Genomic DNA, 55,571 nt, shown 5'->3' with positions numbered 1-55,571 from the left:
GTTCGGCGACCTGGTCGCGGACGACTTCGTCGAGCACCAGGGCGGGCCGGGCTTTCCGACCACGAAGGAGGGCACGCTCGACTTCTTCCGGGCGCTGCTGACCTCCTTTCCCGACTTTCGGATGAACGTCGAGGATCTGATCATCGACGGCGACAAAGCCGTGGCCCGAGTCAGGGTCACCGGGACCCACCAGGGCGACTTCATGGGTGTGCCGCCATCCGGCAAGAGCGTCGAGGTGGACCTCATCGACATCATGCGATTCGACGGAGCCGGCCTGCTCTGCGAGCACTGGGGCGTCGCGGACATGCTGTCGCTCATGCAACAGCTCGGCGTCGTCCCCACAGCCGCTCCGGCGTAGCACAACCCGGCTCTCACCGCCGGGTGTCCCGACCACACCACACAAGGAGGAGTTATGCCCACGATCATCGTGACCCACGACGTCACCGACACCGACCACTGGCTCACATCACCGAAGCGTGAAGAGCTCCTGCCCTCGCTGGGCGCCAGCAATCTCCGGACGTTCGTGAACCCTCAGGACCGGACCAAGGTCGGACTGGTCATGGACATCGCGGATCTCGACGTTCTCTTCGCCGTGCTGGCCAACCCGTCGGACGAGCTGGCCGAAGCAATGAAGTACGACACCGTCGTCCCCGAGACGATGGCGATCCTTGTAGCGTCCTGAACCACCGCGATGCGCTCGAGAGCTACGAGCGCAGGGACGACGAGTTTGCCCGGACGGCGAGCCCTGGCGGAGTGCAGTGCGAATCAAGCTCGGGGTGCCTGACCAGCAGCCGGGCAACCCGTCCCGATTTCAAACCGCTCGCAGCGCCTCCGCCAGGCCGATCACAGTTCCTTCTCCGGGAAACCGACGCCGTAGTTCCTGGTCCAACTCGCTCGCGATCATCCGCAAGCGCACCTTGCTCTGCCGCCTTCCACACCGAGGCCAACAGCCTGCTCCAAATCACCATCACGCCCGGCAACAGTTCGGTGCCTTCCGGCGCGATGTCGTCGCTGATGACGGACTGGCGCCCTGAGCAACTGCCTGTCCACGGCGCGGTGCATCGACAGCCGGACGAACTGGCCTTGTGTCAGGGCGAACCAAGCGGTCATCTCGTACCCAACGACCTCCGGGCGTCCCGCCGCCGCGCCGAGCTCGGCGGCCGCAACGCGTGTGGATTCCGCGGCTGTTCGCATCCCGCGAGCCAACGCCGGCCACCAGCAGATCCGTATGCGCCCTCGCCGGGCTCCAGGCGCTGCTCGACACCTCCGTCGAGGAGGACAACCACCGCCGCCCGGACCGGTCCCTGCCCCACCGAGCCACCCCGGCCACCGCCTACCACGCCCGCCCGAAAGCCGGCCCCAGCACCGACCGGACCGGCGAACTCCTCCGCGACCTGGTCCTCGACCCAGACCGCGACTACCACCCCACCGGCAGACCACCCGGACCCATCCCCAAGAACACCAGGTGAACCCACGAATCGTGGGTTCACCTGTCGCCGATGTCTTGAGACATCACAGAGCGGAGGGTGTGGGATTCGAACCCACGATGACGGTCACCCGCCATACCGGTTTTCAAGACCAGCGCACTCGGCCGCTATGCGAACCCTCCTGGCGGTTGCCGCCGAGGGTTGAGGATACCGGGTGGAAACGGAGTGCGGGGGTGGGGAGGGGCCGGTAGGGTCGGCGCAGCGGCGAGGTCGTCGCTGTGGGTACGGACGGAGGTGGGAGCAATGTCTCGGTCGTTCGAGGGCATCGCACACACCGGCCGGTCGGCACGTTGACGTTCTGACCGGGCGGGACCGGCCGGCTGCACGGCCGGGGTCCATCGATTCGTCATGCCCTCAGGAGTTCATATGCGTTCTCTCGGTGCCTACCTGGCTCCGTCCGAGCTCGGACCCGATTTCCGGAAGATCTTTCCGGCCGCGATCATCTCCAACCTCGGCGACGGTGCGCTGATCGCCGCCGGTCCGTTGCTCGTCGCCTCGATCACCAGTGAGCCCGCGGCGGTCGGTGCCGCCGCGTTCGTCCAGCAGCTGCCCTGGCTGTTGTTCGCGTTGTTCAGCGGCGTCCTCGTCGACCGGCTCGACCGCCGGTTGATGATCGTTGCCGCAGACACCTTTCGCGCGATCGTCCTGGCCGCGCTCGGTCTCGCCGTACTGCTCGACACCGCTCCGCTCTGGGCGGTGTACGTCGCACTCTTCCTCCTCGGTACGGCGGAAACGCTTGCGGACAACGCATCCGGCGCGCTGCTGGTCGGCGCCGTACCGAAGGGTCACCTCGGAAAGGCCAACGCCCGGCTGTTCGCCAGCGGCACTGTGCTCCAGCAACTGGGCGGACCGCCGCTGGGCGCACTGCTGTTCGCTGCGGGGGCCGGTATCCCGCTGGTCTTCGACGCGATCACCTTCGCCGCCGCGGCGACCCTGATCGCCCGCGTCGCCGTCCGTCCGCCGTTGCCGGACGACTCCACGCGGACAGCCATCTGGCAGGAGGTCCGCGAAGGAGTTCGCTGGCTCTGGCACCACTCCGGCGTACGGACGCTCGCCTTGTCGATCCTGATCATGAACATCACCTTCTGCGCCGCGTTCGCGACTTGGGTGTTGTTCGCGCGCGAGCGGCTCGGTCTGACCGAGACACAGTTCGGCCTGCTCGTGTCAGTCGGCGCAGTGGGCGGTGTACTTGGCATGCCGACGTACCACTTCCTGGAGCCGCGCGTGGGCTCTGTGACGCTGCTACGCGCCGGGCTGGTCATCGAGACGACGGTCCACCTCATCTTGGCGCTCACCAGGAGCCCGTGGGTCGCCGGCGCGACCATGGCGGTGTTCGGTGTCCACGCGGTGGTGTGGGGCATCGTGTCGACTACAACGCGTCAGCTCGCCACACCGGACGCTCTGATGGGCAGAGTGAACAGCGTGTACCTGCTGGCCTCAGTAGGCGGTGCAGCGATCGGCTCCGCACTGGGCGGCGTACTGGCGCAGCGGTTCGGTCTGGCCGCACCGTTCGCGATCGCCTTCGTGGCGATGGTGGTGATGACAGTGGTCGCCTGGCGCCCGCTCCGGAACGTCTCGGTACGACGGGTGTCCGCGGCCGACTGAAATGGGTTGGAATGGACTGGCGAGCGCTTGCTACGGTTCGCCAGCCGCCGAACACGACCCGATGGGAGCGCTCCGCCATGCCCGCAGCCGCGTCACTCGGACTACCGAACGTGCGCGGCCGGGTCCCACTGCTGGCCGGTCTGGCGATCGACTCGTTCGGCGGCGGCTGCGCCGGCCCGCTGCTGTTGCTGTTCATCAACAAGGTCGCCGGCATCCCGCTCGGCACCGCCGGTGTGATGCTGACGGTCGCGACGCTGTTCTCGATCGCGGCCCCGGCCGCGGTCGGAGTGGTGATCGATCGGGTCGGCCCGCGGAACCTGGTGGTGGCCGCCCAGTTCGCGCAGGGCCTGGCGTTCACCGGCTTCTTCTTCGGGCGGTCGATGTGGCTGCTGTTCCTGTGCGCGCTGGTCACGACGACCGGGCAGCGCGTGTTCTGGTCAGCGATCTTCAGCCTGCTCGACGATGTCGCCGACGAGGGCGAGCGGGACAAGTGGTTCGGCTTGGGCGGCATGATGCAGGCCGGCGGCCTCGCTCTGGGCGCGCTGGTGGCTGGGTGGTTGCTGGCGATCGGCGGCGACGCACCGTTCCTTTTCGCGATGGCTCTCAACGCCGTGACGTTCTACGTCGCCGGGCTGCTCCTCCTGCGGCTGCACCCGTCACACCATGCGCGGGCCGACCAGGACAGCGGACCGGCGCCGCAGTTGCGCAAGGACAAGACGTTCCTGGCGCTGATCGCCGCCAACACGTTGCTGGCACTCTGCACGATGATGCTCGGGGTAGGCGTGCCCGTGTACGTCACCGAGGCGCTGGCGGTGCCGAAGTGGCTGGTCGGTGTACTGATCGCGGCGACGTCGGTCGTGCTGGCGACCGGGCAGACGCTCGTCGTACGGCACACCGAGCGCCGGCGTCGTACGAACGTCATGGTGGTCGCCGGCATCACGTACGCCGCCTGGGCGCTGCTGATGGCGTTGCAGGTGCACATCCCCGGCGGATGGGTCGTACCGGTGCTGGTTCTCGCCACGGCCTGCTACGCCTTCGCCGACGTGCTGCACGCGGCGACGAACAACGCCCTGTCGGCCGCGGTGTCGCCGGTGGTCGGCCGGGGCAAGTACCTGTCGTACTGGCAGTACTCGTTCACGTTCGCGAGCGTGCTGGCGCCGGCGTTCTTCGCACAGCTCTTCGAGGTGCATCACGAGCTGCCGTGGGTGGTCCTGGCGGCACTCGCACTCGTCGCGAGCCTGACGTTCTACGTGCTCGCTCGAGTGGCGCCGCGGCTCCGTGCCGAGCGGATCTGACCGGCCAGTTCCTGATCTGTCAGGATGCGTTGCATCGCATCGAACATCTGTTCTAATGTTGGCCCAGTTCGCGGTTCTCCACCCCGGATTCTCCGCCGGACCGAGCCTGCCACCTTCGATGTGGACGGCCCGGAGGACACCGCCGCCCGGGTTGTGAGGACCCGGGCAGTGGAGAGTCCGCATCGACCGGGTACACAAGCTGGAGCGAGGTGATCAAGCGACGAGAGGACAGCGACAGATGCTGCTCGAACACCGCGGCCGTCGACCGGTCGTGCCCGAATCCGCGTACGTCGCCCCATCGGCCGTGCTCTGCGGTGCCGTCGTCCTCGGCGAAGGCAGCAGAGTCCTGCACGGGGCAGTACTGACCGCGGAGAACGGCGAAGTCCGGCTCGGTGAGAACAGTGTGGTGATGGAGAACGCCCTGGTGCGCGGCCGGGCGAACCATCCCGCCCTGATCGGCGACGCGGTTCTGGTAGGTCCCCATGCGCACGTCAACGGCGCCACGGTCGAGGACGAAGTCTTCATCGCCACGGGCGCCGCGTTGTTCCCCGGTTCTGTCGCCGGCGCAGGCGCGGAGCTTCGGATCAACAGCGTGCTGCACGTGAACTCGCGGCTGGAAGCAGGCACGGTCCTCCCGATCGGATGGATCGCGGCCGGCGACCCGGCCCAGCTCTTCTCCCCCGACCGGCACGAGGAGCTGTGGCAGATCCAGCGCGACCTGGACTTCCCCGGGACGGTGTACGGCGTGCCGCGCGGCACGTCCATGCGCGACATCATGGCGCGCCAGTCGGCGTACTTCGGCGAGCACGCTTCGGACCGCCCGGTCGATCCGTCCTGATCCTCAGGCGGTGATCAGGGAGTGCAGTTCGAAGCGACGGACCTGGGCGGGAGAGGAACCTGCGCAGGTCAGGCGGGCATCGACGGTGTCGAGGTGCGCCGAGACTTCGACGGCGAGCGGGCCGTTGGTGGATGCGAGGAGGATTCGCCGGCGGTGGTCGCCGAGGACTTCGACGGATTGCGGAAGGAGATTGCCGACCGCGGGTGAGTGACCGGCGGCGCGGGCGAAGTGCTGAGCGGCTTGGACGGCGGGGTTGAACGCACCTGATCCACGGAGGAGATCGGGTACGACGACACCCTCGTCGTACCGCTTGGCGAGCTCGACGGCGCGGGCCGGTGGGACATGCCCGTAGAACAGGCCGTGGGGCAGGACGACGACGTTCGCCGCGAAGCGGTCACCGCCGATGTGGCTGCATTCCCAGGTGCGTTCCGGGTAGGCGGTCGCCAGCGCTGCGGCGACAGGCCGTCCACGGACGGCGCAGCACGCGTCGTGGCGACCGTGTGTGCAGATGAGATACACCGGTTCGTCGCTGACCTGTCCTGGATCGTTGCCGGCGAGCACCTCGAGCAGGTGCTCGTCAGCCGGCAGCTCACCCCACCGGACAAGCTCACGCCCAGGCCGGCAGTCCACCAGCCCCCAACGCCGCGGCCCGCTCCGATCCACACGTCCATACCGCCGGATCAACACCGGCCGAACCCCCGCCTCACGACACATCCGCGCCACGAGAGCACCCAACTCCCCACCAGACAAACCCTCCCGAAGCCCGCTGTGTCCCAGGGAGGTGAGGGCCTGGCGGGGCCAGGGGGTACGGGATTCGATGAGGAGCCAGCGTTCGGCGGGGGGAGCGGTCGCGGTCAGGGCGTCGCGACGGAGGTCGGCCTGCGCTGCGCAGCCGGTCTCCGGTCGATACCTGACGCCGTCTCGGTCCACACCACCTCACGATACTGTTGCCACTTCAACTACCAGGATCCCCCGACCGCACGCCCGCACGGCGTACCCGGGACCGTCGGCTGGATGAACATCACCGCGAGCCGGCCCAGAGTGGACGACCTACTGGGCGACGATGACGGCCTCGGTGAGGAGGCGGCGGACCAGTACTAGTTGATCCGCGTCGTCGAGGCCTCGGAGGTCACCTACCTTGCACTCAGCGCCGGAGATCAGTTCGGTGACTGCTGCGGCGGTGGCTGGCGGGAAGGTGATGGTGCGGTCGGGTAGTTGCAGGACGAGCGGGTCGCCGGGGACGAGGCGGCAGCGGAGGCCGGCGCGGAGGCGGACCGTCGTGCCGACTGCGAGGGACGCGATCGACGCGGCGTGGGCCAGCGGTGGCAGCGGAGCCGGGCGGTTGCTCGACCACGTGCGACGGCGCAGACGATTGGCCAGCGCGTCCGGGGTCGCCGTACGGAGCACTTGAGTGAAGAGTTCGACCACCTCGGGCAGGACCTCGGCCAGTTGCTCCGGATCGCCTGGGTCGAAGCCGAGGGGAAGCGCAGTGCGCAGCGACGGCTGGTTAGCAGCAAGAGCAGCCAGTTCCTGCACCAACAGGTAGCGCGTCAGCGTGTGCAGCCCCACCGTCAAGTGCGCGCTCACACCACCCAGCGCCTTCGCCGAGTGCAGGAAACCGCGCGGCACGTAGAGCGCGTCACCAGGCCGCAGCACGTCGTCGATCACCGGCGCCTTGTCACGCGCTGCCGCTTCAACGGCCCGCGCGTGGTCGGTCCACGGCTGGTTGCGGAGCGGGTCGACATGGACCGGCTCATGCACAGTCCAGTGCTTCTCGCCGGCGACTTGCAGGACAAACACGTCGTGTACGTCGTAGTGCGCGGCGAACCCCTGCGACTCGGCCGGGGTGATGTACGCGTTGATCTGCACCGGGTGCCCCACGTCGGCCGACAGCTGAGTGGAGAAGTCGACCAGCGCCGGCCACGTGCGATGCAGCGCCTGCAGGACGACGGTGTGCCCGCTGGCGAACAGCGCCGCGACCTTGTCGTCCCGCACCTGGTCCGCGATCTCCGCGCCCACACCGGCCGATCCGGTGAACTGGCCGTCGCCGACCACCGACCCGTTCTTCGCGATCCGCAAGAACGGTGTCCTCAGGCCGCGACGGGACAGGAGTTCGTCCACGGCGTCGAGACTGAACAGGTCGTCGTACGGCGCGGGGAGGTCGGGCCCGTGGGACAGCAAGGCCCGCGAACCCCAGTAGGAGTTGGCGAACTCGTCCAGGTCGCCCGCTACACAGCGCCGGAGGGCCGGGCGCTCAGCTCGCAACAGCTCACGACCGTCCGGCGCCGACTGCTCGGCCGGATGGTTGTTCTGCGGGAACGGCCCGGCCTCCGGCACCGTGGTCACCAGCTTCCGGAGTTCCCGCCGGCGCCGCCGTCCGCGCCGCCATCGGCACCGCCGTCGGTCGCGTTCGGGTTCGCGCCGCCGTCCGCGGGCCCTTCGCCACCAGCGCCACCGTCAGCCCCACCGTCACTGCCACCCGGGTTGGCCCCGCCGTCCGCGACGCCCTCGCCACCAGCGCCGCCGTCCGCGCCACCGTCCTGCGTACCCTGCGAAGCCCCACCGTCGGCAGGCCCTTCGCCGTAGCCGCCACCGGCTCCACCATCTGCCCCGCCGTCGGCACCACCGTCAGCGCCACCGTCCTGCGTACCCTGCGAAGCCCCACCGTCAGCAGGCCCTTCGCCGAAGCCGCCACCCGCACCGCCGTCGGCGCCACCGTCCTGCGTGCCTTGCGAGGCACCGCCGTCGGCCGGCCCTTCGCCGAAGCCCGCGCCGCCATCGGCCCCGCCGTCAGCACCACCGTCCGACGATTGCCCGCCGTACCCGCCACCGGGAGCAGCCGTCGAGCCGCCTCCGTGCTCACCGCTGCCTTCGGACGAGGTGTTCATGTCGTCATCGTCGAGACCCATTGTGCTGCTCCCTTCGCGAACGGCCAGAAGTTGCCCGAGACATACCAACCGGGGCACTGGTCATCTTGTGCGCAAAGTGGACCTCAGCTAAACCCCCGTCGCGTTACAGCGCCAACTCGATTAGCACCTTCACCAAACGGTCGGTGACGTCCTCGGGCCGTACGGCGATCCGCAGCCAGTCGGGCCCGAGCCCGGGGAAGGTGTCCCCGCGCCGCACCGCGAATCCCTGCCCACGCAGGGATTCCCGCACGCCGGCGGCGCCGGGGAGGTGGAAGAGGACGAACGGCGCACGTGCCACGCCGAACGTCGAGAGTCCGTTCACTGTTCGGAGACTGTCAAGCAGATGGACACGTTGGCGTTCGGTGTCGAGCGCCGCCTGCGCCGCTTCCGCGACGGCCCGCTCGTTGCTGCAGGCAATAGCCGCCGCGAGCGCAGGAGTGGACACCGGCCAGTGCGGCTGTACGGCGGCCAGTTGCTCGACGAGTCCCGCGCCGGCGACGAGATACCCGACCCGCAGTCCCGCGAGTCCCCACGTCTTCGTCAGGCTCCGCACCACCACGAGCCCGGGGATCGACGCGCCGACGAGCGATTCGGGCTCCCCCGGTACGGCGTCCATGAACGCCTCGTCGACGACCAGGATCCGGTCGGGCCGCGCCAGCTCGCGCAGCTCGTCGGCGCGGTGCAGCACCGACGTCGGGTTGGTCGGGTTGCCGATGATCACGAGATCCGCATCGGCCGGTACGGCGGACGGATCGAGCACGAACCCGTTCTCGGGCCGCAGGATCACCCGGTCGACCAGGTGCCCGGCCGAACGCAGCGCCGCCTCGGGCTCGGTGAACTGTGGATGCACCACGACCGGGTGCCGCGGCCGGAACGCCCGCGCGATCAACACGAACGCCTCCGCGGCGCCGGCGGTGAGCAGCACCCGATCCGACGCGACGCCGTGCCGGTGCGCGACCGCGGCGACGGCCGCGTCCTGCCGCGGGTATGCGGCGAGGTCGGTCAGGCTCGCCGTGATCGCGTCGAGCAACCAGGGTGGCGGGGTGCCCGCGCGGACGTTGACGGCGAGGTCGACCAACCCGTCGCCGACCTCGAGATCGCCGTGATGCTCCAGATCAAACCCATCCGCCACGCCCAGGAGGCTAACGGGTCAGGGAGTGATCCGGACCAGCCGGTCCGCGCACTGGTCAACGGGGTGTGACGGTGTACCTGCGGTTCTGCAGCGACGGGTTGCGCTTGCGTACGTCGGCCAGCCGCTCGGCCGAGATCTCGGCGACCGCCTGTCCGTCTGCCTCACCCACCGACGCGAGAGCGACGCCCTGCGGGTCGATGACCTGGCTGAGGCCGCAGTACTTCTTGCCGTTCTGTGCGGCCGCCGCGACGTAGCAGGTGTTCTCGACGGCGCGGGCCGTCAGCAGTGTGGTCCAGTGGTGCTCCTTGAGCGGTCCGCGGACCCAGGCGGCCGGTACGACGAGTACCTCCGCGCCGGCGTCGACCAGAGCGCGCGACAGCTCCGGGAACCGCAGGTCGTAGCAGGTCATCAGCCCGAGCGAGTGGTCGCCGACCTGGATCACCACCGGGGCTACGTCACCCGGGGTGAGCTGGTCGGACTCCTTGTACCCGAAGGCGTCGTACAGGTGGATCTTGCGATAAGCGCCGAGCAGTACGCCGTCAGCACCGACAGCCAGGAGCGTGTTGTACGGACGATGCTGGTCGCAGCTGCGCTCGAACATCCCGGCCACGATCGCGACCCCGTGCTCGACCGCGGCCTTCCGCAGGGTCGTGACGAACTCACCGTCCAGCGCCTCGGCGGCCTCCGCCACCGACTCACCCTCGACCGCGAAGTCGGACATCATCGCTTCCGGCAGCACGACCAGGTCCGGCCGGCCCTGCGCCGCGTCCGCGACGAGCCTGGCAACCGCGTCCCGGTTGGCGGCCTTGTCGTAGCTGCTGGCGGTCTGCACCACGGCGATCCTCATCTCCCCATGGTGCCGCACAAACCCACGACTTGAACCTCACGCGACGTGAGCGGATACGACAGGCCGGAGAGGCGCTGATGCCGAAGGACTGATGCGAGACTGCAGCTGTGGAGTTCGATGCGATCGTGCTGGCTGGGGGCGGGTCCACTCGGTTCGGAGGCGTGGACAAGGCCATGCTCGTGCTCGACGGGGTGTCGTTTCTGGATCGGGTACTGACGGCCACGGCACGAGCCGTGTCGACCGTGGTTGTCGGCCCGGTGCGTACGACGTACCGGGACGTGAGCTGGACCGTCGAGGATCCACCGTCGGGCGGCCCGGTCGCGGGACTCGCGGCTGGACTCCAGCACGGGGCCGCACCGATCGTCGTCGTGGTGAGCTGTGACCTGCCGTGGATCACCGACGCCGATGTGACAGCGCTCCTCGAGGGGATCGGGGCGCACGACGGACACGGATTGCGCGACACCGACGGCCAGGAGCAGCAGCTCGCCACCGCGTACCGGCGTACCGCATTGGCCGCAGCGATCCGGCAAGTCGGCGACCCGAGGGACAAGTCGGTACGCCGGACGCTCGCGGGCCTCGACCTGATCTGGACCGACCCGACCCACGCGGGCGACGACGTGGACACCTGGGCGGACCTGGACAACTGAAAACCGCTGGACGCCGTCCATAAGTTCGACGCATGGATGTCGCGCAGCTGGCCCGGGACGCGCTGGGAGTCGAGGCCGGCGAGGTGATCGAACGCACCGGCGGACAACTGAGCACCGTGTACGAGGTGCGGACGGCCGACGATCCGTTGATCGTGAAGGTCTACGCACCGGAGTGGCGCTGGAAGCAGGCCAAGGAAGTCCACGTTTACTCGATGCTCGAGCCCGAGGTCGGCGGCTCGATCCCGCGCGTGCTGCACGTCGCCGACGGCGTCACGATCTTGTCGAAGATCGACGGCGTACCGCTGTCGCAGGTCGAGCCGCCCGACTGGCGGTCGATGTATGCCCAGCTCGGCGAACTGTTGCGCCGAGTGCATCGGATCGGCCAACCGGCGTACGGGTATCTGACCGACGAGATCCTCGACCCGCTGCCTGACAACGACCGGTACATGCGACGGCAGTTCGCGAAGAAGCTGCAGGAGTTCGAGCAGCTCGGCGGCGACGCGAAACTGCACGCCGAGATCGCGACACACGTCGACCGGCACGCGCACCTGTTCGCGGACAACACGGCTGCGGTCCTGTGTCACAACGACGTCCACGAAGGCAACATCCTCGTGGATCCGGACACCTGGCGCGTGAACGGCTTCATCGACGTCGAGAACGCGATCGCCGCCGACCCGCTCGTGGATCTGGCGAAGACGATCCAGTACTCCGTGCACGACAACGCCGAGAAGCTCGCCGGTCTCACCGACGGGTACGGCGTCGTGCCCGGCGACCGGATCGACCTGTACCGGCTCTACCACTCGCTCGAACTATGGGACTGGTTCAAGTCGACAGGCGAGACCACTTACCTCGACTCGATCGCTCGAGACATGGCGAAGCTCGTCGAGCGCTGAGGGTAAGAGGTCGCGCCAAGAGGTGACACCGTCGCGCAGCAGGTGGCATCTCTTGGCGGGACCTCTTAGGTTGGGCCGCATGCGAGCTGTCGTGTGTAGTGGTGCGGGCGGGATCGACGTGCTCGGGATCGGCGAGATCCCGGACCCGGAACCGGCTGTCGACGAGGTGGTCATCGACGTCGTCGCCGCCGGGGTGAACCGTGCCGACCTGCTGCAGCGGCAGGGGTTCTATCCGCCACCGCCCGGCGCCCCGGGCACAATCGGTCTCGAGGTGTCTGGCCGGATCGCCGCGGTCGGCGCCGAAGTCGAGGGCTGGTCGGTCGGGGACGAGTGCTGCGCGCTGCTGGCCGGCGGCGGGTACGCCGAGAAGGTCGTCGTACCGGCTCCGCAGGTGATGCCCGTTCCGGACGGCGTCGACCTGGTGAGTGCGGCCGCGCTGCCCGAGGTCGTCGCGACCGTCTGGTCGAACGTGTTCATGGCCGCGCACCTCAAGCCCGGGGAGACCCTGCTCGTGCACGGCGGCTCGTCCGGGATCGGCACGATGGCGATCCAGCTCGGCGTCGCGCACGGTGCGCGGGTGCTGACCACGGTCGGCAGCGCCGAGAAGATGGAGTTCTGCACCCGGCTCGGCGCGGACGTCGCGATCAACTACAAGGAAGCCGAGTGGGCGTCGGTGGTGAAGGAGGCGACCAACGACGCCGGGGCCGACGTGATCCTCGACATCATGGGCGCCAAGTACCTGACCGACAACGTGAAGACGCTCGCCTACGACGGGCGGCTCGCGGTGATCGGCATGCAGGGCGGCGCGAAGGGTGAGCTGGACCTCGGGCGACTGCTCAGCCGGCGCGGTTCGGTGATCGCGACCGGCTTGCGGTTCCGCTCGGTGGCGGACAAGGGCCGGATCATCGCCGAGGTCGTCGGCCACGTCTGGCCGTTGATCGCGGAGAAGAAGGTCCGGCCGATCGTGCACTCCACGTTCCCGCTGGCCGAGGTCGCCAAGGCGCACGAGACGTTGGAGCAGTCGACGCAGCTCGGCAAGGTGCTGCTCACGCTCTGAGGCGGACCTCCGCCACTCACCAACTCGCGGCCGCGGCCGGTCGTCACGCTCAGCCGGCCGAGGTTTGTGCCGCCGAAGCGGACTTGGTGAGTGCGGGAGATCCGCAGCCCGGGGTCATGGCGCCGTGGGCAGGTTGGCCGCGGCCCATTCCGGGTCGGGCGCGACCAGCTGGATCACGTCGATCCAGGTGCCGGCCGGGTCGCGGACGAAGAAGTGCCGTTGCCCGAACACCTCGGTCACCGGCTCGGTCTCCAGCTCCACACCGCCGGTGCGGAGCGCGGCGGCGACCTGGTCCGCGTCCTCGACGATGAAGCCGAAGACGTTGCTGCTCTCCTTCTGCGCCGACACCGCCGCCGGGATCGTCGGGTGCCCGCGCTCCATGATCGCGAGCTCCCAGTCGGCCGCGCCCCGGCGGAGGGTGATGAACCAGCCGAGGTCGATCCCGACCTGCAGGTCGAGGTACTGCGTGTAGAAGGCGGCGACCTCCGAGGGGTGGTCGGTGACGACGGTCGCGCCGAATGCCGCGGGTTGCATACATTCTCCTGACTACTACAGTTGTTGTTGTTGTGTACGACAGTTGTAGTGGAATTCTGCTAGCCTTGTCAACATGCCCCGGAATCCGGAACGCCGTACCCAGCTGGCCGACGCCGGCCTCGCCGTGCTCGCGGAGGCGGGCGCCCGCGGCCTCACCCACCGCGCCGTGGACGCCGCCGCCGGACTCCCGGCCGGCACGGCGTCCAACTACTTCAAGACGCGTGACGCGCTGCTCGGCGCGCTCGGCGAGCGGATCTTCGAGCGACTGGCGCCGGACGAAGCCGTCATCGCACCGCTCGCCGAGCGCGAGCCCGGCCTCGACCTGATGACGGACTACGTGCACTACATCGTCGAGCGCCTGCTCGGCCGCCCGGAGATCACACTCGCCCTGCTCGAGCTCCGTCTGGAGGCAGCCCGCCGTCCGGGCCTGCACGAGATCCTGTCGCGCACGCTCCGGCAGGGTTTCGATGCCGACGTCGCCTTCAACGCGAACGCAGGTCTGCCGGGCGGCGCCGAAGAGATCCGGCTGCTGCACTTCGCCATCGACGGCCTGGTCCTCGACCAGCTGACGCCCGGCACCGGCCGCCCGTACGACGTGCAGGCGATCACTGCCCGGCTGGTACGACGTCTGACCCGCGACGATTGACGACCGCATACTCGGTATGCATACTCAGTATCCATGTCGATCAAGCACGGATTGCTGGCGTTGCTGCAGGACGGGCCGAAGTACGGCTATCAGTTGCGGGGTGAGTTCGAGGCCGCCACCGGAGCGACCTGGCCGCTGAACATCGGGCAGGTCTACACGACGTTGACGCGCCTCGAGCGTGACGGGCTCGTCCAGGCCGCGGCGGCCCGGGCGGCGACCGTCGAGGACGACGGCCGGTCGATGTACGAGATCACCGGCGCCGGGCGCGACGAGCTGGCGAAGTGGTTCGAGACACCGGTGACCCGGGAGTCGCGACCGCGGGACGAGCTCGCGATCAAGCTCGCGCTGGCGCTCGCGGTGCCCGGCGTGGACGTCGGCGCGGTGGTCCAGCGACAGCGGATGTCGACGATGCAGTCACTGCAGGAACTGACCCGGCTGAAGCGCAACAGCACTGACGGCGAGATCTCCTGGCAGCTGGTCGTCGAGTCGATGATCTTCGGCGCCGAGGCCGAGATCCGCTGGCTCGACCACTGCGAGGCGATGCTGTTACGCCACCGCGGCACACGACGGCCCGCCCCGCAAACCTCCGTCGTACAAGACGAGCAGGAAGCCCGCTCATGATCCTGGACATTCGCAATCTGAGCCGGACGCACGGACAGGGCGAGCAGGCCGTGCACGCCTTGCGCGGGGTCGATCTGACCGTGGCTCCGGGCGAGTTGGTCGCCGTGATGGGTCCGTCCGGGTCCGGCAAGTCGACGTTGCTCACCTGCGCCGGCGGCCTCGACCGGCCGACCGCGGGCGAGGTCATTGTCGACGGCAATGACCTCACCACGCTCGGCCGGAACGCCGTGGCCGCGCTGCGGCGGCGCCGGATCGGCTACGTGTTCCAGGACTTCAACCTGATTCCGGCGCTCACCGCCGCCGAGAACGTCGCACTTCCGCTGGAGCTGGACGGCACGCGCAGCCGGACGGCCCGCAAGGCCGCCGTCGCCGCATTGCAGGAGGTGGGGATCGACGACCTCGCCGATCGGTTCCCCGACGACATGTCAGGTGGTCAGCGGCAGCGGGTGGCGATCGCCCGCGCGGTTGTGGGTGAGCGGCGGCTGCTGCTCGCCGACGAGCCGACCGGCGCACTCGACTCCGAGACCGGCGAGGCCGTTCTGCGGCTGCTCCGGGACCGCTGCGACCAGCACGGCATCGGCGGGGTGCTCGTCACCCACGGTGCGCGGGACGCGGCCTGGGCCGATCGCGTGCTCTACCTGCGTGACGGCGTCCTGGTGGGACAGGCCGGCCCGCTGCCCGAGGCCGACGCACTGCTGGAGAGCCGCTGATGGGCCACTGGGGTCCGCCGTTGCGGATCGCTCGTCGTACGGCGCGACGAACGCTCGGCCGCACCTTCCTGGTCGCCGCGCTGATCGGTCTGCCCGTGCTGGCCGCGACATGGCTGGGCATCGTCCTGAAGTCCGCGAGCCCGACCGGTGAAACGCTGGCCGACAACACGATCGGCCGCGCAGACGCCCGGCTGGACGTCACGCAGTACGGCAAGCTCCAGGTGCCGCCGGGCCAGGAGATGACGTACGGCGAGCCGCCGCCGGCCGAGGGGTTCGACAAGGCGGTCCGGACTCCGGCGACGTTCGACCCGACGCCGCTGCTCCCGGCCGGGACGAAGCTGGCCCGTTCGTTCGTCGACGCCGGCATGGCCGAGATCCGCGGTCCGGAAACGAAGACCTCGGTCACCCTGCTCACGGGCGACGGCGCGAACCCGCTGACCACCGGGACGGTCAAGCTCGACAAGGGCCGCCTGCCGGCGAAGGCCGACGAGGTCGCGATCTCGCCGTCAGTCGCGGAGTACCTCGGGCGGACCGGCACCGTCGTGAGCACGAGCGGCCGGAGTTACACCGTCGTCGGCATCGCCCGCATGCTCACGGCACAAAGCACAAGGGCGATCTTCGCCACACCGGACTCCACGCTGTACGAGCCGGACCCGACGCGCACGGTGCAGTACCTCGTCGATCTGCCCGACTCTGCCGACGCCGGGCAACTCGGCACCGAACTGGTCGGCAAGGGCCTGTTTCTCTTGCCGCGAGCAACCATCGTCGATCCGCCGCCGGACCCGTACGGGACGTCGGCCGACGACATCGGCCCGTACGCCGCGATGGCGCTGGTGATCGGCTTCGGGATCCTGGAGATCGTGCTGCTGGCCGGTACGGCGTTCGCGGTCGGCGCCCGCCGCCAGACCCGTGAACTCGGACTCGTGCTGGCAGCCGGGGGTACGCCGGGAGACGTGCGGCGGGTAGTCCTGATGCAGGGCCTGTTCGCCGGGCTGGTCGGTGTGACCGGCGGGCTGGTGATCGCGGGGATCGCCGCGTTCAGCGCGAAACCGGTCTGGGAGGCGATGACGGACTCGATCTTCACCGCGTGGCAGATCCCGTGGGGCACGATCGCCGGAATCGCGGTGCTCGGTCTCGCTGCGGGACTCGCCGCGGCCGTCGTACCGGCGATCGGCGCCGGTCGACAGGCGCCGATGGCCGCGCTGACCGAGCGGTTCACCGTCGCCGCGAAGACGACCCGGATCCGGATCGCCGCGGTCGTCCTGCTCGCCGGCGGGATCGGGTGCGTGTTCGCCGGCAGCGCGATGATCGGCGCGGCGCTGAAATCGGCGCGGACGTCGCAACTCGGGCAGCAGGCGACGGCCACGCCGACCGGCCCGATCGCTCTGGTGCTGCTCGGCATCACCGCGTCGATCGCCGCACTGGTGTGGATGCTGCCGAGCCTGGTCGTGAAGGTCGCCGGCCTCGCGCGGGTGTTGCCGCTGAGCGGCCGGATGGCGATGCGCGACGCAGCACGCCATCGGCACCGCACCGGTCCCGCGACCGCGGCGATCATGATGGCCGTGGCCGGTACCGCCGCGGTCGCCTTCGCGGCGTCGAACGCGATCGCGGCCGATGCCGCGGACTACACCGCGACAGCGCATCGGGGCGATGCGGTGGTCCGGTTCAGCCGGGATGTCCCCGGCGGGATCACGTACACACCACAACTCGGCGCGCAGTTGGCCGGGCTACTTCCGGTCGGGCAGCAGTACGAGCTCGGGTATGTCCAGTTGCCGAACACAAAGGCAAACCAGTACGGCTACACGCCCGTTCTGGCCGTCGCCACACCGGAGAACGGCATGGGGATGACCGGGATGCCGTTGCAGGCAGCCGATCCGGCCTTCGTCGAACGCTTCGGTGAGTACGGCGCGCAGGTGGCGGCGGCGATGCGCGCGGGCAAGGTCGTCGTCCCGGACGTCCGGCTCGCAGCCGGCCAGACAGTTGCCATGCACAACGATGACGGCGACGACCATCTCCGGAATCTGCCGGCGGTGTCGTTCGGGCCGCCGCCACGGGTCCAGTTCTTCCGCGACACCGCGCTGATCAGCCAGCAGACTGCGCGTGCGCTGGGCACTATCCAGGTCGCGGAGGTGCACTTCGAGCTCACCCGGGAACCGTCCGCCGACGAACTCGCGGCGGTTGCTCGGCTGCTCGGCGCCGACGACCGGCTGGTGGTCGAGAAGGGGTACCAGAGCCCGGCGCGGCTGTTCCTGATCGGGATCCTCTTCGCCGCCACCGTGGTGACCCTGCTCGGCGTCGCGATCTCGGTGTCGCTGTCGGCCGCCGAGGGCCGGGCCGATCTGGCCACCCTCGCTGCGGTCGGCGCGCCACCGAGGCGGCGGCGGTCGCTCGCGGCGGCCCAGGCGTGGGTGCTCGGACAGCTGGGCTGCGTGCTGGGCGTGGGGGTCGGCGCGCTGTACGGCTACACGGCGCACGCCGCGTTCGGGTCGCCGCACTTCGTGGTCCCGTGGGCGGAGATCGGCGGCATCGTGGTCGTCGTACCGCTGTTCGCCGGGCTGCTCGCCTGGCTGCTCACGCGATCCCGGCTACCGATGGTCAGCCGTATCGAGTAGCGCGACCTCGGGATACGCGACGGGGTACGGCGGTGTGCTGGTGACGCGCCATTGGCCACAAGCACACCGCTGGTACACGACCAGTCCCTCGCTGACGGGGTGGCTGGAGATCGCGGACCAGCGATGACGGTGGGTTTCAGTCATGCACCCATCGTGATGTAATGGCATTATGCATCTCAACCCTTACGGCGCCGACGCCGTCCTGCTCGCGGTGAACCTGGCCACCCGCCCGGCGACCACGCCGGACGAGCTGGCCGAGCGGTGTGAGGAGAGCGGCGTCGAGAGCCGCCTGGTGCGTGACCGGCACGTCACGGCGGCGGATCTGGCGGCCGTCCGGACCGCGCTCGACGAATGGCTGCAGGTCGTGGACGCGCAGGACGAGCAGACCCGCGTCGACCTGGTGAACGCGATGCTCGCCAAGTACACAGAGCATCCACGGCTCACCAACCACGCCGGCGATGGCTGGCACATGCATTACCGGCCGGACCACGTCCCCGTCGGGCGGCTGGTCGCGACGCTGATCAGCACCGGTACGGCGCTGCACCTGGCCGGCCGCGGGATCACCAGGCTCGGCCGTTGCGCCACCGAGGGCTGCGACAACGTGTACGCCGATCTGTCGCGCACCGGCCGCCAGCGTTACTGCAGTCCCGCCTGCGCGAACCGCGACGCCGTACGCCGTCATCGCGCGCGGGCATCCTAGAACGCCCGGCGGGTACCGCAGCGGGACCGCGAACTAGGATGGGCAGATGAGCGAGAGCAGCAGCGAGGGCCAGGAAGTTCCGATGGCCGGGGCGCGGACCGAGGACGGCAAGGTGCTGATCGTCGGGCCGGACGGCATGGCCGTCGAGGGACCGCCGCGCTCCGACAACGACCACGACGAGCAGGACGAGCCGCGCTCGGTGACCGAGCTGGTCGAGCAGCCGGCCAAGGTGATGCGGGTCGCCAACATGATCCGGCAGTTGCTCGAAGAGGTGAAGTCGGCGCCGCTCGACGAAGCCTCCCGCGCGCGGCTGCGGTCGATCCACGAGGCGTCGATCAAGGAGCTGGAGAGCGGCCTTGCGCCGGAGCTGGTCGAGGAGCTCGAGCGGCTCAGCCTCGACTTCACCGACGACAGCACGCCGACCGAGGCCGAGCTGCGGATCGCGCAGGCGCAGCTGGTGGGCTGGCTCGAAGGGCTGTTCCACGGCATCCAGACGGCGTTGTTCGCGCAGCAGATGGCCGCGCGCCAGCAGCTGGAGCAGATGCGCCGCGCACTGCCCGGCGGGCAGCAGCTCCCCGACGGGCAGTTCCCGGAAGCTCCGCAGGCCGGCAACACCGACGGCCCGGGCAGCGGCGGGATGTATCTGTAACGCCTTATTTCAAAGACTGGAAGAACTCTTCGAGGACGGCGGCGACGCCGTCCTCGTCGTTTGCGGGGGCAGTTCTGTCCACCACCGCGAGGACTTCGGGATGCGCGTTGGCCACGCCGTACGACGTGCCGGCCCAGGCGAGCATCGGCAGATCGTTGACCGAGTCACCGAACGCGATCGTCTCAGCAGCCGAGATCCCTTGCTCTGCGGCGAAGTCGGCCAGCATCGCCGCCTTGGACACCCCGCTCGCGGAGATCTCCACCAGACCGTGACCGCCGCTGTGACTCGCGGTCACTCGTTGGCCGACCAACGGATTGACCAGACCGAGCAGCTCGTCTGCGGGCAGGCTCGGATGCCGGACGAGCAGCTTTGCGGCCGGCTCCGCAAGGAGTTCCTCGACCGCGGCGATCAACGAGTTGTCCGGATTCGGGTAGGCGTTCTGGTAGACCGGTTCCTGTCCGTAGCGGTCCGGTCGCTCGATGGCGAACTGCACGTCCGGGATCGCGGCGCGGATCGCCTGCGCCACCTCGAGAGCCACCGCGGGATCGAGCAACCGGGTCCGAATCGCCTTGCGGCGCAGGACGTCGTACAAAATAGCGCCGTTGGCAACGATCGCGACGCCGTGGTCGCCGACCAGGTACGACAGGTCGTGCAGCCAGCGAGGTGGCCGGGCGGTGACCATCACGAAAACACTTCCGGCCCGCTGCGCCGCGAGGACCGCGGCGCGCGTCCTGGCGGACACCGTGCCGTCGCTGCGGACGAGCGTTCCGTCGAGATCGGTAGCTATCAGGCGGGGGTATTGCGAAGCCGTCACGAGGCCAACCGTATCGTCGGATGAGCCGCTGCCGCATTACCCTGGTCAACGCCCCGCGCGCAAGCCGTACGACGTCGGCTTCAGGTCTTTTTGACTTATCTCGTTGAGCTTTTGACAACGTCATCAGACCGTTACGGCAGGATCCTGCAAAGGCAGCAAGTTCCCCTGCGCCGCGCGGTTGGTGCGTGATTTCATGCGGAGGTCTGGCGGGGAACCGGGGGCTGTTCGTTCGCGTCGTAAGCGTGTTCTGGATCAGCGCGACTGATGCCGCCCCACCTCCGGAAGCACACACAAACGTCGAAGAACTGGTGCGGAATTGGCTGCAACCAAAACCGCGGCAGTGGCGTCAACAGTTATGGATCGGTGCGTCCCGCGCCCGGGACGACACGGTGGGCCGGTGACAGTACGCGGGTCCATCAGCTAGCGGATCCGTGCGGACGAACGTCGTTCACCGTTCGTTCATTCGGGTCTTGATACTTGGGGAGCCTTGATGACCGTCAACAGCGCCAATCTAGCGGGGCCGGGGGGCAGTAGCTCTCGAGCTGCTGTCGACACATGTTCTACCGGGGAGGGGTCAATGACCGGCTGCATCGCCCGCTCCGACATCTTCCAGCACCGCTTGATGGAGGAGCCGCCGCCCGCGTCCGCGACCCGTCGCACCCGCGAGCGGTACGAGCAGCTCGTCCGCGAGGCCAAGGCGCTGTGCGCCTCGTGCCCGTTGTTCACCGACTGCCTCTACAGCGCGGTCGCCGAGCACGACGTGAGCGGCTTCGTCGCCGGAACCACTGCTGTACAACGGCGTTCGATCCGCAACCTGCTCGACGTCGAGGTGCAGGCGGACGACTTCGACCAGCTGGCCGGCGCGCGCGGCACCCGTCGCCCGGTGAGCCACGAAGAGGTCCTGCGGCTGCGCGCGCAGTACCCGAACGACAGCCTCGAGTCCCTGGCCATGCGACTTGGCTGTTCCTTGTCGACTGTCAAGCGGCACCTTCGGCGGGCCCGCCGCGGCCAGAGCCCGGCCGCCAAGGCCCCGCGGCCGCGTCCCGCGGTCGAGGCCGTGCTGGACGCGTTCGACACCGTCGTCGACCAGCAGCACCAGCCGCGCCGCACCGGCAGCACCCGGGTCGCCTGATCCGATACTCGGCCCGCCAGCGGACTACCGGAGACTGAACGACCGAAGGCCCGGAATCCCCGCGAAGACGGGGGTTCCGGGCCTTTCGCTTGCCTGCGGCATCGGATGCGTCAAGGGTTTCGGTTGTCGCCGAAACGCCTTGACTCAGAACCAGCGGTTGAGTATGGCCGCGACGCCGTCGTCCTGGACCGACTTGGTGACCTCGTCGGCGGACTCCTTGACCTCGTCCGGCGCGGAGCCCATCGCGACCCCGAGACCCGCATATCCGAGCATCTCGATGTCGTTGCGCCCGTCACCGATCGCGAGCAGGCCGGCCGGGTCCAGGTCGTACTGCGCGAGCGCGACCTTGAGTCCCGTCGACTTGTCCACACCCTCCGGCGCGATGTCGAGCCATGCGGTCCAGCCGACGAAGTAGCTGACCCCGTGCAGGCCGAGACGCTCCGCCAGGTGGACGAAATCGCTCTCGGACTGGTTGGGGTCCCGGATGATCAGTCGGGTCACGGGCTGCGGTGCGAGCTCCTCGTCGGTGACCACCCGGATCCGCGCGTCCCGGCCGAGGTCGCCGTCCGGGAACGGCTCGGTGACCAGGTAGCTGCCGTCGTACTCCTCGACCGCCATCCGCGCGTTCGGCGCGTACCGCCGGACGGACTCGATCACCATCGACGGATCGAAGGTCCGCTCGTCCACGACCTGGCCGTCCGGGTAGCGGAGCGTGCGCGCACCGTTGCTACAGACAACGAGTCCGTCGGCCGGCAGCCGGAGCCGCTGCGCCACCGGCCTGGTCGTCGACCAGGCCCGGCCGGTGGCCAGGATCACCGGCACCTGCTCGGCCGTCCGGCGGACCGCGTCGAGGACCGCGGACGACATCCCCTCGTCGTGATCGATCAGGGTCCCGTCGATGTCCAGGGCAACAGCCGTCGGCCGCTCGAAGAGTGGGCTGTCGGTCATCGAGCGACCGGTTCGAGCACCTCGCGGCCACCGACGTACGGCTGGAGCGCGGTCGGGACGCGGACCGAACCGTCCGCCAACTGGTGGGTCTCCAGGATCGCGACGATCCAGCGGGTGGTCGCCAGCGTCCCGTTCAGCGTCGCGACCGGCTGCGTCTTGCCGTCGGCGTCGCGGTGCCGGATGTTCAGCCGGCGGGCCTGGAAGTCGGTGCAGTTCGACGTCGAGGTCAGCTCCCGGTACCGGCCCTGGGTCGGCACCCACGCCTCACAGTCGAACTTCCGGTACGCCGAGACGCCCAGGTCGCCGGTGGCGGTGTCGATCACCCGGTAGCTCAGCTCCATCTTGTCGAGCATCTCCTTCTCCCAGGCCAGCAGCCGCAGGTGTTCCGCGGCGGCGTCCTCGAGCCTGCAGTAGGAGAACATCTCGACCTTGTCGAACTGGTGGACACGGATGATCCCGCGGGTGTCCTTCCCGTGCGACCCGGCTTCCTTGCGGTAGCAGGACGACCACCCGGCGTACCGGATCGGGCCGTTCGACAGGTCGAGGATCTCGTCCATGTGGTAGCCGGCCAGCGCGACCTCCGACGTACCGGTGAGGTACAGCTCGGGGTCCTCGAGTCGGTAGACGTCGTCGTGCGCCGTCAGGTACCCGGTGCCGCCCATCACCTCGGGCTTGACCAGCGTCGGCGTGACCATCGGCGTGAAGCCGGCCTCGACCGCCTGCTGGATCGCCAGCTGCAGCATGCCGAGCTGGAGCAGCATGCCGGCGCCCTTGAGGAAGTAGAACCGCGAGCCGGAGATCTTCGCGCCGCGCTCCATGTCGATCGCGTCGAGCAGCTCGCCCAGCTCGAGGTGGTCACGGGGCTCGAAACCCTCGGCGGCGAAGTCGCGCGGCTTGCCGACCTCCTCGACCACCACGTAGTCGTCCTCGCCGCCGACCGGGGCCTCGTCGGAGACCAGGTTCGGCAACGCGCGGGCGAGCTCGTCGAAGCGGTTCCCGGCCTCGTTCGCCGCGGCCTCGTTGGTCTTCACCTCGGCGGCCAGCGTCTTGGTGCGCTCCAGCAGCGCGGCCCGTTCGTCGCCCTTGGCCTGCGCGACCTGCTTGCCGAGCGACTTCTGCTCGGCCCGGAGCGCCTCGAAGGCGGAGATGGACGATCGACGCTCACTGTCGGCGACCAGGATCTGGTCGACCAGGTCAGTACTCTCGCCGCGCTTGGTCAGGGCGGCGCGCACGACATCGGGGGTCTCACGGAGCAGTTTCGCGTCAATCACACCCTGAGGGTATCGGGGCGTGTCTGAACCGGCGAAGTCTATTCGGGATGATGGGGTGGCCACACGTGACCATCGAGGGGGATCCGAGCGGGCAATGAACCACCACCCACCCAGTTCGGTCGGCCGTGTGCTCACGGTCGTGCTGGGTGCGCTGCCGCTCACGGTGATCACGCTGCTGGTGTTCCGGGGTTGGCCGCCGCTGGCCCGCTGGGACCAGTCGGTCGCCGCGCGCGCCGCGTCGTACGGCGCCACGCACGAGGGTCTCGTCGACTTCTGGCAGGTGGTCGGCGCGGTGGTGCTGCCGTGGACGTCGCGGGCGGTGATCGTGATCGTCGCCGCGTACCTGTGGCATCGCCGGGCCCGGCTGCTGACGATCTGGCTGCTGACGTCGGCCGCCGCCGAGCTGATCCTGGTCCAGGTGGTCAAGGCGATCTTCGAGCGGGACCGGCCGGCCGGGATGCTCGTCGAGACCGACGGCTTCTCCTACGTGTCCGGCCATGCGACGGCAGCGTTCGTGATGGCCGGCGCGCTCGGCGTCGTGCTGCCGTCGGTGCGCGGCTGGCGGCGCCGGTTCCGGCTGCTGGTGCTGCTGCCGGTGCTCGCGGTGGTGTGGATCGCGTCCGCGGACCGGATCGCGCTGAACGTGCACTACGTGTCCGACGTACTCGGCGGCTGGGCGCTCGGGCTGGCGATCCTGACCGCGACGTCGATCGGGTTCGGCCTCCGGCCGGGGCTGCGGCGGCGCCGTCGCCGGATCCCGTCGTCCGGGGGCGACGGTACGACGTCTCCGCCGAAGGCCGCGGTGATCGTGAACCCGATCAAGGTCGGCGACGGTGTCGCGTTCCGCCGCAAGGTGACGCGGGCACTCGCGGTCCGCGGGTTCCACGACCCGCTCTGGCTGGAGACCCGCGTCGACGACGCCGGGAACGCGATGGCCAAACAGGCGATCGAGTACGAATCGGACCTGGTGCTGGTCGCGGGCGGTGACGGCACGGTCCGGGTGGTGTGCTCGACGCTCGCCCACACCGGGATCCCGGTCGGCGTGATCCCGGCCGGCACCGGGAACCTGCTGGCGCGCAACCTGCACATCCCGCTCGACCTGGACGACGCCCTGGAGCGGATCCTCGAGGGCCGCGACCGGCGGATCGACCTGGTCCGCGTCCACGGCGACGAGCTCGACACCGACCGCTTCGCCGTGATGGCCGGGCTCGGCCTGGACGCCGCGATCATCTCCGACGCCCCGCCGCACCTGAAGAAGCAGATCGGCTGGACGGCGTACCTGGTGTCGGCGGCGAAGAACATCAACCATCCGTCGGTCCGCGTGCAGCTCACCATCGATGACGGCGAGACGATCGAACGCCGCGTCCGCACGGTCGTGATCGGCAACGTCGGCATGCTGCAGGCCAACATCCCGCTGCTCCCCGACGCCCGTCCCGACGACGGCCTGCTGGACGTCGTCGTGATCGCCCCGCGCCGCGTCACCCAGTGGCCGATCGTCGTCTGGCGCCTGATGACACGCACCAACCGCACCGACATGTACCTGGAACGCTTCACCGGCCGCAAGGTCGAGATCCACGCCGCCGTGGACGTCCAGCGCCAGCTCGACGGCGACCCGATCGGCCCCGGCCGCTCCCTCTACACCGAGATCGAACCAGGAGCGCTGACCGCTCGGGTCCCGAAACGCCGGTGACGGCGTACCGGGCCGGCGGCGAGGTCAGTCGACCGTGGGGCCGGCTTCCTTGCGCAGGTTGTCGAGGGCCTCTTCCTCTTCGGGGGAGAGCTTGGACTCGCTGGTGAAGGACTTGATCTCCTTCGCGTACGTGCGGGCGTCGGCGCGGCTGTTGATCGAGGTGAGGACGACGCCGTCGCCGTTGTCGTCGAGGATCGCCATCGACCACGAGAGCTTGCCGCCGGTCTCGCCGAAGGCGTCGTACCGGACGACGGCCAGGTGCTGGAGGGACCCCTTGAGTTCGGCGCGGGTGACGTCGAGGTCCTTGCCCAGCTTGCGCAGTTCCGACCTCACCGTGCCGGGCTTGGCCTCCGGCTGGGCCGGTTGCGGTTCGGGCTCGGGGTGTGCGGCGGGTGGCAGGTGGTCCGACGAGACCGTCCGGGCCCGGACGGCCTGGATCGCGAACACCAGGGCTAGCACCGCCACGAAGAGGGCGGCGACCCCGAAGGCACCGGCTAACGACGAAGACACGCACGAGAGCCTAAGGCATCGCCTGAGTGTTCAGGTGATAGCACAACGTGCACAGGACGGGACGGATGCGGCACCTCGGGCCGGAGCAACGTAGATTCGCGGCGTGACACATTTGCCTGACCAGGGGGTACAACCGGGCGTCCACGACCTCGGGTACGCGCGGCTCGACACCGATCGGCTGGAGCGCACGGGCGACGCCGAAGTCGTCTACGGGGCCGGAAAAACGCCGTCTCAGGTCGTGGAACTGCTGCGGACCCTGCACGCCACGCACCCGGACCACGCCGTGCTGGCGACCCGGCTGACCGACGAGGCGCAGCACGCCGTCGCCGCCGCGCTGCCGGATGCCGTGGTCGACCCGGTCGGACGTACGGCAGTGCTCGGCGAGCCGCCGACGCGCCGCGGGACGGTGGCTGTCGTGGCCGCTGGTACGTCGGATGCCCCGGTGGCCGCGGAGGCGGCGACGACGGCTCGGGTGTTCGGGGCCGGGGTCGACGTCATCACCGATGTGGGTGTCGCGGGGCTGCACCGGATCCTCGGCGAGCGCGAGCGGCTGGACGCGGCGGACTGCCTGATCGTGGTCGCCGGGATGGAGGGCGCGTTGCCGAGCGTCGTCGGCGGACTGGTCGGCGTACCGCTGGTGGCCGTGCCGACCTCGGTCGGGTACGGCGCCTCGTTCGGCGGGCTGGCCGCGCTGCTCGGGATGCTGAACTCGTGTGCGCCCGGGGTGAGCGTGGTGAACATCGACAACGGGTTCGGGGCCGGTGTGTTCGCCGCCCGCGTCGCCCGGCAGTCGGCTCCGCGTGAGCGGAAGGACGCCTGATGCGCACCGCCTGGATCGACTGCTCCGCCGGGGCGTCCGGCGACATGCTCCTCGGCGCCCTGATCTCAGCCGGCGCCGACCTGGCGTTCGTGAACGCGGCAGTCGCCGCGGTAGACCCGTCCCTGTCCGTCACCGTCACCCAGACAGCCCGTCATCAGATCGCCGCCACCAAGGCCACGGTCAAGGTCAACGGCACGCCGCACCCCGAGAACATCCCGGCCGCAGGCGAGCAGGACGCCGACGGCGGGCACGCACATGGCGACAGCGCGGGGCACGGCCACGAGCACGGCGCGGGGCACGGACACGACGCCGGCGCGGGACACGGGCATGGGCACGACGCCGGCGCGGGACACGGGCATGGGCACGGACCTACTCGGGCTTGGGCGGAGGTTCGCCGACTGCTCGGTGAGGCACCGCTCGACGACGCCGTGCGGGAGCGGGCGCTCGACACGTTCGCGCGGCTGGCTCGGGCCGAGGCGTCCGCGCACGGGGTCGAGCCGGACACCGTGCACTTCCACGAGGTCGGGGCGCTGGACGCGATCGCGGACATCGTGGGCGTCGCGGCGGCAGCAGTCAGCCTCGGGCTGGAGCATGTGGTCGTGTCGACGATCGCGCTGGGCGGCGGGCGTCAGGTCCGCGGGCAGCACGGCGGCATCCCGATCCCCGGGCCGGCGGTGCTGCACCTGGTGGCCGAGGCCGGCGCACCGGTCGTCGGCGGCACGGCGCCGTACGAGATGACGACCCCGACGGGCGCCGCGCTGCTCGCCACGCTGGCGGACGAGTTCGGCATGATGCCGCCGATGCGCGTCGGCACGACCGGTGTCGGGGCGGGCGGGCGCGACCCGGTCGAGGTCCCGAACATCCTCCGCGTGATCGTCGGCGAGTCCACGGACCGCCCGGCGACGGAACTCGTCTACGAGACGAACGTCGACGACCTCGACCCCCGGCTGTGGCCGCAGATCCTGGCGAGCCTGCTGAAGGCGGGCGCCGCCGACGCCTGGCTGACCCCGATCCTGATGAAGAAGGGCCGTCCGGCGCACACGCTCTCGGTGCTGGTGACGAGCACCAAGGCGGACGCCGTACGGCGCGTGATCCTCGCCGAGACGACCGCGATCGGGCTGCGCGAGTACCCGATCAGCAAGCACGCCGCCGACCGCGAGTTCACCACGATCAAGCTCGACGGCCAGTCGATCAGCGTGAAGATCGCCCGGTACGACGGTCAGGTCGTGAACGTGCAACCGGAGTACGACGACGTGGTCGCGGCCGCGGCCGAGCTGAACCAGCCGGTGAAGCTTGTCCTGGCCCGCGCGGTCGCCGCGGCGGAAGCGCTCTGGAGCTAGACCGACGCGGCCTTCTCCGGGAGCGGCTTCTGCTTGCGGCGGGGCCAGTCGTACGGCCACCACTGGGCGCCGTTGCGGCGGGCCCAGACGATCAGGCCGATCAGGACCGCCAGCTCGACCGCTGGGCAGATGGTGTCCCGCAGTCGCGCGCTGAAGAACTCCAGCGAGTCCGACAGGCTGGCCGCGACCTGGCGCGCGTGTGGATCCCGGCCCGGGACGTACGCGATCGCGAGCATCGTCGTCCGGATGACCATCAGGCTGTCGACCTTCGACGCGGCGACCGCGGCCAGGGCGACCCACGCGATCACGTCGTACCAGGGCAGCGAGTACATCGCGGTGAGCACCCAGGCGATCGCGTAGATCGCGGTGTACCGGATCGCGGCCGGTGTCGGGTCGTCCGGGTGTGTCTGCGGCACCAGCGACTTCGGGAACACCTGCGTCAGCAGGATCGCGACCACGATCAGGCCGACCCACGCGAGGATCGCCAGAACGGTCCGCACCAAGCCGTTCGGCAGGAACAGCGTGAAGAAGCTCAGCAGCACCTTGTGCGGCGTGCCGGTGGAGATGAACGACGTCTGCGACCGGGCCTGCTGGAACGCCTGCAGGCCGACGATCGCATACAGCCCGCCCATGGCGAGCGCGCCGCCGCCGCAGAAGTACAGGCACTTGCGCCGGTCGGCTCGCAGCGCCCACAGCATCGCCACGCCGACCAGGCCGATCGACAGCTTCGTGCAGCCCGCGACGCCGATCATGATGCCGGCCAGGAACACGTGCCGACGGAAGAAGACCAGCGCGATCACCGCGAACATCACCGCGATCGCGTCGTTGTGCGCACCGGCCAGCACCGACCACAGGATCAGCGGGTTCGCGAGGCCGAGCATGATCACCCGCCGCCGGGCCGGCAGGTCCTTGCCGACCAGCTTCACCAGCAACAGCCCGGTGACGACGATGGCGATCCCGACCGACAACTGCAGCATCCACACGGTGAGCTGCGCGGAGTCACCGCCGATCAGCGACGACAGCCACTGCACCCAGGTCGCGATCGGCCCGTACACACTGCGGGCGCCCTGCCACGGCCGCTCGGTCGCGGCGATCACCGGGTCGTACCCGAGCCGGATGGTGTCGGCCGGGGACACCGTGTACGGATCGCCGCCGAGCGCCATGATCCGCCCGTACGCCGCGTAGATCAGGACGTCCCCGGAGGCCATCGGCGGGACCAGCGTGACGGCCGCTGTCGTACCGATGCCCAAGGCAATCAAACGGTCGACCCGCGGCGCCCAGCCGTGCTTCAACGCCTTGGTGGCCAGGAAAACGCCGTACCCGCCGAGCAGGATCGCGACGTAGATCATCACCGTCACGAGCCAGTCGTTCGGCTTGGTGTCGAACCAGTACGACGGGAGCCAGGCGTGCGGATTGGTCAGCGTCAGCACGACCACGGACGGGCCGAGCAGGCCGACCGCCACGATCAGCGCCGTGCACGCGATGTAGAGCGCGACAGCCCGGCGGCCGTACTTCAGGCCTGCGTCAGTGCTCATTGCGAAGTCTCCGCGGGAACAGACTGCGCAGCGACGGCCCACCACCGTCCGCGGGCAGCGCACTGCGGGCGGCGAGCGCACGGCGGACGTGCAGATACTGCTTCGCGCGGTGCAGCTGGCCGCGCAGATCGGTCCCGGTGGCCCGGTGCCGGACGTCGATCGGCACCTCGATGATCCGGAAGCCCTTCCGCCCCAGGTCGATCGTCAGCGCGGTCTCGACCCCGAAGCCGGCGGCCAGCGGCACCGCGGAGTCGAACGCGGCCCGGGAGAGGCAGCGCTGACCGGACAACGGCTGCTCCGGCGCCCAGCCGGTCGCCTCCTGGATCCCGGCCCGCGACAGCCGGACCACGAACCCGTGTCCGCCCGCCTTCGACCCGTCGGCGCGCACCTGGGCCGGCAGCGTCCCGATCGTCATGTCCGCGCGGCCGGTCTGCACCGGCTCGATCAGCGGGCCCGCCCCGGACGCGGTGTCGGTCAGGTCGGCGTCGAGGAACAGCAGATGTCGCGGCCGGGCACCGTCGCGCTCCGCGACGGCGGCCGCGCCGGTCTCCATCGCGGCGGCCTTCCCGCGGTTGCGCTCGTGCCGCACGACGACCGCGCCGGCCCGCTCGGCCGCCTCGGTCGTGCCGTCCGTGGAGCCGTCGTCGACGACGACGACCAGGTCGACGCCGATGATCTTGTGCACCGCGTCGACGGTCGCCGCGATCCGGTCGGCCTCGTCCTTCGCCGGAATCACGCAGGCGACGGCACGCTCGAACGGTTCGGAGGACAGGTCTTCATCGGGCACAGCACTGCAGCCTAGTTCCTCCGCAGCCGATCGACTGCCTCAGCGGCCACCGCCTGTGGATTTCTCGTTCTTTCGAACGAGCCTGTGGAAAACCGCCGGACGGGGTCCGGATCACGGCATCTTCTCTGTCGACAGGCCGCGCCGTCGGCCCGGTGGCCGCCCGATATCGGCCGGCTGGCAGATGTTCCGGGGCCGCCGCGGCGGCAGGATTTCAGGTGTCAGGCAAACCGATCAGGAAGAGGTAAGGACATGACCCGCACTGTGACCGCCAACATCTCGCTCTCGCTCGACGGGCGGGTGAACGGCGCCGGCGGCGACTACGACATGAGCTGGATCGTGCCGCACGCGATCACCGAGGGTGCCCGGGACCACATGATCCGGGTGACCCGGCCGGCCACCACGATCCTGCTCGGCCGGAAGAACTACGAAGGCTTCGGCGGCTTCTGGCCGGCGGTGGCCGACGACGAGAATGCGGCCCCGCAGGACCGCGCGTTCTCGCAGTGGCTGAACGAGACCGAGAAGGTGGTCTTCTCGACGACGCTGACCGAGGCGCCCTGGCAGCACTCCCGGATCGCCGACGGCGAGCCCGCGGACGTGGTGAAGCAGCTCCGCGCCCAGGACGGCGGCGACATCATCGTGCTGGCCAGCTCGAGCGTGATCCGTGCACTGCTGGCCGCCGACGAGATCGACCGGCTGAGCATCACGCTGGACCCCGAGCTGGTCGGCGGCGGCGCCCGGCTCTTCGAGGACGGGCTGCCGGCTACCTCCTGGAAGCTGACCGACTCCACCCCGACCGAGTCCGGCGCGCTCTGCCTGATCTACGACCGGGTCCGCTCCTGACCGATTGGCCATCCGACGCATATTGTCGGACAATCAGACAGATTGACCGGGTTGCCGTAGCGTGGTGGGCACGGCGGAGGCGAAGGGCGGACGGATGACCGAGACGCGGCAGGACGGCCAGGGATTCCGGGACGGCACGGCGTACGGCGTCGACAGTGAGGTCGGTCCGCTGCGGACGGTGATGCTGCACCGGCCGGGCAACGAGCTCCGTCGGCTCACACCGCGCAACAACGACAAGCTGCTGTTCGACGGCATCCCGTGGGTCGGGCGGGCGCAGGACGAGCACGACGCGTTCGCCCAGGCGCTCCGGGACCGCGACGTCGAGGTGCTGTATCTCGGCGAGCTGCTGACCGAGTCGCTCGACCATCCGGAGGCCCGCGCCCAGGCAGTCGCCGGCGCGACCGAGGACCTGCGGCTGGGCGACACCCTCCGCGACTACCTGCGGGCCGCCCTCGGCGACCTGGAGCCGGCCGCGCTGGCCGAGGCCCTGATGGCCGGCGTGCGCAACGACGAGGTGCACGCCGGCGGGCTGGTCACCTCGCTGCTGGCGCACGAGGACTTCCTGATCGACCCCCTGCCGAACCTGCTCTTCACCCGCGACTCGAGCGTCTGGATCCGGGACTCGGTGGCGGTCACCTCGCTCGCGATGCCGGCCCGGGCGCGCGAGACACAGCTGACCGAGCTGATCTACACGTTCCACCCGCGGTTCGCGGGGGCCGACAAGGTGTATGACCACCAACTGGAGCATGTCGAGGGCGGGGACGTGCTCGCGCTCGGCCCCGGCGTCCTGGCGGTCGGAGTCGGCGAGCGGACGACGCCTGCCGGCGTAGAGCGGCTCGCCCAGCGGGTGTTCACGAAGGGCCTCGCCCACACCGTGCTCGCCGTACCGATCGCGCAGCAGCGGGCGACGATGCACCTCGACACCGTCTGCACGATGGTCGACACCGACGCCGTCCTGATGTATCCGAACATGGCCGAGGAGATGCGGGCGCTGGCGGTCACCACCGACGGCGACCGGTTGCACGTCGCGGAGTCCGAGCCGTTCCTGGTCGCGGCGGCGAAGGCGCTCGGCATCGACACCCTGCGGCGCATCGACACCGGCCTGGACCCGGTGACGGCCGAGCGCGAGCAGTGGGACGACGGCAACAACACCCTGGCCCTGGCGCCGCGGGTGTGCATCGCCTACGAGCGGACCGTGGAGACCAACGCGCGCCTGGAGGAGTCCGGCATCGAGGTCATCCGCATCTCCGGCTCCGAACTCGGCTCCGGCCGCGGCGGCCCCCGCTGCATGTCCTGCCCGGTCCTCCGCGCCCCAGTCACCACCTGACCCGGTGGGTTGTGAGCCTGGCGACACGCGGAGTGAAATCGGGGGTTGTGCGGAGCCCTTGGCCTGAGTACTCTTCATGCCTAGGCCCAGGCCCTGTTGCTCCCCCGTCAGCAGGACTTGGGCCGTCCACGTTCCTAGGCTGGATTCGACGTCATGGCCTAGACCACTGTGAGTACAGAGAAAACGCCCGGCTGATGATTCAGCCGGGCGTTCGTCTTGCTGCGGGTCAGCGGATGGTGAGTTGGCGGCTGGCGAGGCCGGCGCGGGCGGCTCGTTCCTCGGTGGTGAGCGGGGCCTCGGTGGCGAGTGCCTTCTCCAGCGCCGTCGCGAAGTCGGCGGCCGGCTTCTCGACGTCGGCGGCCTCGGTGCCGGCGGGCAGCTCCCAGACCGGCGCCAGGACGCCGAGCGCGCGGAACGAGCCGATCAGCCGGCTGCCGTCCACGATCGCGGACGAGCCCGCGGCGTGCAGCCGGGCCAGGGCGTCGAGCAGCGTGTCCTCGGTGTGCGGCAGCACCCAGCGCAGGTAGATGCGATCGCCGATCGTCGTCCAGTACGCCGCCTCGACCGACTCCAGCCGGACCGTCGGCGCAGCCGCGGCGTTCGCGCGCTCCAGACCGGCCGCGACCTCACCGGTCGGGTCCTCGACGTTCTCGCCGACCCAGTACTCGAAGCCGTCGTGGACCTTGATGTCGAGCGGCTTGCTCGTGTCGATCAGGTCCTGCAGCCGCGGGCCGTCCTTCATCAGGTCGCCGACCTGCACCGGGTGTCCCGGGTCGGTGCGCAGCGCGGCGGTGATCGCGTGGCCGAGATCGCGGCTCGGGTCGCCCGACGAGGCGTGCGTCTGCATCCCGATCCAGATGGTCTCGTCGTCGCGCACCACACCCGGCATAGCCATCGGTAGCAGGGTGACCAGGTTGATCACCTTGCCGGCGTGGTCACCGACGAGCTCGATCTGCACGGTGCCGGACGGCACGATCTCCCGGAAGGCGATCAGGTCGCACTCCGACGGCAGCCCCTCGAACGGCCGCACCACGAAGCTGTCCGCGGTCTGCGCCCGGTCCTTGCCGTGGCACTGCTTGAACCGCTTGCCCGAACCGCACGGGCAGGGTTCGCGCGGCCCGACGTCCACCAGATCGGCCGGGTCGAGCGTGACGGTCGTCGTCGTGTTCTTCGCGCGCTGCCGCGACTTCTTTCCCATAACCCCGCAGTCTTACAGCCGAGCCCACCCGAGGGCCAACCAGCTCCCACCGCACGCGAAGGGTTAACCGTTCGTGGTGGGGGTTCTCCGCTCGCAGACCAACGGAGAGCCCCCCGCACCAGGGGGTATCCCCTCGCGTTGGGGCGGACGGGCGCCGGGGAGGCGCGCGGATCAGTTCGGGATCACCGCGTGCACCGTGCGGTGCGAGCTGGCGGTGCGGACGTCCCAGCCGGAGGTGAGGACGTCGACGATGGCCAGGCCGCGGCCGCCGATCGACTCCGGGTGCGGGTCGCTGATCCGCTGCGGCTCGGTGTCGCCGCGGCCGTCGGTGACCTCGACATGGATTCCTGCCTTGTCGATCCACCACGCGGCCCGCACTTCACCGGCCGGCAGCGGGGGTGCATACCGGATGGCGTTGGAGAGCAGCTCCGAGAGCACCAGCTGCGCGTCGTCAGAGGCGGCAACGGTGACCCGGTAGCGCTTCAGGTAGGCGGCCAGACGGCGACGGGCGTCCGCTACCGCGGACACTTCATGCGGCAGTACGACGTCCACGACGCTCACGTCGGCGGGCAGGGTCGCAGAGGACAAGCACGGTCTCCTCGATGATCGGTTCAGCCACAGGAACTTCTGCCCACGAACCACGCCCGGAAAACACCCGCAAGTATTCCGTTACATAGCCTCTCGAAGATCACGGCCAAAAACGCTGAAACCGTAACGAAATCGACGGAATTGAACGTTTACGATAACCGCCTGCATTCATGTCGCTACGTATCCGAACCGCGTGACACAAGCCACACAATTTCGTCCCGGCGTGTCACAAACCCGCTGGTCAGTTACGACGTCCTACGCCTTCCGGCCCCTCCGCGAGGACCCGGAGCGCGACGTCCGGGCGGTCGCTGATCACCGCGTCGACGCCGATGTCGCGGCAGTGCCGGATGTCGTCCTCGGCGTTCACGGTCCAGACGTGGACCTGGTGCCCGTGCTTGTGCGCGCGGTCGACGTACTCCGGATGCGCGGTGACGATCTCCAGGCTCGGTCCGGCGTACGAGACGCCGGTCGGCAGCGAGCCGTCGCGGAAGCGCAGCGGGACGCGGTCCATCAGCAGGACCGTGCGCAGGCCGGGCGCCGCGGCACGCATCCGGCGCAGCGAGAGCCAGGAGAAGCTCATCACTCGGGCCGGGGACTCGCTGCCGACCTTCGGGTGCGCCCAGCCGAAGCGGTCGAGGGCCTCGATCAGGCGGCGTTCGACCAGGCCGGCGTACCGGGTCGGGTGCTTGGTCTCGATCGCGAGCTCGACCGGCCGGCCGGCGTCCCGCACGGTGGCGAGCAGCGTCTCGAGCGTGAGCACCTTCCGGACGTCGAGGCCGGGCAGCTCGGCGTCCTCGTCCAGCTCGGCCCACGGATGCTTCCAGGAGCCCCAGTCGTACGTCTCCAGCTCCTCGAGGCTCATCGTGGACAGCACGCCGCGGCCGTTCGACGTGCGCTCGATCCGGCGGTCGTGGACGCACACCAGGTGCCCGTCGGAGGTCAGCCGGACATCGCACTCGAGTCCGTCCGCGCCGACTTCGATCGCCCGCTGGTACGCCGCGAGAGTGTGCTCAGGATTGACGTCACTGGCGCCGCGATGAGCTACGACGCGCGGGAGCTTCCGCATGAAAGAAACTCTTTCACAGGGTCGGCGAAGATTGGCGGCATGGACATGCGGGCGATCGTGCTGGACGGGCCGGTGGAGCCGGAGGAGCTTCGGGTGCGGCGGGTGCCGGTGCCGGAGCCGGCGGCCGGTTGGGTGCGGATCAAGGTGGAGGCGTTCGGGCTGAACCGCTCGGAGTACCACCTCCGCGCCGGGCTGGCGACGAACGCGCGGTTCCCGCTGATCCCCGGCATCGAGGCCGCCGGGACGGTCGACCTCGCGCCGGGTGGTGAATTCACCAGCGGGCAGCAGGTCGTGGCGATGATGGGCGGGATGGGCCGCGAGTACGACGGCGGGTACGCCGAGTACACCGTCGTCCCGGCGTCGTCGGTGATCCCGGTGACGACCGACCTGGACTGGGCGACGCTCGGCGCGCTGCCGGAGATGCTGCAGACGGCACACGGCTCGCTCCATACGGGCCTCGGGATCGAGCCGGGCCAGTCGCTGCTGGTCCGCGGCGGTACGTCGTCGGTCGGCGTCGCGGCGGCCGTCCTGGCGAAGGAGCACGGGTTGACCGTGTTCTCGACGACGCGGAATCCGCAGCGCGTACAGGTGCTCCGCGAGCTCGGCGTCGATCACCCGATCGTTGACGACGGCAACGTTGCGCAAAAGGTCCGGGAGATTCTGCCGAACGGCGTTCACGCGGCGCTCGAACTGGTCGGGACGAATGTCCTCCCCGACACTCTGAAAGCCACGGCTGTGCACGGAACGGTGTGTTTCACGGGAATGCTCAGCGACACCTGGACGATCCCGGACTTCTACCCGATCGGCTACCTCCCGAACGGCGTCCGGCTGACGGCGTACGGCGGCGAGAGCTCGGACCTGCCCGCCGACGCGTTCCAGCGGTACGTCGACCTGGTCGCGGCCGGCACGCTCCCGATCCGGATCGACCGCGTCTTCACGATGGACGAGATCGGCGAGGCGCACCGCATCATGCAGGACGGCAAGGCGGTCGGGAAGCTCGTCGTACGGGTCGGGGGTCCCGCCACCTGACGGGACCCCCGACGACTCAGGCGGTGGCCTCCTGCGGCGCGACGAGACGGCCGGCGGGACGGGGCAGGCCGTAGTGTTCGCGCAGGGTCGTGCCGGTGTACCCGGTCCGGAACAGGCCGCGGGCCTGCAGGATCGGGATCACCTCGTCGACGAACGTGGTCAGACCGGACGGCAGGACCGGCGGCATCACGTTGAAGCCGTCCGCCGCGCCAGCCTCGAACCAGTGCTGGATCGCGTCCGCGACCTGCTCCGGCGTGCCGGTGAAGGTCCGGTGCCCGCGCCCGCCGCCGAGCCGGCCGATCAGCTCGCGGACAGTCAGCTTCTCCCGCCGGGCGAGTGTGACGATCAGCGTGTACCGGCTCTTGGCGCCCTCGATCTCGTCCTCGTCCGGCAGATCGGCGGGCAGTTGCTGGTCGAACGGCAGATCCTCCGGCGCCACCCGCAGCGTGCGGGCCAGCTGCAGCCGCGCGTACTCCGGCCGGATCAGCGAGTCCAGCTGGTGTTCCAGCCGCTCCGCCTCCGCGACCGTGGACCCGATCACCGGCACGATCCCGGGCAGGATCTTCACCGACGACGGGTCCCGCCCGAGCGCCGCCGTCCGCGCCTTGAGGTCGCGGTAGAACTCCTGCGCGTCCTCCAGCGTCTGCTGCGCGGTGAACACGGCTTCGGCGTACCGAGCCGCCAGGCCCTTGCCGTCCTCCGACGACCCGGCCTGGACGATCAGAGGGTGCCCCTGCGGCGAGCGCGGCAGGTTCAGCGGCCCACGGACCTGGAAGTGCCGCCCGACGTGGTCGATCGGCACCACGCGCTCGTTCAGCGCCCACACACCGGACGCCTTGTCCGCGATCGCCGCGTCGTCCTGCCACGAGTCCCAGAGCTGGTACGCGACCTCGAGGAACTCGGCGGCGCGCTCGTACCGCTCCGCGTGCGCCGGCTGGTCGGCCAGGTTGAAGTTGCGCGCCGCCTCCGGCCCGGCTGTGGTGACGACGTTCCAGCCCGCGCGGCCGCCGCTCACGTGGTCGACGCTGGCGAACCGGCGGGCCAGGTTGAACGGCTCGTTGTACGTCGTGGACGCGGTGGCGATCAGCCCGATCCGCGACGTGACCGCCGCGATCGCGGTCAGCAGCACGGTCGGCTCCAGCGAGCCGGCCGGGCGCCGCCCGACGTCGCCGAACAGCACCGGCGAGTCCGCGAAGAAGATCGAGTCGAACTTGCCGCGCTCGGCCAGCTGCGCCAGCGCCTGGTAGTGCGCCACGGACGTGTTCGCGAACGGGTCGCTCTCCGGCAGCCGCCAGGACGCCTCGTGGTGACCGGTGCTCATCAGGAACGCGTTCAGGTGCAGTTGTCTACTGGGCCTGCTCATACCGAAACTCCCAAGGCGTCGAGAAGCCGCGACCGGACCGCGGCGAATCCTGGATCGGCCGCGCTCCGGGGCGCCGCCAGCGTGATGGTTTCCTCGGCGACGATCCGGCCGGCGTCGAGCACGATCACCCGGTCGGCCAGCACGATCGCCTCGTCGACGTCGTGCGTCACCAGCAGTACGGCGGGTTGGTGCGCCGCGCACAGCTTCCGCAGCAGCGCGTGCATCTTCAGCCGGGTCAGCGCGTCCAGCGCCCCGAAGGGCTCGTCCGCGAGCAACAGCTCCGGCTCTCGCACGAGCGACCGCGCCAACGCGACCCGCTGCTGCTCGCCGCCGGACAGCTCGTTCGGCCAGGCCTTCTCGCGTCCGGCGAGTCCGACCTCCGCCAGGCTCTCGCGGCCGCGGTCGTCCGCAGCGCCCAACCCGAGCACGACATTGTCCAGCACTCTTGCCCATGGCAACAGCCTGGAGTCCTGGAACACCACCGAGACGTTCGCCGGGACGGCCAGCTCACCGGTTCCCTCGACGTCGTGGTCCAGGCCGGCGAGGGCCCGCAGCAGCGTGCTCTTCCCGGATCCGCTCTTCCCCAGCAGTGCGACGAATTCGCCGGGCGCGATGTCCAGGTCCAGCCCGTCCAGGACGGGGCGATCGTCGTACCGGCGGATCAGGTCACGGACCTGGACGGTCAGGAGGCCAACGTTCGTCGCCATGACAGCGCCCTCCTCTGGACCAGGCGGACGACCGCGTCGGACAGCAGACCAAGGACGCCGTACACGACCAGGCCGACGATGATGATGTCGGTCTGCCCGTACGTGCGGGCCAGTTCCATCATGTAGCCGATGCCGCTGGTGGAGTTGATCTGCTCGACGACGACCAGCGACAGCCAGGCGCCGGTGACGGCGAACCGCAGCCCGAGCAGGAAGCCGGGCAGCGCGCCCGGCAGGACGACGCGCCGGACGAACTCCCACTGCGACAACCCGACGGTCTGCGCGAGCTCGACGTACCGGCTGTCGATCGTGCGCAGCCCGTTGTGGGTGTGGATGTAGATCGGCACGAACACCCCGAGCAGGATGGTGACGATCTTCATCGACTCGCCGATGCCCAGCCAGAGGATCAGCAGCGGCAGCAGGGCCAGCGACGGGATCGCGCGCTTGATCTGGATCGGGCCGTCGAGGACCGCCTCACCGAGCCGGGACAGGCCGGAGATCAGCGCGAGGACGACGCCGAGCACGATGCCGAGCGCGAGGCCGACGAGCGCACGCTGCGCGGACGTCCACAGGTTCGACTGCAGGCGGCCGTCGGCGATCAGGTCGCCGGCCGTGGTCACCACGGTCCACGGCGCGGACAGGACTCGTTGGTCGATCCAACCGGTGGCGGATCCGATGCTCCAGATCACCAGCAGCAGCACCGGCCCGATCGCGGACCCGAACCGGATCGGCGTGCCCGGTCCGAGCCGGCGGCGCCGTACGACGGGGCTGGTCGCGGCGCGCGGACGCAGCCCGGGCAGGGTGGTGGCGCTCATTTGGCGCCTGCCTTGATCGCGTCCGTGGCGACGGTCTGGAACCGCAGGTCGTACAGGTCCTTGGCCTCGATCACCTTGTTGCCGGTCTCGTGGGCGAGCAACTCGATCGTTTCCTGCTGGCGCTCGATCGCGTCACTCCAGTCGGCCGGGATGTCCGGGTGACCGGCGTTGTCGACCAGCCACTGCCCGTCGGCGGCGCTCAGGCCTTGGTTCTTGACGTAGTAGCCCTCGATCCACTCCTTGGGGTGCTTGTCGATCCATTCCTGGGCGACACCCCAGGCAGCGACGTACGCGCGGATCGCGGCGGCCTTCGCCGGGTCCTCGAGCGACTCGACCGGACCGTAGAGGTGGCCGGCGTCGTCGCGCAGGCCGTGGTCGATCGTGCTCGCGCCGTCCTTGCCGTACTTCGCCAGGTACCGCTTGATCTGGACGCCGCCGATCGGCGCCACGTCGACCTGCTTGCCGGCGAGCGCCTGGGCGTAGACGTCGCCGGTGCTCGGCAGCTCGACCAGCTTGACGTCGTCCTTGGTCAGTCCCGCCTTCTGCAGGACCTTCAGGATCAGCGCGCCCTGCGCCTGCCCAGGGCTGTACGCGATCTTCTTGCCGCGTAGGTCACCGAGGGTCTTCACCGACACCCCGGGGGCGACGCCGAGCTTGTAGATCGGGTGGTGCAGCGGGTCCTGGCGGAACTTGGAGGCGACGATCTTCACGTGCAGACCGGTCCAGGTCGCGTGGATCGGGGGGATCTCGGCGACCGAGCCGAGGTCCAGGGCGTGCGCCCGGAACGCCTCGGTGGTCTGGGGACCACCGCTCAGGTTCGCGAACTGGACGTACTTCGAGACCTTGTCGTACTGGCCGGAGAGCTTCAGCGCGACCTCGGTGGCGGGATCGCCGACGACGATCTTGGCGCCGTCCGGGACCGCGGTCGGCAGCGGTGCGTCGAGCGAGAGCTTCGCGGAGTCGGCGGCCGCGTTCGCGCCGCAACCGGCGACGAGGGCGAGCAGGGCGAGGGCGGGGAGGAGGCGTTTTCTAGACATGGTGTGCTTTCGCGTAGCGGCCGTCGTGGTAGAGCAGCGACTCGTGCTCACGGCGTTCGGTATGGGTGGCGAGGCGGGCGACGACCAGGTAGTGGTCGCCGACGGCGAAGCGGTGCGCGATCTGCGCCCGCAGGAAGCTCGGGACGTCGTCGAGGACCGGTTCGCCGGTGGGCAGCCGCGACCAGCGGGTCGGTTCGGCGAACCGGTCGATGCCGCTGGTGGCGAACCGGCCGGCGATCGCGTGCTGGTCGGCGGACAGGAAGTTGATCACCACGCTGCTCGCCGTGCTCACGGCCGGCCAACTGGACGCGCTGGTGGCGATCGCGAACGAGACGAGCGGCGGCAGCAGGCTGATCGAGACCAGCGAGGTCGCGGTGAAGCCGACCGGGCCGTGCCCGGCGTCCGCGGTGATCACCACGACGCCGGCGGCGTGGCGACGGAACACGGAGCGGTAGACGTCGGCGTCCACCGTCCGCTCCACGGATCGGTCCGGGACGACGGACAGGGCAGGACGGTTCAAGGCAGGTACGGACATGTCTCTCCCTCGGAACGGGGCAGGGACCACAGGTGAAGTGAGGCGTGATCAGACAGGCCTCATGCGAGCAGCAGCGAGTGAACGCGTCACCGACAGGTGGCGCTCGCCGTCCGCAGCAGGTCGATGACGCGACGGCGGGTGAGGTGTGTCGTCGTCATGTCAGCTATCTTCGCATCAATGTCCACCAAGTAACTAGACAATCTCGTGATCCGGACTCACACGCCGCGACCCCGATGCGTTCTACTTACGTGATGGCTCTGCGGTTACCCCCGTTCCAGGCGTTGATCGACGCGCACTGGCAGGACGTGGCCAGGCTGGCCCGCGCGCTGGCGGGTCCGGACGACGGCGACGACGTCGCGCAACGCGCCTGGGAGAAGGCGTACGCGGCGTACCCGGCGCTGACGTCGGCGAAGAACCTGCGCAGCTGGCTGCTGACCATCACCGCCCGGTGCGCGACCGACGTGCACCGGGCGCGGAAACCGCAGCGCCCGCTGGACGAGGCGCCGCCGGTCGCGGTCGACGGGCCCGAGACCGCGGACTGGCCGGACCCCGACCTGTGGCGGGCGGTCAACGACCTCCCGGAGCGGCAACGCTTCGCGATCACGCTCAAATACGTCGGCGACCTGGACCACCACGGCGTGGCCGCCGCTCTGGACACCACGCCCGCCGCGTCGCGCCGGCTCGTCAGCGACGCGCTGGCGACCCTGCGCACGAAACTCGGAGTACACGATGACTGATCTCGAGAGCCGGCTGACCCGGCTCAGCACCCCCGGCCTGAGGCCGCCCGTCCTGCCGGCCGCCGACGTCGCCTACACGCTGCACGACACCCCGCTCGGGACGATGCTGCTCGCGATCGCGCGCGGGCGGGTCGTGGCCAGCTCGTTCGACGACGAGGAGACGATGACCGACCGGCTCGCCCGGGCCGTGTCGCCGCGGGTCCTGCGGCAACCCGGCCCGCTGGACGACGTACGACGGCAACTCGACGAGTACCTCGCCGGGCAGCGCAGGGCGTTCGACCTGGACGTCGATCTGGTCCTGGCGTCGCCGTTCCAGCGGCTGGTGCTCGAGGACCTGCCGACGCACACGAGCTACGGGCGGACCACGACGTACGGCGCGGTGGCCGGCGACATCGCCCGGCCGAAGGCGGCGCGCGCGGTCGGGACCGCGCTGGGCGCCAACCCGGTGTGCGTCGTGCTGCCCTGCCATCGGGTGATCGGTGCGAACGGCGCGCTCACCGGGTACGCCGGGGGCCTCGAGGCGAAGCGATTCTTGCTGAATCTCGAAGCAAAAAGCTGAGTTTTCCTGAATAGCCCGGAATGGTTTTACACTCGAAATTCAAAGGAGCAGATCCCCAATGTGGAGTGGGGATCTGCTCCTCCTGACATGTCAGGAAGTTGCCGGTTGGTGGATCTCCAGGATGAGCCGGCGCCGGCCGCCCCAGTCGCGTTTGTAGACCTTGTAGTCGTCGATTCCGGCGGCCGCGCAGAGCCGGCCGTAGCTGATCTCGTCGTGGATGAAGTGCACGCTGCTGCGGTCGTCGTCGTGCTCGGTGGTGACGATCCGGTGCTCCGGGCCCTGGCGCATCCCTCCGGCGATCTCGCCCGCGGTCGCCGGGCCCCAGACCGGGCCCTCGATGATCGCGATCCCGCCCGGCTTCAGCACCCGGGAGATCTCGCAGATGGTGGAGATCTGCTCGTCCTCGGCGAACAGCTCGTGGAACGCCGTCCACAGGCAGATCACCGCGTCGAACGAGTCCCACTTGTACGGCAGGTCGGTCATCGAGCCGATCGCCCAGTCGATCGCGAGCTCCTCCTCGGCGGCCGCGGCCCGGCCGGCCTCGAGCAGGTTCGGTGAGATGTCCAGCGCCCGCACCACCTTGCCCGCGCGGCGCAGCGGCAGCGCGACCCGGCCGTACCCGCAGCACAGGTCGAGCACCGACTCCCGACCGACCAGCAGCTCCTCGACCGCCGCGACGATGGCGGCGTCCCGCTCGGGCGTTGTCCGCGCGGCCAGTCCGTCGGCGCCGAGCTCGGCGTATTCGGCCCGGCTACGCAGTGCGGAATTCAGCATGCGGCAAGTATTCCGGTCCCGGTGGGTCAGTTGTCCAGCAGGGATCTGCCGGCGGTGAAGAATTCCAGTACGTCGGACAGTTCGGCCAACGTTCGGGTGGCGCCGAACGGCGCGTTCCAGAAAGCACCGGTCCGCGGTATCCAGGGCCCGACGTACGCGTACGGCTCGGGCAGGTGGTCGTCACCGGGCGAAACGCCGTAGTTGACCTCGTCGACGGTGATCCCGACGTCGAAGTGCTCGGGCCACAGGACGGGTGTCTCGCCCGGCGCGAACGCCCGCAGTGCCGCGTCACCGCGGGCGAAGGCCTCCGCGAGCAACCGGGCCGCGGCCGGGTCGATCTCGAGGTGCTCGTGTGGGGCGATCATCGGGCCGCCGGAGTACACCTCGTCGAGCGGCCTCGCCTCGAGGCCCACGGCGGCAGCGACTTGGGCGTACGTGCCGGTCAGCCGGACGGTGCCCGCCGGCGCGACGAGCGCGTCGCCCTCGACCCGGAAGTCGCCGTCGGTGGTGCCGAACCCGCCGGGGACGACGCGCAGCCGGATGCCGCCTCCCCGGCCGTGCTGCGGCCCGGCGAGGACGAGCTCGGCGACGCCGTGCAGGGATCGACGGGTTACGGCGAGCGAACGTTCGTCCATGGCTGCGGTCTCCTCTGTAACGCCCAGGCCGTGTGTCGGCACTGATCACCTGATCGATTGGTGCCGCGAAGGGTGGGAGACGTTACATGGACTGGCATCGGGTGGACGAGGTCGACGTACCGGCGGACGGGCGCGTCCGCAGCGTGGTGGTCGACGGCCGGAGCATCGCGCTGGCCCGCTGCGGGGCGCGGCTCGGCGCGCTGGAGAACAAGTGCCCGCACCAAGGCGGCCCGCTCGGGGAAGGGTCGATCGAGAAGGGGCTGCTGCGGTGTCCGTGGCACGGGTACGACTACGACCCGATCAGCGGCCGACCGCCGGAGGGGTTCTCCGACAGCGTCCCGTCGTATCCGGTGGACGAGCGGGCGGACGGGGTCTATGTGCAGTTGCCGGACCGGCAGGAAGCGGTCCGGACCGTGGCCGACGTCCTCGTGGAGACATTGGTTGCCCACGGCATCAGTCATGTGTTCGGGATGGTGGGGCACTCCAATCTCGGCTTCGCCGAGGCGATGCGGCGGGCCGAGGACCGCGGTGAACTCACCTACATCGGTATCCGGCACGAAGGTGCGGCCTCGTTCGCGGCCGGTGCCTACGGCAAGCTCACGGGCCGTCCTGCGGTCTGCTTCGCGATCGCCGGTCCGGGATCGACCAACCTGCTCACCGGACTGTACGACGCGAAGCTCGACGGCTCCCCCGTCCTGGCCGTCTCCGGTCAGGTGCCGTCGAAGTGGCTCGGCCGCGGCGCGTTCCAGGACCTCGATCTGACCGCGGTCTTCAAGGACGTCGCCGTCTCGAGTACGGCGGTCCAGGCCGGCAGCGATCACGCCGAGCTGGCCGCGCTGGCGGTCAAGCACGCGATCGACGGCCGCGGCGTCGCGCATCTCGTGCTGCCCGACGAGGTACAGGTCCAACCGTCCGACGCGGCGGCCAAGAACCCCAGCGGGCGGCTCTCCGGCCGCCGGATCCGGCCGGACGAGGACACGCTGGTCCGTGCGGCGGCACTGATCCGCGACGCACGCCGGCCGGTGATGATCGTGGGCCACGGCGCCCGTGGAGCCGAGACCGAGGTCCGCGAGCTGGCCGAGCGCCTGAACATGCCGGTGCTGACCACCTTCAAGGCCAAGGGACTGTTGCCGGACACGCATCCGCTCGGCGCCGGGGTGCTCGGCCGCAGCGGTACGCCGGTCGCGAGCTGGCTGATGAACGAGTCGGACCTGCTCGTCGTGGCCGGCGCCTCGTTCTCGAACCACACCGGTATCGCGGCGTACAAGCCGATCGTCCAGATCGACGACGACCACACCGCGATCGGACGCTTCGACGCGGTCGCCGTGGACGTGCTCGGCGACGCGCGGCTCGCGCTGTCCGCGCTCACCGGCATGCTCGGCGAGGTCAAGGCCGAGGACCAGCGGCCGGACGTGGCCGAGCGCTGGGCGATCTGGCGCGCGGAGAAACAGCGGCGCGTGAACGACGACCGAGGCCGCGGTGTGTCGGCGGCGGCCGTGTTCGACGCGCTCTCGAAGCATCTGCCCGCGGACGCGGTCGTGACCGTTGACGTCGGCAACCATGCGTACTCGCTCGGCCGGTACCTGGAGTCGAAAGGCCAACCGGTGCTGATGTCCGGCTACCTCGGATCGATCGGCTTCGGGTATCCCGCCGCGCTCGGCGCGTGGGCGGCCGCTCCGGGCCGGCCGATCGTCGCGGTGACCGGTGACGGCGGCTTCGCGCAGTACGCCGCCGAGCTCACGACCGCGGTCAAGTACGGCATCCCGATCAAGCACGTACTGCTCGACAACCACTCGCTCGGCAAGATCAGCAAGGAGCAGCTCGCCGCCGACTACCCGGTCTGGCACACCTCGCTGCACAACCCCGACTGGGCCGCGTACGCCGAACTGTGCGGCGCGACCGGCCTGCGGGTCACCCGTCGTCAGGACCTGGACGACGCGATGACCGAACTGTTCACCGCCACCGGCCCCGTCCTGCTCTGTGTCGAGCAGGACGCGGAACTTCTCTGAGGAGACATCGATGACCGAGTACGACGACCTCCGCGCCCTGTTCCTCAACTGCACGCTGAAGCGGTCGCCGGCCGTCAGCAACACCGAGGGACTCATCGACGTCAGCCGGAAGATCCTGGAGAAGCAGGGCGTCCAGGTGGACGTGATCCGCGCGATCGACCACGACATCGCCACCGGGGTCTGGCCGGACATGACCGAGCACGGCTGGGCGACCGACGCCTGGCCGGCGATCCAGGAGCAGGTGATGGCCGCCGACATCCTGGTGATCGCCGGACCGATCTGGCTCGGCGACAACAGCTCGGTCACCAAACAGGTGATCGAACGCCTGTACGGCAACTCGTCGATCCTGAACGAGCACGGACAGTACGCGTACTACGGCCGCGTCGGCGGCTGCCTGATCACCGGCAACGAGGACGGCGTCAAGCACTGCGCGATGAACGTCCTGTATTCGCTGCAGCACCTCGGGTACACGATCCCGCCGCAGGCCGACGCCGGGTGGATCGGCGAGGCCGGCCCGGGACCGTCGTACCTGGACGAGGGTTCGGGTGGGCCGGACAACGACTTCACCAACCGGAACACGACCTTCATGACCTGGAACCTGCTGCACCTCGCGCGGATGCTGAAGGACGCCGGCGGCGTACCGGCGCACGGCAACCAGCGCTCCGAGTGGGACGCCGGCTGCCGCTTCGACTTCGAGAACCCGGAGTACCGCTGACGTCCGGGGTGCTGCTGTACCGTCGGCTTGTGGGGGTGGTGGTGCCGACGGACGACGTCCTCGTCGCCGGGCTGCGGACCGGGGACGAGGAGACGTTCGTGTGTCTGCTGAACGGCTGGTCCGGCTCGATGCTGCGGCTGGCCCGGTCGTTCGTGTCCACGTCGGCCAGTGCCGAGGAGGTCGTGCAGGACACCTGGCTGGCGGTGTTCGAGGGGATCGACCGCTTCGAGAGCCGGTCGTCGCTGCGGACGTGGGTGTACCGGATCCTGGTGAACATCGCCCGCAAGCGGGCCACCCGCGAGCAGCGGACCGTCCCGTGGACGAGCCTTGTGCCGGACAGCGAGCCGACGGTCGACCCGCAGCGTTTCCGGGGCGCCGACGACCGGTATCCGGGCGGCTGGCGCACGTTCCCGGACCGCTGGCCGACCACCGAGAGCGAGGTCCTGGCCCACGAGGTCCGGTCCACCGTGGCCGCGGCGATCGAGGGCCTGCCGATCCGGCAGCAGGTCGTGCTGACGTTACGAGACATCGACGGACACGACGCCGAGGACGTGTGTGCGTTGCTGGAGATCTCCATGGCCAATCAACGGGTCCTGCTGCATCGCGCCAGGGCAGCCGTTCGCGGCCGGCTGGACCACTACTTCACGGGAGCTGACGCATGACGTGCGCCGAGCTGGTCGAGCTCGTCACCGCCTATCTCGACGGTGCGTTGGCCCCGGAGACCGAGCAGCGGTTCGTCGAGCATCTGGCGCTCTGCGACGGTTGCGAGATCTACGTCGAGCAGATCCGGCGCACTGCGGCCGAGGTCGGGCGGGTCCGCCCCGAGAACCTGCCCGAGGAGACCCGCGACCGGCTGCTCGACGCCTTCCGTTCCTTCCCGCGCGGTTGACCGCGTAACGTCCGGCCGCGTCGACGGCACTGAAGCGGTATGCCGGACGTGGAGTTCACCAACCTGTTCGCGGTCGTCCTGATCGCGCTGCTCGCACCGCTGCTGCTCGGGCTCGCACCGCGACTCCGGGTCCCGGCGGTCGTCCTCGAGATCGTCGCCGGGATCGTGCTCGGTCCGCACGGCCTCGGCCTGATCGACGTCGACCTGCCGCTGCAGATCGTCTCGCTGCTCGGGCTGGGCTTCCTGTTGTTCCTGGCCGGCCTCGAGATCGACGTACACCGGCTGCGCGGACAGGTGCTGCGGCTGGCGGTCCTGGGCTATCTGGTGACGTTGCTGCTGGGCGGCCTGGCCGGCTTCGGGTTCTCTGCGGTCGGCTGGGTGAACAGCGCGCTCTTGCTCGCTGTCACGTTGTCAGCGACGTCCTTGGGTCTGGTCGTGCCCGTCCTCAAGGACGCGGGCAAGGCCGAGGGCAGCGTCGGGCAGTTCACCATCGCGGCCGCATCCGTCGCCGACTTCGCTGCCGTACTGGTGCTGTCACTCGTCTTCTCGACCGAGGGAGGCAGTGCGGGCGAACGGCTCGTCATGGTCGCGCTCTTCGCTCTGCTGGTGGTCGTCACGGGTCTCGTCGTCGCCACCGCCGGACGATCGCAGCGACTCGGCGGGGTCCTGCTGCGACTGCAGGACACCACAGCGGAGATCAGGGTCCGGGCCGCTGTGGTGCTGCTGGTCGCCTTCGTCGCCTTGGCGGAGCAGTTCGGGCTGGAGACGATCCTCGGGGCGTTCCTGGCCGGAGCGGTGGTCGGACTGGTCGACCGGGACGCCGCCTCGCATCCGCGCTTCCGGATCAAGCTGGAGGCGTTGGGCTACGGGTTCCTGATCCCGGTGTTCTTCGTGACGAGTGGACTCCGGCTCGATCTGCGCGGCCTGCTCGAGGACCCGGCCGCGCTCGTCCGGGTGCCGTTGTTCCTGCTCGCGTTGCTCGTCGTGCGCGGCGCACCGGCGTACCTCGCCGTGCGGACACTGGGCCCCCGGTCGACGGCTGCGGCGGCGCTGCTGCAGGCGACGTCGCTGCCGTTCATCGTGACGGCGACGCAGATCGGCGTGGCGACCGGGCTGATGAGCCCGGTCACCGCCGCCGCTCTGGTCTGCGCCGGGCTGCTGTCCGTGCTGGTGTTCCCGGCGGTCGCGCTGGTGCTGCTCAGGCAGCCTGCCGCCGACCGATCCGGCCGAGCAGTACCGCAGCCACCATCGAGACGATGATCGACGTGTACGTCGCGCCGAGCCAGCTGGGCACGGGCTGGTCGTTGAACAGGGCCTGCTGGAGCTTGGTCCAGAACGGCGACCAGCCCGCGACGGTGCCGGGGTTCACCAACTGGTACGCGACGAAGCCGATCAGCCACGCGACGGTCGGCTGCCAGCGGAACTTCGCCGTACCGGACACGTCCCACTTCATCTTGCTGACCACGAAGAAGTCGGCGATCGCGACCGCGAACAGCGGAACGAAGACCGAGCCGATCAGGTACAGGAACTGCGTGTAGCTGCCGAGGTCGATGAACAGCGCGATCCCGGTGGCGATCACGCCGATCACGACCGAGATCCACCGCCGGTCGATGTGGCCGATCAGGTTGTGCGCGGCCATCGTGGTCGAGTAGACGTTCGCGTACGCCTCGTCGACCTCGTCCACCAGCAGCACGAGCAGGGCGATCGCACCGGCCGGCAGCGTGACCAGTGCGGTGATGACGTCGTCGCTGTTCGTCCCCAGCGTCGCAACGGCGACCACACCGAGCGCGTAGTACGCGATGGCGGCCAGGCCGTAGCCGAGCGAGGAACCGGCGAACGCCGCCTTGTTGGTCCGCGAGTGCCGCGTGTAGTCCGCGGCCAGCGGGGCGAACGACACGACACCGGCCGCGGCGAGGTCGACGGCCGGCCAGAAGCCGAACACGCTGTCCTGCGGCAGGGCGTGCGTCGGCTTGCTCAGCACCTGCACGAACAGGTACACCGACGCGATCAGCACCAGCCAGACCATGAACTTGCGCAGGATCTTCACGCTGCCCAGCGGACGCACCGCCATCGCGGTCGCGATCACCCCGGCGAGGACGACGAACAGCCAGCGCCAGCGCTCACTCGTCACCGCGACCGCGGCCTGCGAGATCACGATGATCTCCATCGTCGCCCAGCCGACGTTCTGCGCGATGTTCAGCACGGTCGGCGCCATCGAGCCGCGGCGGCCGAACAGACCACGCAGACACGCCATCGCCGGCGCACCGGTCTGCGACCCGAACACGGCCGCACCGCCGAGCACCAGCGCACCGATGCCACAGCCGACGACGACCGCGAGCAGGCCCTGCCACAGCGAGCCGGTGTACGCCGCGACCAGCGCACCGGTCACGGGGCCGAACAGCGAGATGCCGAAGTTGCCCCAGAGCGTGAACTGGTCGAAGAAGCCGAGCGTGCGCGGCGCATCGGTGGTGAGAACGAGCGGAGCCTCGGTGGAGCTCGACGGACGAACAGCTGTATCGGTCATGAGTGACCCCACTCCCTACGCCGGCATTACCCGGTCAGGTTCAGGCGGTCGGCGACCCAGCTGTCGCCCTCTCAGCCCGCGCATCCTCGGTGCGAGCTCCCGCATAGGTTGGTGCTGCAAGTTTAACGCGTCAGCTATTTTCCGGCAGCGCGGCCGCTCGTTCTATGAGCGCCGCCACCTCGGGGCCGTTCGTGACGACCGGCATGTGCGCACCCGTCTCCAGCGTGCGCGCCTCACCGTGACTGAGCTCGGCGAGCTGCTCGAGCCACTCCTTCGTACACATCAGGTCGTGCTTGCCGCGGACCAGGACCACCGGCGCCCGGACGTGCGGCATCACCGCGGCCAGGTCGTGGATCCGCGATGCCTCCCCGGCGCGGGCGATCGACGGCAGCGTCGTGCGCGCGTACTGCGGGCTGATCCGGACCAGCTTCGGCACATCCGGGATCGCGGACCCGACGAGCCGGACGGCGCGGTCGACCCAGCTCGACATCCGGGCATCACCCGTCGGGGCCACGAGCACGAGCGCGTGCACCAGCTCGGGGTAGCGCACCGCCGTCTCGACGACGACCTGACAGCTCGCCGAGTGGCCGACCAGCACCGACCGCTCGCGGATCTTCTCGGCCAGCGCCACCGCGAGCGCCCGCGGATGCAGGTCCTCCCGAGCGCCCGCCGGTTCGCCGTACCCGGGCAGCGTCACCACGTGGTACGGCGTGACGAGATGCTCGGCGGTCCGCGCGTACGACTCCGGGCCGAGGCCCAGGCCGGGCACGAGGACGATCGGTGCGCTCACTCCCAGGGCGCCTTGGCCGGAGCGCCTTTGACGACGGGGTTCGTTACATCGGGCTTCAGCTCGCGATACCCGAGGAACAGGCCGACGGCGAGAAGCAGCAGGCCGACCCCACCCCAGCCGTACGCCGTGGGCAGCCGGTGCAGCGCGTCGTCGCTGCTGCCCAGCCCCGTGGACAGCACCATGAGCAGCCAGACCAGGATCAGCACCACCGACACCGCGACCAGCAGCAACCCAGCGAGCTCGGCCGGCTCGGGCCGACGACCGGCCTTGCGGCGGGCCAGCACGTCCCGGATCCACATCACCAGCGCGCCGGTGCCGACGACCAGGAGCAGCAGCTGGCCGATCGCGTCGAGCACGTCGGTCCGCAACGGGTGGTTGAGTGGTGAGCCGGGCGCCTGGGAGATCTCCCGCAGCGCGACGCGCTGGACGGACACGACGAGCAGACCGTAGATCGCGGCGATGAACGTCGCCAGGCCGACGACCCGAGCGGCACGCGGATCCCGCGACGGCTCGTCCCGGCCGTACGTCGGGAGCTCATGCGGCTGCGGGCTCGCTTCGGCGCCGTAGGGTGCGCCGGGGCGGTAGGCCGGGGGCTGGTGGTACGCCGGGTTGCCCTGCGGTTGCGGCTGGGTCCCGTACGGCTGTGGCTGCGCGTACTGGAACTGCTCCGGCGGGGCAGGCGGGCCGGCGTACGTGCCACCGCCGTACGGAGCGGGCGGAGCGTAGTGATGCTCCTCACCAGCTGCCTGCTGCTTCTCGGGCTCATCGCCCCGGCCGTACGTCGGGAAGTCCTGTGACGACATCGGTGCTCCCTCCGTCGCGCCCAGTCTCTCAGGTGGCCTTGATGGTCGGCCAGGCGTTCGGCAGGCAGCCGGCCAGGCCCTTGGTCTGCTGCATCATCACCGGCGCGGGGGTCTTCGGGGTGGTGCAGGTCGAGTGCCCGTGGCCGAGCGCGTGGCCGACCTCGTGGTTGACCAGGTAGCTGCGGTACATCTCGACGTTGCCGTTGTACGCCGGGATCGCGTAGATCCAGCGTTTCGCGTTGAGCACCACCCGGTCCTCGACGCGGCAGGACACCTCACCGCCGGTGTCGAGCGGCAGACAGAGCTTGTCGGTCAAGGTCGGTGTCGCGAGGATGATCCGGAGGTCGGCGTCGACGCGGTCCGTCCGCTCGAAACTCACCGGATGCAGCGCCTGCCAGCCGCGCGGATCCGTCAAAGTCTTGTGGATCGCCGCCGCCACCGCGGCGCCGTTCACCGACACCCCTTGCTCGATCTCGACCCGGTACGTCAGCTTGTCGCGCACCCCGGTCGCCTTGTCGGACCCCGGCACCACCGCGAGCTTCCCGGTCGAGACCAGCACGTTCGGCTTCGCGTTCTTCGGCTTGCGCGTCAGCGTCGGTGCCGGCCGCAACGGAGTCGTGAACTTCTGCGTCGGCGTAGCGACCGGCGTCGGCTTGGGCGTAGCAGCCACCGGCACCTCCTCGGCGACAGCGTCAACCCCCGCCACCGCCTCCGCCGCAAGACTGTTCCGATGCGCCACATCCGGATGCGCCACCACCACAGTCCCCAGCACCGCCAACGCCGTCACCACAAGCCACTGCCCCTTGTACGACTTCCGCCGACTGTGCCGCCCACCCCGACGCCTGGACACGTCGGCCCGCTGGCCGCTCCGCCGGGTGGTCATGACAAGTGACCCTACCGATACCTGCCAAAGCACGAAAGCCCGGTTGTGTTAAGTCGTCCGGGCACTGAGGAAATCCAGACTGTCGGACCTGCCCGGTACGACTGCAGGCGCGGGCCGGGAGCTGATGCACGGGCGTTAGCCCGGGGGTGGGTGGGAGCACGCGTGGGCCTGCCTCACCTTCACCACTCACACTTCCCCGCTCACCCTCCGCCAGTTGTCAGGCTGTGCGGGTGCGGAGGAACTTGCCGAAGTGGGGGACGGTGAAGGCTACGGTGCCGCGTTCGGCGGAGAAGACGAGGCCTTTTTTGATCAGGCCGTCGCGGGCGGGGGAGAGGGACTGGGGTTTGCGGTTGAGGGTGCTGGCGACCTCGGCGGTGGGGACGGAGCCGTCGTCGACGCCGATGCCCAGTTCGGCCATGGCGCGCATGTACTCGCGTTCCGCGGGTGTGGCGCGTTCGTAGCGTGAGCCGAAGAAGCCGACGGTCAGCTCGGCGGATGCTTCGGGGGCGGCGACGGCGACGTCCTTGATGGTGATGGGTGAGGTCGGCGCGTGGTCCCAGGTCGAGTGCGCGAACGCCTGCACGAAGTACGGGTAGCCGTCGGTCTGCGCGTACAGCTCGTCCAGGGCCTCCTCGTCGTACTGCACGCCTTCGCTCTCGGCCGGCACCATCAGCGCCCGGTCGCACGCTTCACGCGCCAGCCGGTCCACGCGGATGTAGCGGAACAGCCGCTCGGAGTACGACTTGCTGGCCGACAGTACGGCGGGCAGGTGCGGCAGCCCCGCGCCGACGACGACCAGCGGGGCGCTCTGCTGCGAGATCTCGTGACAGGCGGCGCACAGCGCGGACAGGTCGTCGGTGCTGATGTCCTGCATCTCGTCGATGAACAGCCCGACTCCGACGGTCAGGTCACCGGCCAGGTCCGCGGCGTCGGTGAACAGCTCGATCAGGTCCATCTCGAGGTCGCCGGAGTCGGCCCGGCCTTTTGCCGCGGCGACGTCGACCGGCGGATGCCAGCGGATGCCTTTCCGGTCGTTCACCGCGGTGCGCAGCGCGAACGCCTTCAGTACGGCGCTGAACTGGTCGACCTTCTCGTCGTCGCGGTGCCGGTGGCCCAGCTCCCGCATCGCGGTGTGCAGCGCCTGCGCGATCGGCAGCCGGATGCTCTGGTCCGGCCGGGCCTCGATCTTGCCGGTACCCCACGCTCGCTTGATGGCCTGTGAGCGCAGTGTGTTGAGCAGGACCGTCTTGCCTACGCCCCGGAGTCCGCTGAGCACCAGGCTCCGCTCCGGTCTGCCTGCCGCGACCCGTTCGAGCACTACCTCGAACTGCCGCACCTCGGTGTCGCGTCCGGCCAGCTCAGGCGGCCGCTGACCGGCGCCGGGCGCATAGGGATTCCGGATCGGATCCATGCTTTCACTGTATGAGCGCGTCTAGCGTTTTCCGTAGATTGACCGATCGACGGCCAGAGCGTGTCGCGAGTGGTCTCTACGGCTTTCTAGTGAAATGACTAGAAACCAATAGACACCGTGAGCGACCCGAAGACCACTATGGTTCCGCCATGGTGGAGTGGGCTCCGCAGGCAGGGGCGTTGTACGAGCGGGTGCACCAGCAGTACGTCGGCGGCGCACGCAAGCTCGAAGCGCTGATCAACGAGCTGATCGGCGAAGAGGAAGGCATCAACTACCTGAGCGCCACGGCGCGCGCGAAGGACCCGGAGTCGTTCCTCGCGAAGGCGTCCAAGCCGCACCCGGACGATCCCGCCAGGCCGAAGTACGACGACCCGCTGAATCAGATCACCGACCTGGTCGCGGCCCGGGTGATCACGTTCCTGGTCGAGGCGGTGGACCGGGTGTGCGAGGTGATCGAGGAAGAGTTCGAGATCGTCGAGCACACCGACATGGGCGCGCACACCCGGGCGCAGGGCGTCTTCGGGTACGCCAGCAAGCACTACCTGGTCCGGTTGAACGAGCACCGCCGCGAGCTGCCGGAGTACGCCGTACTGAAGAACCTCGTGATGGAGATCCAGGTCCGTACGGCGGTCCAGCACGCGTGGGCCGAGTTCGAGCACGACATCCGGTACAAGCTGGACATCCCGCCGGACCGCAAGCCCGAGTTCGACCGGCGGTTCCTGCTGGCGGCGGCCCTGATGGAGCTGGCTGACAACGAGTTCACCGAGATCGACCGCCTGTACCGCGAGCTGGCGGCGACCGCGGAGGACAAGGCGCCACTCGACCTCACCACGGCCACGCTGACGACGTACCTGACCCGTCGCTATCCCGACGCGCCGCACGCGAAGACCACGCACTACGCCTGGATCCTGGGCATCCTGCACCGCGTCGGTGTCACCACGGAGGAGCAGCTCACCGAACTGCTCACCGGGATCGACAGTGAAGCTGTGCAGGCCGCTATGACCCACCGAGCGCCGGCAGGCACGGTACGCCGCCTCGACGACGACCTGCTCGCCGCCAAAGGCCCTGCCTACTTGGACCTGTTCCCGGACGAGGAGCGCCGCCAGAAGATCCTCCGCGGCCGGCTCAAGGCACTGGTCCGGGCCGAGATCATCCAGCCCTGACGAGGTCCTCTGCCGTACGGCGGGCCCAGCGAGTCGTGGTGATCAGACCGAGCACCAGCACCAGCGCACCGCAGCCCGCGATGATGTACCAGCACAGCTTTGCCGCGTCGACGAACCCGGACTCGAAAGAGCCGACCAGACGCGCCGTGAGAACAGTCCCCGCGACAGCAACACCGAGCGAGGCACCCACCTGGCGACTGGTCGACGCGATCGCTGCAGCGACGCCGGCTTGGGAACGTGGCATCCCGGAGACCGCCGCATTGGTAATAGGTGCGTTCAGCATCCCGAAGCCGAGCCCGAAGACCAGATAGCTGACCAGCAACCATGCTGTGGAAGTAGTAGTGGTCAAGTGGGACAGCAGGAGACCCGCCACAGTCAGCATGGTGCCCGCGACGACCAGCGGTACCCGTGGGCCGCGGTGACCGACCAGCCACCCGGACACCGGCGCGAACACCACAGTCATCGCAGCCATCGGCAGGGTCAGCAGACCGGCATGCAGTGCACTGAACCCGCGCACAGACTGCAGATAGAGCGAGTTGAGGAACAGGAACCCAGACAGCGCCGAGAACCCGCACACCGCGATCAGCGTGGCCCCAGAGAACGGCGCGCTGCGGAAGAACCGCGGGTCCAGCAGCGGCTCCTCCCGGCGACGCTCGTAGTACACGAGCGACGCCAGCGAGACGACGCACACGACGAAGCACCCGACGATGAGCGGCGACCCCCACCCGGCCGACCGCCCTTCGATGATCCCGTACGTCAGGCTGCCCAGCAGCAGGACGACGAGCACCTGCCCGACCGGATCGATCCGCCGCGGTACGGCGGCCCGCGACTCCGGTACGAACAGCGCCGTCATGACGAAGGCGGCGACGGCGACCGGCACGTTGATCCAGAAGATGAACCGCCACCCGGCCGCATCCACGAGCGAACCGCCGACGACCGGGCCGACCGCCATGCTCAGCCCGACGACACCGCCCCAGACCCCGATCGCCTGGGCGCGCTCACGCGGGTTGGTGAACGTGTTGGTGATGATCGACATCGCCACCGGGTTCAGCATCGACCCGCCGACGGCCTGCAGCACCCGGAACGCGATCAGCAGGTCGATACTGGTCGCGACTCCGCACAGCAACGACCCGATCCCGAAGAGCACC

Annotated in this window: 57 protein-coding genes, 1 tRNA gene and 1 riboswitch (2 of these 59 cut by a window edge); of the genes, 29 read left to right on the top strand and 29 right to left on the bottom strand. The window is 69.7% G+C overall.

The annotated features are described in order from the left end of the window. Both AB0L64_RS02835 and AB0L64_RS02830 read left to right on the top strand, forming a co-directional pair. Window positions 1-358: the 3' portion of an ester cyclase gene (locus AB0L64_RS02835; RefSeq protein WP_363707049.1), read on the top strand. It extends 44 nt beyond the left edge of the window; the window shows 358 of its 402 coding nt (coding positions 45-402); its start codon lies off the left edge, out of view; the stop codon is at window positions 356-358. Between the two features lie 54 nt (window positions 359-412). Then, window positions 413-682, top strand: coding sequence for a hypothetical protein (locus tag AB0L64_RS02830; RefSeq protein ID WP_363707047.1), 270 nt, complete (start codon window positions 413-415; stop codon window positions 680-682). Window positions 683-1,520: 838 nt separating this feature from the next. On the opposite strand, the gene AB0L64_RS02825 is transcribed toward AB0L64_RS02830, so the two are convergent. Further along, window positions 1,521-1,609 (bottom strand) — tRNA-Ser (locus AB0L64_RS02825). A 244-nt stretch (window positions 1,610-1,853) separates the two neighbouring features. Between AB0L64_RS02825 and AB0L64_RS02820 the strand changes: the two genes are divergently transcribed. The 3 genes from AB0L64_RS02820 to AB0L64_RS02810 all read left to right on the top strand — a co-directional run bounded on the left by AB0L64_RS02820 (window position 1,854) and on the right by AB0L64_RS02810 (window position 5,225). After that, window positions 1,854-3,092 (top strand): MFS transporter, encoded by a 1,239-nt coding sequence (locus AB0L64_RS02820; RefSeq protein ID WP_363707045.1) that lies wholly within the window; start codon window positions 1,854-1,856, stop codon window positions 3,090-3,092. Window positions 3,093-3,169: 77 nt separating this feature from the next. Continuing rightward, complete coding sequence (locus tag AB0L64_RS02815; RefSeq protein WP_363707043.1) at window positions 3,170-4,387, top strand: MFS transporter; 1,218 nt, start codon at window positions 3,170-3,172, stop codon at window positions 4,385-4,387. A gap of 238 nt (window positions 4,388-4,625) precedes the next feature. Next, window positions 4,626-5,225, top strand: coding sequence for a gamma carbonic anhydrase family protein (locus AB0L64_RS02810; RefSeq protein ID WP_355693323.1), 600 nt, complete (start codon window positions 4,626-4,628; stop codon window positions 5,223-5,225). A gap of 3 nt (window positions 5,226-5,228) precedes the next feature. On the opposite strand, the gene AB0L64_RS02805 is transcribed toward AB0L64_RS02810, so the two are convergent. The 5 genes from AB0L64_RS02805 to AB0L64_RS02785 form a co-directional block, all read right to left on the bottom strand. Further along, window positions 5,229-6,155, bottom strand: a complete 927-nt coding sequence (locus tag AB0L64_RS02805; protein WP_363707041.1) for a sucrase ferredoxin — start codon at window positions 6,153-6,155, stop codon at window positions 5,229-5,231. Between the two features lie 120 nt (window positions 6,156-6,275). Continuing rightward, window positions 6,276-7,571, bottom strand: a complete 1,296-nt coding sequence (locus tag AB0L64_RS02800) for a cupin domain-containing protein (protein WP_363707039.1) — start codon at window positions 7,569-7,571, stop codon at window positions 6,276-6,278. Beyond that, window positions 7,568-8,134, bottom strand: a complete 567-nt coding sequence (locus AB0L64_RS02795) for a BatC protein (protein ID WP_363707037.1) — start codon at window positions 8,132-8,134, stop codon at window positions 7,568-7,570. The genes AB0L64_RS02800 and AB0L64_RS02795 overlap by 4 nt, the downstream gene beginning before the upstream one ends. Before the next feature lie 103 nt (window positions 8,135-8,237). Continuing rightward, window positions 8,238-9,266: an Rv2231c family pyridoxal phosphate-dependent protein CobC gene (cobC, locus tag AB0L64_RS02790; protein WP_363707035.1), complete on the bottom strand. Its 1,029-nt coding sequence runs from the start codon at window positions 9,264-9,266 to the stop codon at window positions 8,238-8,240. Window positions 9,267-9,321: 55 nt separating this feature from the next. Further along, window positions 9,322-10,113: a carbon-nitrogen hydrolase family protein gene (locus AB0L64_RS02785; protein ID WP_363707033.1), complete on the bottom strand. Its 792-nt coding sequence runs from the start codon at window positions 10,111-10,113 to the stop codon at window positions 9,322-9,324. 107 nt (window positions 10,114-10,220) lie between these two features. Here AB0L64_RS02785 and AB0L64_RS02780 point away from each other — a divergent pair, with 107 nt between their 5' ends. The 3 genes from AB0L64_RS02780 to AB0L64_RS02770 all read left to right on the top strand — a co-directional run bounded on the left by AB0L64_RS02780 (window position 10,221) and on the right by AB0L64_RS02770 (window position 12,710). Beyond that, complete coding sequence (locus tag AB0L64_RS02780; RefSeq protein ID WP_363707031.1) at window positions 10,221-10,760, top strand: NTP transferase domain-containing protein; 540 nt, start codon at window positions 10,221-10,223, stop codon at window positions 10,758-10,760. Window positions 10,761-10,792: 32 nt separating this feature from the next. Beyond that, window positions 10,793-11,653: an aminoglycoside phosphotransferase family protein gene (locus tag AB0L64_RS02775; protein ID WP_363707029.1), complete on the top strand. Its 861-nt coding sequence runs from the start codon at window positions 10,793-10,795 to the stop codon at window positions 11,651-11,653. A gap of 79 nt (window positions 11,654-11,732) precedes the next feature. Then, window positions 11,733-12,710: an NAD(P)H-quinone oxidoreductase gene (locus AB0L64_RS02770; protein ID WP_363707027.1), complete on the top strand. Its 978-nt coding sequence runs from the start codon at window positions 11,733-11,735 to the stop codon at window positions 12,708-12,710. A gap of 114 nt (window positions 12,711-12,824) precedes the next feature. On the opposite strand, the gene AB0L64_RS02765 is transcribed toward AB0L64_RS02770, so the two are convergent. Further along, complete coding sequence (locus AB0L64_RS02765; RefSeq protein WP_363707025.1) at window positions 12,825-13,244, bottom strand: VOC family protein; 420 nt, start codon at window positions 13,242-13,244, stop codon at window positions 12,825-12,827. 73 nt (window positions 13,245-13,317) lie between these two features. On the opposite strand from AB0L64_RS02765, the gene AB0L64_RS02760 reads away from it, so the two are divergent. The 6 genes from AB0L64_RS02760 (at window position 13,318) to AB0L64_RS02735 (ending at window position 19,182) form a co-directional block, all read left to right on the top strand. After that, on the top strand, window positions 13,318-13,890 hold the full coding sequence (locus AB0L64_RS02760) for a TetR family transcriptional regulator (protein ID WP_363707023.1): 573 nt from the start codon (window positions 13,318-13,320) through the stop codon (window positions 13,888-13,890). 33 nt (window positions 13,891-13,923) lie between these two features. Then, window positions 13,924-14,511 carry a helix-turn-helix transcriptional regulator gene (locus AB0L64_RS02755; RefSeq protein ID WP_363707021.1) on the top strand — a complete coding sequence of 196 codons (588 nt, stop codon included), beginning with the start codon at window positions 13,924-13,926 and terminating at the stop codon, window positions 14,509-14,511. Then, entirely contained in the window at window positions 14,508-15,221 is a 714-nt protein-coding gene (locus tag AB0L64_RS02750; RefSeq protein ID WP_363707019.1) for an ABC transporter ATP-binding protein, read from the top strand. The genes AB0L64_RS02755 and AB0L64_RS02750 overlap by 4 nt, the downstream gene beginning before the upstream one ends. Further along, window positions 15,221-17,833: an FtsX-like permease family protein gene (locus tag AB0L64_RS02745; protein ID WP_363707017.1), complete on the top strand. Its 2,613-nt coding sequence runs from the start codon at window positions 15,221-15,223 to the stop codon at window positions 17,831-17,833. The genes AB0L64_RS02750 and AB0L64_RS02745 overlap by 1 nt, the downstream gene beginning before the upstream one ends. A gap of 169 nt (window positions 17,834-18,002) precedes the next feature. Beyond that, a complete protein-coding gene (locus tag AB0L64_RS02740; protein ID WP_363707016.1) occupies window positions 18,003-18,533 on the top strand; it encodes a CGNR zinc finger domain-containing protein in 531 nt (176 codons plus the stop codon). A gap of 46 nt (window positions 18,534-18,579) precedes the next feature. Next, window positions 18,580-19,182: a bacterial proteasome activator family protein gene (locus AB0L64_RS02735; protein ID WP_355475411.1), complete on the top strand. Its 603-nt coding sequence runs from the start codon at window positions 18,580-18,582 to the stop codon at window positions 19,180-19,182. Window positions 19,183-19,186: 4 nt separating this feature from the next. On the opposite strand, the gene AB0L64_RS02730 is transcribed toward AB0L64_RS02735, so the two are convergent. Beyond that, window positions 19,187-19,996, bottom strand: a complete 810-nt coding sequence (locus AB0L64_RS02730) for an HAD family hydrolase (protein ID WP_363707013.1) — start codon at window positions 19,994-19,996, stop codon at window positions 19,187-19,189. Between the two features lie 577 nt (window positions 19,997-20,573). Between AB0L64_RS02730 and AB0L64_RS02725 the strand changes: the two genes are divergently transcribed. Then, the gene (locus AB0L64_RS02725; protein ID WP_363707011.1) at window positions 20,574-21,128 is read left to right on the top strand and encodes a WhiB family transcriptional regulator; all 555 of its coding nucleotides are present in this window, start codon (window positions 20,574-20,576) and stop codon (window positions 21,126-21,128) included. A gap of 144 nt (window positions 21,129-21,272) precedes the next feature. Here the strand turns inward: AB0L64_RS02725 and AB0L64_RS02720 are convergent, their stop codons facing one another. After that, complete coding sequence (locus AB0L64_RS02720) at window positions 21,273-22,076, bottom strand: HAD family hydrolase (protein WP_363707009.1); 804 nt, start codon at window positions 22,074-22,076, stop codon at window positions 21,273-21,275. Continuing rightward, window positions 22,073-23,347, bottom strand: coding sequence for a serine--tRNA ligase (serS, locus tag AB0L64_RS02715; protein WP_363707007.1), 1,275 nt, complete (start codon window positions 23,345-23,347; stop codon window positions 22,073-22,075). Before serS ends, AB0L64_RS02720 begins: the two co-directional genes overlap by 4 nt. Window positions 23,348-23,474: 127 nt before the next feature. Between serS and AB0L64_RS02710 the strand changes: the two genes are divergently transcribed. Next, entirely contained in the window at window positions 23,475-25,037 is a 1,563-nt protein-coding gene (locus AB0L64_RS02710) for a diacylglycerol kinase family protein (protein ID WP_363707005.1), read from the top strand. Between the two features lie 24 nt (window positions 25,038-25,061). Here AB0L64_RS02710 and AB0L64_RS02705 read toward each other — a convergent pair whose 3' ends face one another. Beyond that, window positions 25,062-25,547, bottom strand: coding sequence for a DUF4446 family protein (locus AB0L64_RS02705; protein WP_363707003.1), 486 nt, complete (start codon window positions 25,545-25,547; stop codon window positions 25,062-25,064). Window positions 25,548-25,650: 103 nt separating this feature from the next. On the opposite strand from AB0L64_RS02705, the gene larB reads away from it, so the two are divergent. Further along, a complete protein-coding gene (gene larB, locus AB0L64_RS02700; protein ID WP_363707001.1) occupies window positions 25,651-26,367 on the top strand; it encodes a nickel pincer cofactor biosynthesis protein LarB in 717 nt (238 codons plus the stop codon). Then, window positions 26,367-27,707 (top strand): nickel pincer cofactor biosynthesis protein LarC, encoded by a 1,341-nt coding sequence (larC, locus tag AB0L64_RS02695; protein ID WP_363706999.1) that lies wholly within the window; start codon window positions 26,367-26,369, stop codon window positions 27,705-27,707. The genes larB and larC overlap by 1 nt, the downstream gene beginning before the upstream one ends. Here larC and AB0L64_RS02690 read toward each other — a convergent pair. Both AB0L64_RS02690 and AB0L64_RS02685 read right to left on the bottom strand, forming a co-directional pair. After that, a complete protein-coding gene (locus AB0L64_RS02690) occupies window positions 27,704-29,242 on the bottom strand; it encodes a DUF2029 domain-containing protein (RefSeq protein ID WP_363706997.1) in 1,539 nt (512 codons plus the stop codon). The genes larC and AB0L64_RS02690 overlap by 4 nt on opposite strands. Then, complete coding sequence (locus AB0L64_RS02685; protein WP_363706995.1) at window positions 29,232-30,029, bottom strand: glycosyltransferase; 798 nt, start codon at window positions 30,027-30,029, stop codon at window positions 29,232-29,234. The genes AB0L64_RS02690 and AB0L64_RS02685 overlap by 11 nt, the downstream gene beginning before the upstream one ends. A gap of 249 nt (window positions 30,030-30,278) precedes the next feature. Between AB0L64_RS02685 and AB0L64_RS02680 the strand changes: the two genes are divergently transcribed. Further along, complete coding sequence (locus AB0L64_RS02680; protein ID WP_363706993.1) at window positions 30,279-30,869, top strand: dihydrofolate reductase family protein; 591 nt, start codon at window positions 30,279-30,281, stop codon at window positions 30,867-30,869. Between the two features lie 94 nt (window positions 30,870-30,963). Further along, window positions 30,964-32,196 (top strand): arginine deiminase, encoded by a 1,233-nt coding sequence (locus AB0L64_RS02675; protein WP_363706991.1) that lies wholly within the window; start codon window positions 30,964-30,966, stop codon window positions 32,194-32,196. 226 nt (window positions 32,197-32,422) lie between these two features. On the opposite strand, the gene AB0L64_RS02670 is transcribed toward AB0L64_RS02675, so the two are convergent. The 3 genes from AB0L64_RS02670 to AB0L64_RS02660 all read right to left on the bottom strand — a co-directional run bounded on the left by AB0L64_RS02670 (window position 32,423) and on the right by AB0L64_RS02660 (window position 35,048). Further along, window positions 32,423-33,394: a DUF5926 family protein gene (locus AB0L64_RS02670; protein WP_363706989.1), complete on the bottom strand. Its 972-nt coding sequence runs from the start codon at window positions 33,392-33,394 to the stop codon at window positions 32,423-32,425. A gap of 171 nt (window positions 33,395-33,565) precedes the next feature. Beyond that, complete coding sequence (locus tag AB0L64_RS02665) at window positions 33,566-33,982, bottom strand: ATP-binding protein (protein ID WP_355693373.1); 417 nt, start codon at window positions 33,980-33,982, stop codon at window positions 33,566-33,568. 241 nt (window positions 33,983-34,223) lie between these two features. Further along, the gene (locus tag AB0L64_RS02660) at window positions 34,224-35,048 is read right to left on the bottom strand and encodes a glycerophosphodiester phosphodiesterase family protein (protein WP_363706986.1); all 825 of its coding nucleotides are present in this window, start codon (window positions 35,046-35,048) and stop codon (window positions 34,224-34,226) included. A 39-nt stretch (window positions 35,049-35,087) separates the two neighbouring features. On the opposite strand from AB0L64_RS02660, the gene AB0L64_RS02655 reads away from it, so the two are divergent. Then, window positions 35,088-36,077, top strand: coding sequence for a zinc-binding alcohol dehydrogenase family protein (locus AB0L64_RS02655; protein WP_363706984.1), 990 nt, complete (start codon window positions 35,088-35,090; stop codon window positions 36,075-36,077). 16 nt (window positions 36,078-36,093) lie between these two features. Here AB0L64_RS02655 and AB0L64_RS02650 read toward each other — a convergent pair whose 3' ends face one another. From AB0L64_RS02650 to AB0L64_RS02630, 5 genes are read right to left on the bottom strand one after another with little or no spacing between them, the layout of a single operon-like run. Next, window positions 36,094-37,440, bottom strand: coding sequence for an LLM class flavin-dependent oxidoreductase (locus AB0L64_RS02650; RefSeq protein WP_363706982.1), 1,347 nt, complete (start codon window positions 37,438-37,440; stop codon window positions 36,094-36,096). Then, window positions 37,437-38,147 carry an ABC transporter ATP-binding protein gene (locus AB0L64_RS02645; protein ID WP_363706980.1) on the bottom strand — a complete coding sequence of 237 codons (711 nt, stop codon included), beginning with the start codon at window positions 38,145-38,147 and terminating at the stop codon, window positions 37,437-37,439. The genes AB0L64_RS02650 and AB0L64_RS02645 overlap by 4 nt, the downstream gene beginning before the upstream one ends. Then, a complete protein-coding gene (locus AB0L64_RS02640) occupies window positions 38,123-38,959 on the bottom strand; it encodes an ABC transporter permease (RefSeq protein ID WP_363706978.1) in 837 nt (278 codons plus the stop codon). Before AB0L64_RS02640 ends, AB0L64_RS02645 begins: the two co-directional genes overlap by 25 nt. Next, entirely contained in the window at window positions 38,956-39,996 is a 1,041-nt protein-coding gene (locus AB0L64_RS02635; protein ID WP_363706976.1) for an ABC transporter substrate-binding protein, read from the bottom strand. The genes AB0L64_RS02640 and AB0L64_RS02635 overlap by 4 nt, the downstream gene beginning before the upstream one ends. Further along, entirely contained in the window at window positions 39,989-40,531 is a 543-nt protein-coding gene (locus AB0L64_RS02630; RefSeq protein ID WP_363706974.1) for a flavin reductase family protein, read from the bottom strand. Before AB0L64_RS02630 ends, AB0L64_RS02635 begins: the two co-directional genes overlap by 8 nt. Before the next feature lie 251 nt (window positions 40,532-40,782). Here AB0L64_RS02630 and AB0L64_RS02625 point away from each other — a divergent pair, with 251 nt between their 5' ends. Next, the gene (locus AB0L64_RS02625; protein WP_355693388.1) at window positions 40,783-41,268 is read left to right on the top strand and encodes a sigma-70 family RNA polymerase sigma factor; all 486 of its coding nucleotides are present in this window, start codon (window positions 40,783-40,785) and stop codon (window positions 41,266-41,268) included. Continuing rightward, window positions 41,261-41,827, top strand: a complete 567-nt coding sequence (locus tag AB0L64_RS02620; RefSeq protein WP_363706972.1) for a methylated-DNA--[protein]-cysteine S-methyltransferase — start codon at window positions 41,261-41,263, stop codon at window positions 41,825-41,827. Before AB0L64_RS02625 ends, AB0L64_RS02620 begins: the two co-directional genes overlap by 8 nt. Before the next feature lie 90 nt (window positions 41,828-41,917). Here the strand turns inward: AB0L64_RS02620 and AB0L64_RS02615 are convergent, their stop codons facing one another. Beyond that, window positions 41,918-42,601 carry a class I SAM-dependent methyltransferase gene (locus AB0L64_RS02615; RefSeq protein ID WP_363706970.1) on the bottom strand — a complete coding sequence of 228 codons (684 nt, stop codon included), beginning with the start codon at window positions 42,599-42,601 and terminating at the stop codon, window positions 41,918-41,920. A gap of 26 nt (window positions 42,602-42,627) precedes the next feature. Next, window positions 42,628-43,236 carry a hypothetical protein gene (locus tag AB0L64_RS02610; RefSeq protein ID WP_363706968.1) on the bottom strand — a complete coding sequence of 203 codons (609 nt, stop codon included), beginning with the start codon at window positions 43,234-43,236 and terminating at the stop codon, window positions 42,628-42,630. An 86-nt stretch (window positions 43,237-43,322) separates the two neighbouring features. Between AB0L64_RS02610 and AB0L64_RS02605 the strand changes: the two genes are divergently transcribed. From AB0L64_RS02605 to AB0L64_RS02585, 5 genes are read left to right on the top strand one after another with little or no spacing between them, the layout of a single operon-like run. After that, window positions 43,323-45,245 carry a thiamine pyrophosphate-binding protein gene (locus tag AB0L64_RS02605; RefSeq protein WP_363706966.1) on the top strand — a complete coding sequence of 641 codons (1,923 nt, stop codon included), beginning with the start codon at window positions 43,323-43,325 and terminating at the stop codon, window positions 45,243-45,245. 10 nt (window positions 45,246-45,255) lie between these two features. Beyond that, window positions 45,256-45,960 (top strand): flavodoxin family protein, encoded by a 705-nt coding sequence (locus AB0L64_RS02600; RefSeq protein ID WP_363706964.1) that lies wholly within the window; start codon window positions 45,256-45,258, stop codon window positions 45,958-45,960. Window positions 45,961-45,989: 29 nt separating this feature from the next. Beyond that, a complete protein-coding gene (locus AB0L64_RS02595; RefSeq protein WP_363706962.1) occupies window positions 45,990-46,622 on the top strand; it encodes a sigma-70 family RNA polymerase sigma factor in 633 nt (210 codons plus the stop codon). After that, the gene (locus AB0L64_RS02590; protein ID WP_363706960.1) at window positions 46,619-46,849 is read left to right on the top strand and encodes an anti-sigma factor; all 231 of its coding nucleotides are present in this window, start codon (window positions 46,619-46,621) and stop codon (window positions 46,847-46,849) included. Before AB0L64_RS02595 ends, AB0L64_RS02590 begins: the two co-directional genes overlap by 4 nt. Window positions 46,850-46,888: 39 nt before the next feature. Next, a complete protein-coding gene (locus AB0L64_RS02585; RefSeq protein ID WP_363706958.1) occupies window positions 46,889-48,109 on the top strand; it encodes a cation:proton antiporter in 1,221 nt (406 codons plus the stop codon). On the opposite strand, the gene AB0L64_RS02580 is transcribed toward AB0L64_RS02585, so the two are convergent. The 5 genes from AB0L64_RS02580 to AB0L64_RS02560 all read right to left on the bottom strand — a co-directional run bounded on the left by AB0L64_RS02580 (window position 48,048) and on the right by AB0L64_RS02560 (window position 53,260). Then, window positions 48,048-49,373 (bottom strand): cytosine permease, encoded by a 1,326-nt coding sequence (locus AB0L64_RS02580; protein WP_363706956.1) that lies wholly within the window; start codon window positions 49,371-49,373, stop codon window positions 48,048-48,050. The two genes, AB0L64_RS02585 and AB0L64_RS02580, sit on opposite strands and share 62 nt — an antisense overlap. Next, window positions 49,369-49,486: riboswitch (TPP riboswitch) on the bottom strand. (Overlaps the previous gene by 5 nt.) 17 nt (window positions 49,487-49,503) lie before the next feature. Further along, window positions 49,504-50,163 (bottom strand): alpha/beta hydrolase, encoded by a 660-nt coding sequence (locus AB0L64_RS02575; RefSeq protein WP_363706954.1) that lies wholly within the window; start codon window positions 50,161-50,163, stop codon window positions 49,504-49,506. After that, window positions 50,160-50,966: a hypothetical protein gene (locus tag AB0L64_RS02570; protein WP_363706952.1), complete on the bottom strand. Its 807-nt coding sequence runs from the start codon at window positions 50,964-50,966 to the stop codon at window positions 50,160-50,162. Before AB0L64_RS02570 ends, AB0L64_RS02575 begins: the two co-directional genes overlap by 4 nt. 28 nt (window positions 50,967-50,994) lie before the next feature. Next, window positions 50,995-51,849 (bottom strand): DUF3152 domain-containing protein, encoded by an 855-nt coding sequence (locus AB0L64_RS02565; protein WP_363706950.1) that lies wholly within the window; start codon window positions 51,847-51,849, stop codon window positions 50,995-50,997. Between the two features lie 217 nt (window positions 51,850-52,066). Further along, window positions 52,067-53,260: an ATP-binding protein gene (locus tag AB0L64_RS02560; protein WP_363706948.1), complete on the bottom strand. Its 1,194-nt coding sequence runs from the start codon at window positions 53,258-53,260 to the stop codon at window positions 52,067-52,069. 149 nt (window positions 53,261-53,409) lie between these two features. Here AB0L64_RS02560 and AB0L64_RS02555 point away from each other — a divergent pair, with 149 nt between their 5' ends. Further along, entirely contained in the window at window positions 53,410-54,423 is a 1,014-nt protein-coding gene (locus AB0L64_RS02555) for a (p)ppGpp synthetase (RefSeq protein ID WP_363706946.1), read from the top strand. Here the strand turns inward: AB0L64_RS02555 and AB0L64_RS02550 are convergent. Beyond that, window positions 54,410-55,571: the 3' portion of an MFS transporter gene (locus AB0L64_RS02550; RefSeq protein ID WP_363706944.1), read on the bottom strand. It continues 248 nt past the right edge of the window; the window shows 1,162 of its 1,410 coding nt (coding positions 249-1,410); its start codon lies beyond the right edge, outside the window — the gene reads right to left on this strand; its stop codon occupies window positions 54,410-54,412. The genes AB0L64_RS02555 and AB0L64_RS02550 overlap by 14 nt on opposite strands.

This window comes from Kribbella sp. NPDC051936, from assembly GCF_040680955.1.
In the GTDB taxonomy this organism is placed as follows: Bacteria; Actinomycetota; Actinomycetes; order Propionibacteriales; family Kribbellaceae; genus Kribbella.
The sequence above is the reverse complement of the archived record's forward strand: the minus strand, read 5'-3'. Positions and strand labels throughout refer to the sequence as shown.

Coding starts and splice junctions, on each gene's coding strand:
- AB0L64_RS02830 (WP_363707047.1), top strand. CDS start 413: ATGCCCACGATCATCGTGACCCACGACGTCACCGACACCGACCACTGG.
- AB0L64_RS02820 (WP_363707045.1), top strand. CDS start 1,854: ATGCGTTCTCTCGGTGCCTACCTGGCTCCGTCCGAGCTCGGACCCGAT.
- AB0L64_RS02815 (WP_363707043.1), top strand. CDS start 3,170: ATGCCCGCAGCCGCGTCACTCGGACTACCGAACGTGCGCGGCCGGGTC.
- AB0L64_RS02810 (WP_355693323.1), top strand. CDS start 4,626: ATGCTGCTCGAACACCGCGGCCGTCGACCGGTCGTGCCCGAATCCGCG.
- AB0L64_RS02795 (WP_363707037.1), bottom strand. CDS start 8,134: ATGGGTCTCGACGATGACGACATGAACACCTCGTCCGAAGGCAGCGGT.
- AB0L64_RS02785 (WP_363707033.1), bottom strand. CDS start 10,113: ATGAGGATCGCCGTGGTGCAGACCGCCAGCAGCTACGACAAGGCCGCC.
- AB0L64_RS02775 (WP_363707029.1), top strand. CDS start 10,793: ATGGATGTCGCGCAGCTGGCCCGGGACGCGCTGGGAGTCGAGGCCGGC.
- AB0L64_RS02770 (WP_363707027.1), top strand. CDS start 11,733: ATGCGAGCTGTCGTGTGTAGTGGTGCGGGCGGGATCGACGTGCTCGGG.
- AB0L64_RS02765 (WP_363707025.1), bottom strand. CDS start 13,244: ATGCAACCCGCGGCATTCGGCGCGACCGTCGTCACCGACCACCCCTCG.
- AB0L64_RS02760 (WP_363707023.1), top strand. CDS start 13,318: ATGCCCCGGAATCCGGAACGCCGTACCCAGCTGGCCGACGCCGGCCTC.
- AB0L64_RS02755 (WP_363707021.1), top strand. CDS start 13,924: ATGTCGATCAAGCACGGATTGCTGGCGTTGCTGCAGGACGGGCCGAAG.
- AB0L64_RS02750 (WP_363707019.1), top strand. CDS start 14,508: ATGATCCTGGACATTCGCAATCTGAGCCGGACGCACGGACAGGGCGAG.
- AB0L64_RS02745 (WP_363707017.1), top strand. CDS start 15,221: ATGGGCCACTGGGGTCCGCCGTTGCGGATCGCTCGTCGTACGGCGCGA.
- AB0L64_RS02740 (WP_363707016.1), top strand. CDS start 18,003: ATGCATCTCAACCCTTACGGCGCCGACGCCGTCCTGCTCGCGGTGAAC.
- AB0L64_RS02735 (WP_355475411.1), top strand. CDS start 18,580: ATGAGCGAGAGCAGCAGCGAGGGCCAGGAAGTTCCGATGGCCGGGGCG.
- AB0L64_RS02725 (WP_363707011.1), top strand. CDS start 20,574: ATGACCGGCTGCATCGCCCGCTCCGACATCTTCCAGCACCGCTTGATG.
- AB0L64_RS02720 (WP_363707009.1), bottom strand. CDS start 22,076: ATGACCGACAGCCCACTCTTCGAGCGGCCGACGGCTGTTGCCCTGGAC.
- larC (WP_363706999.1), top strand. CDS start 26,367: ATGCGCACCGCCTGGATCGACTGCTCCGCCGGGGCGTCCGGCGACATG.
- AB0L64_RS02690 (WP_363706997.1), bottom strand. CDS start 29,242: ATGAGCACTGACGCAGGCCTGAAGTACGGCCGCCGGGCTGTCGCGCTC.
- AB0L64_RS02680 (WP_363706993.1), top strand. CDS start 30,279: ATGACCCGCACTGTGACCGCCAACATCTCGCTCTCGCTCGACGGGCGG.
- AB0L64_RS02675 (WP_363706991.1), top strand. CDS start 30,964: ATGACCGAGACGCGGCAGGACGGCCAGGGATTCCGGGACGGCACGGCG.
- AB0L64_RS02670 (WP_363706989.1), bottom strand. CDS start 33,394: ATGGGAAAGAAGTCGCGGCAGCGCGCGAAGAACACGACGACGACCGTC.
- AB0L64_RS02660 (WP_363706986.1), bottom strand. CDS start 35,048: ATGCGGAAGCTCCCGCGCGTCGTAGCTCATCGCGGCGCCAGTGACGTC.
- AB0L64_RS02655 (WP_363706984.1), top strand. CDS start 35,088: ATGGACATGCGGGCGATCGTGCTGGACGGGCCGGTGGAGCCGGAGGAG.
- AB0L64_RS02650 (WP_363706982.1), bottom strand. CDS start 37,440: ATGAGCAGGCCCAGTAGACAACTGCACCTGAACGCGTTCCTGATGAGC.
- AB0L64_RS02645 (WP_363706980.1), bottom strand. CDS start 38,147: ATGGCGACGAACGTTGGCCTCCTGACCGTCCAGGTCCGTGACCTGATC.
- AB0L64_RS02640 (WP_363706978.1), bottom strand. CDS start 38,959: ATGAGCGCCACCACCCTGCCCGGGCTGCGTCCGCGCGCCGCGACCAGC.
- AB0L64_RS02635 (WP_363706976.1), bottom strand. CDS start 39,996: ATGTCTAGAAAACGCCTCCTCCCCGCCCTCGCCCTGCTCGCCCTCGTC.
- AB0L64_RS02630 (WP_363706974.1), bottom strand. CDS start 40,531: ATGTCCGTACCTGCCTTGAACCGTCCTGCCCTGTCCGTCGTCCCGGAC.
- AB0L64_RS02625 (WP_355693388.1), top strand. CDS start 40,783: ATGGCTCTGCGGTTACCCCCGTTCCAGGCGTTGATCGACGCGCACTGG.
- AB0L64_RS02620 (WP_363706972.1), top strand. CDS start 41,261: ATGACTGATCTCGAGAGCCGGCTGACCCGGCTCAGCACCCCCGGCCTG.
- AB0L64_RS02615 (WP_363706970.1), bottom strand. CDS start 42,601: ATGCTGAATTCCGCACTGCGTAGCCGGGCCGAATACGCCGAGCTCGGC.
- AB0L64_RS02610 (WP_363706968.1), bottom strand. CDS start 43,236: ATGGACGAACGTTCGCTCGCCGTAACCCGTCGATCCCTGCACGGCGTC.
- AB0L64_RS02605 (WP_363706966.1), top strand. CDS start 43,323: ATGGACTGGCATCGGGTGGACGAGGTCGACGTACCGGCGGACGGGCGC.
- AB0L64_RS02600 (WP_363706964.1), top strand. CDS start 45,256: ATGACCGAGTACGACGACCTCCGCGCCCTGTTCCTCAACTGCACGCTG.
- AB0L64_RS02590 (WP_363706960.1), top strand. CDS start 46,619: ATGACGTGCGCCGAGCTGGTCGAGCTCGTCACCGCCTATCTCGACGGT.
- AB0L64_RS02585 (WP_363706958.1), top strand. CDS start 46,889: ATGCCGGACGTGGAGTTCACCAACCTGTTCGCGGTCGTCCTGATCGCG.
- AB0L64_RS02580 (WP_363706956.1), bottom strand. CDS start 49,373: ATGACCGATACAGCTGTTCGTCCGTCGAGCTCCACCGAGGCTCCGCTC.
- AB0L64_RS02570 (WP_363706952.1), bottom strand. CDS start 50,966: ATGTCGTCACAGGACTTCCCGACGTACGGCCGGGGCGATGAGCCCGAG.
- AB0L64_RS02565 (WP_363706950.1), bottom strand. CDS start 51,849: ATGACCACCCGGCGGAGCGGCCAGCGGGCCGACGTGTCCAGGCGTCGG.
- AB0L64_RS02560 (WP_363706948.1), bottom strand. CDS start 53,260: ATGGATCCGATCCGGAATCCCTATGCGCCCGGCGCCGGTCAGCGGCCG.
- AB0L64_RS02555 (WP_363706946.1), top strand. CDS start 53,410: ATGGTGGAGTGGGCTCCGCAGGCAGGGGCGTTGTACGAGCGGGTGCAC.